The following is a 56232-nucleotide window of genomic DNA, read 5'->3' as shown; positions in this document are numbered from 1 at the left end:
TGGCTTTGGCAAAATCTATATCGATGACGACGGCCCCGGCCTTACGCCGGAGCAGTATGAAGCGTTGAATCAGGAGATGCTGGAGCCACTGCAAGATGAGGTCGGCTGCGGCCTATGGAATACGTATCAACGTATGATCCATACTTTTGGCAGTCATTCCTATCTCCTGTTCGGCCCATCTCCACTCGGCGGCTTCCGCACCGAAATTGTCTGGGAAATCCCGAGCGAAGAAGTTAGCAAGGAACGTGGGAACGACTCAGGCGGATAGATAAAGATAGATTAACCTAGCGTAAATACTTCAGGAGTGGATCAAAAAAACGCCTTCCAACCGCTCATTATGGCGATGGTAAAGGCGTTTTTGCTATCTTTTTGCTTTCGTTTTCTATCTGCGACTACTTCTAAACCTTTTTGCTCATCTATTCATCTGCTTATCCAACCAAGTCACAATATCAGCGGTGACCTCGTCCCGGTTGGTTTCGTTCAGCATCTCATGCCGCCCACCCGGATACAGCTTGTAGGTCACGTTGTCGATGCCCTGCTGTTTATAGGCGTTGTACAGTCGGAGAATGCCTTTGCCAAAGCTTCCTACCGGGTCCTTGTCTCCAGCGAAGATATGAATTGGCAGGTCTTTGCGCACCAAGTTCAGATTGTTTTTGATCCCAAGCTTCTTGAGTCCGCTGAAAAAGTCTGCGAAAAATCCTGTCGTAAACACCGTTCCGCAGAACGGATCACGTATATATTTATCCACCTCTTCCGCATCACGGCTAAGCCAGTCAAACTCGGTGCGGACGGGCTTGAACGCATCGTTGTAACTGCCGAAGGACAGCTTGTTCATCCGGTGGCTCGGTACACGTCTGCCACGGCGCCGAATCTCTTCTTTGGTTAACAGCGCAGCCGCATGAAGAATAAAGCGCACATGCAGCGTAGAACCCGACAAGATAACCCCCTCCAGCTCTTCGCCATAGAGCATTAGATAACGCTGCGTTACGAAAGAACCCATGCTATGACCCATCAGAAATAGAGGGAGTTCAGGATACTTCTTCTTAATGATGCCAGTCAGTTTATACAGATCATGCACCATCCACTCGAATCCGTCGCTGTCTGCCAAATACCCTACGTTCTCCAGAACCTCTGCCGTCTTGCCATGCCCCCGCTGGTCGTGAATGTAGACGATATATCCATTTTGGTTAAGTGCAGTTGCGAATCGCTCATACCGGGCAGCCGTCTCCGCCATCCCGTGACAGATCTGTACAACGCCTTTGACCTGAGTATCACTCGCAGGTAGCCAGTTATACACATGGATACGAGTTCCTTCGTCCGATTCAAAATTAAAATGATTTGTTGTACTCACAAAATCCCCCCGTAATGATACGTTTTCTCTTCTTTTTCTTCTTTTTCTTCTTTGTCTTCCTTCTCTTCTTCTTCATCGTCATCTTTTTCTTTATGTATTTCTGTATTTCCTCATTTGCTGCGCGGTCTCCAAATGCTCGGTGACCAGCTGTACATATTCATCCTACTTCTCTAAGGAGGAGTTTAGCAATTGCAGTTTCACCCTATATATCGGATTACTATTCTTAAATATTGATTATTCATTCCTTTTTTTCAAAGGCATATGTGCACGGAACTGTTTCCATAGAGAAGCGGATGGTGGTGTGATATACTGCTTGCAACACATGTCAGCTTAGAAGCGTGTAAACCCTCAAGCAAGGAGACAAAGCAACATGCAAATGATCATCGTAGACGACGAAGCACACTGGGTCGATAACCTGTCCATGACCAAACCCTGGCATACGCTCGGGATCGAACAGGTTCACCGGGCATACTCCGCTCGTGAAGCCCTGCAACTCATTGAAACTCACCCGATTGATATCGTGATCTCGGACATCCAGATGCCGGAAATGACAGGCATAGAGCTGATCGAACGCATCCGCATCCGGGACAAAAAAATAAAATGCATCCTCTTATCCGGTTATTCCGAATTCGATTATGCCAAGAAAGCCATCCAGTACGAAGCCGTGGACTACCTGCTCAAACCGCCAACAGATGACGAACTGATCGGCGCCGTGCAGAAAGCCATCGACCAACTAAACAATGAATGGGCGCTTGTCAGCTCCCTATCACGGACGCAGTTTACTTTGCGCGAGAATTTGCCGCATTTGCGTGGACGCCTTCTTTTGGAAGCCTTACAGGGACATCGGTTCTCCGCCAGCGAATGGGAACGTAAACTGGACAACTATGACCTGCCCTTCCACACCGGAGATGCCGCGCTGATGCTGGTACGCATGGATAATGAGTTCGGCCACTACGACAGTCATGATCAGACCCTGATCGAATATGCCATCATCAACATGGCGGAGGAGATTATGGGTGAGTTTATGCACGTGTGGGGTGTGAAGGAAGAGCACGGGTATGTCGTGTTTTTACTGCAATTGAAGGAACGAAGCGGCGATATTGGAAAAGAAACCATTCTGGAGAAGCTGTCCATTCAGCTTCAATCCAAAGTAAAACAGTTTCTGAAAGGCTCCCTCTCCATTGTCATGACCGAGTGGTTCACCTTCCCGGAACAGATCTACGATCGCTTCCGTCAGGCTTCCGCCTACTTCCGCCAGATCGTCGGGGACGAGCGTGAATTCGTCATGCGGGTGACCGATGTCGAAGCACCAGCGGCACAAGGTCCGCTGGACGTGCTGTACACACCGCCCACCTTCATTCAGCTGCTGGAAAGCGGCCAATGGGATGCCGCCGAAGACAAAATACATGCCGTCTGCGCCGAACTGGACGAGAAATGGTCGGAATCATGGGAACACTGTATGGAGGCCGGATTTCTCATCACCGCTGCTTTCACGAACCTCGCTCATCGGAACAAGCTCACCCTGGCAGGTCTCATGGGCAGTGAGATCGATCAGCTGCAAAGCGGCGAAGTCTTCTCCACCATCGGCAAACTGCGTAAATGGTCGCTCGGCGTACTCGCCAAGCTCAAGGAAGGCACATCCAACGAGGTCAAGGATACCCGGTCGGAATACGTGAAGAAGATACAGGAGTTTACGGATAAAAACCTGCATCTAGACGTGTCTTTACGTGTGCTTGCAGATCATGTGAACCTGCATCCAACGCATCTGTCCAAGATTTATAAGATCGAGACCGGCGAGGGCATCAGTGAATATATCGCCCGCCTGCGAATGGATCGGGCCTGCCACAAGCTGGTCACGACCACGAAGAAAGTATATGAGATCAGCCTGGAGATCGGCTATATGGACCCGGCGTATTTTATCAAAGTGTTCAAACGTCAATTCGGCGTGACACCGCAAGAGTACCGCGACCAGCATTAAACCAAAGTTTTCACACTTTCACTAAGAGAGTCCTATCGAAACTAACAAACTCATATAGATGCCCTCCCGCTCCTCTTGGTACAGTTACAGTGTAAAGATCATACATCGTAGGGGGATTGAACAATGATCAAATTCAAAACATGGTGGTCCTTGCTCATGGTCATCGCACTCATCACCATCACTGCATGCGGCAGTGGCGGGTCAGCCAGTGAGAAAGGCACGAATGATACACAAGAGGCTGTCGGCTCTGCTGAAGCGGAAGCGGCGTTTGCCAAAGGAAAATACGACCCGCCCATCGAATTCAGCTCCGTGCTGATGCCGAAAAAATACGCTCATGGCGATACCAAAGAGAACAACGTACATGACCGTTGGATGCTCGAAACGCTGGGCATGAAACACAAAGATACGTGGTATCCGGCCACTGACGATCAATACAGACAGAAGTTGCAACTCGCAATTGCGTCTGGCGAGAAGCTGCCTGATTTCGTAACCGTACCAACGAACGCGGTACTGACGAATCAGCTGATCGACTCCGGTCAATTCATCGCCATTGATGAGCTGTTCGAGAAGTATGCAAGCCCGATTCTGAAAGAGCACGCAGCAGCACATCCTGAGCTGTGGTATCCGTTCACGAAGGACGGCAAAAAGTACAACATGCCTATCATGGAGTACACGGATAACGACGATACCCTGCTCTGGCTCCGCGAAGACTGGATGGAGAAGCTGAACCTGGAGGCGCCGAAAACCATCGCAGACCTTGAGAACATCATGGACAAATTCAAAAACGAGAACCCGGACGGTCTGTCTCCAGACAAAGTATTCCCGCTGGCCATCTCGCTCAAAAATAACACCAACACCTGGATGGGCGGACTCGACTGGTTGTTCGGTGCATACGGCACGATTGAAGAACAATGGAACAAAGACGCAAACGGCAATCTGGAGTACGGCTCCGTGAACCCGGGTGCGAAACAAGCTCTTGCCAAGCTGGCTGAATGGATGGAAAAAGGCTATATCCACGCTGACTCCGCCCTATGGGACGAAGGTAAATCCGCTGAAAGCTGGACGGCTGGCAAAGCCGGCATTCTGCCTGGCGCAAACTGGGTACCGGACTGGCCTGCTCCAGACCTGCTGAAGAACGTACCTGGCGCGAAATACAAAGCCTACCCTGTTCCGGCTGGTCCAGAAGGCAAGATCGGTACGAAATGGCAGAACTCTGGTGTCAACGCAAGTATCATGATCAACAAAGACGCGAAGCACCCTGAAGCGATCTTCCTGTACTACAACTATCTGCTGGAAAACCTCGCGAACCCGAAAGCAGGCAGCCCGTATGAGTACGGCTTTGCGAAAGGGTACGACTGGGATGTCGTAGACGGTAAACCGACTAGTGACAAAGAGAAGATCAAAGACTTCTCCAACGAATTCCCGTTCCTGACCGGCCCGGCGCGTATTCCAGACCTGTACATGAAAACACTCGTGAAACTCGCCAACGGCGAGAAAGCTGAAACACCTTACGAGAAACAAATGGCTGAATTCCGTAAACCGGAAAACTGGTACGCGGGTAAAGTCGTGATGTCCCAGATCGACATCCGTAAACAAAACTATTTCACTGGCGCAGCCACACCAACCATGGTATCCAAGTGGAACCTGCTCCGTCAGTCTGAGCTCGAAACCTTCAACAAAATCATCTACGGCAAACTGCCAATCGATGCATTCGACCAATTCGTCACTAACTGGAAATCCAACGGCGGCGACCAGATCACCCAAGAGGTGAATGATTGGTTCAAGTCGGTAAGTGGTAAGTAAGGTATTTTGTTTTTTGGAAAAGTAAAGCATTAAACCCCGAGCCGAAGCGAGTGATTCACGCTTCGGCTCGGGGTTTTAAGTGTAGATCAGGGTCGCTCCCTTCTATAATTCAAATAGTATCCATTGTGCTACTTAAAATACTTTTCATTAACCTCGTTATACAAGGCAGAATAATGTTCATCTTTTTCAGCAATATCCAGATCACTTGTGGATTGAATACTCATGTTACTTTGACTTTCCGGGTAAACATACTTACCCTGATGGTTGCCAATGATCTCATATGAACCTGAAGGTTCCTCTGGACTTTGATATAAAAACAGGAGATAGTTTTTACCTGACGTTAAGGGTTGATACAATTCATTTGGATATTTGACATATGCACCTGCCACGTCTCTCCATTTGGCATAGTACTCAACTACGTTCAGTTCCTCCCCCTCCTTCACTGCACCTTTATATACTTTCTTCACTTTTATATTTGAAAATGTACGTGTATCCAATGGATACTTATCCTTTTGATCTAATTCAACGATTGAATTCGTCTCCTCTTCCCAGTCAGCCTCAACAATAACAGTAGCTAATGATTCGATCTCAGAAAGAGAGTAATTGTGATAATCTGCATCTGGACGCAGTTCTTGTGCATTTAAATGCTTATATCCCAAAAACATGCTAACCCCCATTACAACTATAACTCCTGCCATTACCCACTTTTTCATATCAACACCTCCAAAATTTAATTTCCATATTTCTCTTTTATATTGGACTTATCATAGGTCTGTACAACATAGTACCCGTTATCCCCTTGTTTCATGATGGCGTTAGAAGTAGTATCTGGATGTTTAAGTCCTAATGAGTGTCCCAATTCATGTAGGAATATTTTTTTCTTTAAATTAGTACTATGAAACGAATACCCTATTTTTGTATTTGAATCCGTGTTGGTATTGAATTCAATAATGGAGTCTTTCCAAGATCCATTCCAATCACATGAGTAACCCCATATAACACTATATTTATAATTGCAAGCTTCAGCCCAGTTACCTGTAGAACCAAGATTCTTTCCAATAATATTGATTCTTGCATAGTGTGGTGTTTGATCTAGACTTGATTGTTCATAAGGCTTTGCTAAGCCTACTTTGGAGGATACACCATTCCATCCGGTATACCAGCTTTGAAACGAACTTAAATGTGAGGACATACTCGACCCTACTGCTATGCCTAAACTGGTTGTGCTACTTGTATCCCATGATCCGCTATAATAATCGGAGCTTGCTGCCTTTACAGATGCTGTAATGAGGAATGCAGCCATAAAACAGGTTAACATTGCCATCCAACGTTTTTTCAAAATATTCACCTCTCCGTAAAAATTTGTTCAGCATTTGTTTGAAATACATAAAACACTACAGTTTAGTGGTGAAATGAACTGCATAATCCTCTCCTTGTAAAGAACGAGTCTCAACAGTTCTATCTTTATACAAAATAGAACTTTCGAGCTTGTAGTAAATCCACCTTCATCCTAGAAATTTAGCAAGCATATGTATTGTAAAAGAGAGCATGGAAATCTCTTATTACAATCTAAATCTGCACTGTCATTTAACGAATACAAGCATCTTTATCGAGATAACTAAATGTTGAACCCTCTAATTATATAAACGTAACATATATGGAAAAAGTTTACTTGCATATGTGTCTAATTTGTGTCAAAACTAACTCAAATTTTCTTTTTTTTATTTTATGAACTTAGGTTTAACTTCCTTTAGTTCTGGCTCACCAAACTAAAGAACGATTAAGTAAGTACTCTAGATTACAGGAACTTCAACGAAGTCCGTATCCATCACTCTTTTTCCATCTTTTTCTTCCGAACCGACCTCAATACCAATTTTTAATGACTCAGAAGGAGTCACACCCTTTTGATTCGGAATTAAATCGATTAAAATGGTTCCAGTACCTCCGCCATTTGCTGTTAAATCTCGTTCCCTTCCAATCTCAATCATGGTGCGCCATGAAGAGTTATCAGAAGAGTTCTTCCAAGTGGATACATATTCAGCGGGCTTCAGCTTCGATTGATGTTCAGGGTAACTGCTGGTGATGCTGGAGACACTCCATTGATCAGGGATATAAAATGCAACACCACCCCAGTCAGTGGGGTCAATCTCTACATGTGCTACGATTTTGATATGATTAATCTGTTCCTTCTCACCCTCAACAAATATCGTGCCTTCTGTCATTGTCTTTAAATTCGTTGATTTCGCATTCAGATCAAAATTTTTGACTTGAATGATATTACCATTAACTAGCGGTTCATTGGCTTCATTTGTGTTGATATTCAAAAGAAATAGAACAGAAACAATCGCAATAAACATAAAAAGCAAGATTAAGTACTTAGATCCATTTTTCATATATCCATACCTCACTTCTGCCTTTTTTTCTTTAAGCCTAACACATAATTAATGCTCTTCCTTCCTGTTAGTAGCTCCTCCTAAACCCTCGTCTGATTCCGTAAACCGGAAAACTGGTATGCTGGTAAAGTCGTGATGTCCCAGATCGACATCCGTAAACAAAACTATTTCACAGGCGCAGCCACACCAACCATGGTATCCAAGTGGAACCTGCTTCGTCAGTCCGAACTTGAATCCTTCAACAAAATCATCTACGGCAAACTGCCCATCGATGCATTCGATCAATTTGTAGCTAACTGGATATCCAACGGCGGCGACCAGATCACCCAAGAGGTGAATGATTGGTTCAAGTCTGTAAGTGGTAAGTAAGAAGATTTTGTTTTTTGGAAAAGTAGAGCACTAAAACCCGAGCGAAGCGTTTATTCACGCTTCGGCTCGGGTTTTTAAGTGTAGATCGGGGGCGCTCCCCTATGACATATGGGTTCGCTATACTATAGGGATTAGACTTATCGTTGATATCCATAGTCGGCCTCTTCCATTTTCCTGATATACTGTTTTAATCTTTCTTGGTGTGCTTCTAGCTCTGCTAATCTGGATGTACTCCCTTCAAGGAACCTCGACATTTTTTCAGACAACTTTATTGCGGATTCTCCCTTCCATTCTTCCAACTTTCTATATATATTTTGCATCTGCTGTTCTTGCTGAATCAAGTTCTGCTGCAACTGTTCACACTGTTGAACTGCTCTTCTCAAGTCTGACAAAGAAACAGATATTCTTCCCATATGTACACCTCCTACACGTTCGTTAAAGATACACTATGATTGATCTGCAAGAACAAAATCTTGTCTTTTCTGCTCAATATAATCTGCGATGTCTGTGATAGATTCTTGGTACCACCGATTAATTCGCTCCAACATTGCTGTAGCATCATACGCAATTGAATTAAAGGACCGACTCTCACTGGTTGATATATAAGCTTGGAACATCTGAATTGAAGAATTTGTATCACTAGCAAAATCAAGTAGGCTATTCCGCATCTGTCTGGAAGCATGTGCAAGCTCCTCAGGTGTTAGCTGTATGGTGCTCCCGTGTCGATCACCCACATAATACGCAGAGTTCTGTCTAGCCATATCTACTGAGTGGGTTCCAAGTACCGCTGTAACAAGTTTACTTAAACTTTCCCTAACAGCAGGACCATATTCCTCATAAAGTTTGTTCATTTCAGCCTTCAACTTTTCTCTTGCCTTCATCATCTCTGAATAGTTTTCCACTCTAGGCTGGCCATCCACCCGCCGACCATCTAGCGTATATAATGGATTACTAATGTTTCCATCCTCATCGAATGCAAAATGATCCATACTATGTGCTTTCTGACCAACGAGCATGGAATCCAAAAACTTGGACAGTGCACTCTGTTCTCCAGATATAGACGGAACACGAATAAATTCAGTTGACCACTTGTTACCGAACAACGCTTGTTCCCACCAAGTCTCTCGTCGCTTTGGTAAGAAAATAGGGATTGTCTCGTATCGATTAGCTTCTTCAAAGGTTGAATTAATGTAATAGGTAGAGCCAACATGCTGATCCGCATTCTTCACTCCAGATCCAACAGTATCCCCTGGATGGACATAGGCCACATTCGTTTTCAGATAATCCCCGTTTTGAACCTTCTCTTGTAAGTCATCGGGAAGTAAATGTACAATACTTGGCGGATTGTAACTTGTTGAAGATACTCCGTTACGAATAGCAACATATTCCGCCTGAGCCCCTCCCAACGAGTGCCCAGTTGTTGATATATCAGCAGTTGGGTACTCCTCCTTCACTTTCTCAAACAGGTTCATTGCCTGAACAAACTGATTATTCTGATACCTTGCTTCTTCTTGAATAAAAGGCATTCGTTGATGCAAAGGTAACGACGAAATCTCTTCCTTATGCCGCTCCATATAATTGTGAGTTTTCTCCAGATTTTTAGCACGATTCCCCACAACATCACTTAAATCGGTCTCCCAGTCTGTTAGTACGCTCCATATTGGACGATCAGGTGGTTCAGTCCCTCTGTAGCCTATAATAACTTGATTGTGCTCTTCGTTATAGAATACAGTAGCATCAAAACCAGAACCGTTTGTATCATGCAACATTGCTCCCTCAGGTTCAACTATTGTCCATCCTGGAAGATTTTCGTTTTTATATCCGTTTGAGGGTAAATCTCGTTTGTATACCTCATCAGCAATGGTCCAATACGTCTTATCATTGATATAAGTCAATGTTCTCCCACCTTGTCTAATCCAATAATATGTATTAAAGTATTTTTAGAGTTTATTTCCATAAAAGGAGATTTAACATCTATGAAAAATAATTTACTGCTGTTAACCTTCATTATTTTTTTATTTATACTAGGAGGGTGTTCAAGTATGTCTGCCTCAGATAAACAAATGATTGTAGAAAAGGCTACACCAATAAGCATTCAGTACATAAAGAAATACTACAATGCAGACTTTGTTGTAACGAGTCACGATGTGGATGACCCTTCCATCCATTCACGTTTATACCTGTACGGTCACATAACTGGACATGAGGATGAACGTATTACCGTTTCTTACAACTACGATACACAGGAGGTTCTCAGTGTAGAAGGACCGGGCTGGTTTATAGATCGTCGAAATCCGAAAAAGGATTCCTGAAAAAGGCGGACTAAAAATATGTATGCTTGACAGGCATGATCTGGAGCAAGTCTCCAGGTTCTTTTTTACGTTGTTAGACGTATATCTTTATGCCCTCTCTTGTATCCTATATTTATACATTATAAAGCAATTTACGTATTAAAGGATATATTTTCTGTAAAACTCGCGAACGGCGAGAAAGCTGAGACACCTTACGAGAAACAAATCGCCGAATTCCGTAAACCTGAAAACTGGTACGCAGGTAAAGTCGTGATGTCCCAGATCGACATCCGCAAACAAAACTATTTCACCGGCGCAGCCACACCAACCATGGTATCCAAGTGGAACCTGCTCCGTCAGTCTGAGCTCGAAACCTTCAACAAAATCATCTACGGCAAACTGCCAATCGATGCATTCGATCAATTCGTAGCTAACTGGAAATCCAGCGGCGGCGACCAGATCACCCAAGAGGTAAATGATTGGTTCAAGTCTGTGAGTGGGAAATAAGAATTTGTTTTGTGGAAAAGTAAAGCACTAAAACCCGATCCGAAGCGAGTTATTCACGCTTCGGATCGGGTTTTTAAGTGTAAAGCGGGGGCGCTTCCCCATACAATCCGGTCCGCATTAGTGGAACAAGCCCGTGCATGCTTACCAAGCTAATCTATGTAAGCATGCACGGGCTTTCACACTGCTAAGTTCGTAAATCAATTAGCTTTAGTCAGATTCATTCCCTCTCTCCACCAACATCGACTGACCTAGCAAGGATACCGTTAACTGAATACCATCTCGCAGCCCCTGCATGTATAACCGTTCATTTTCTATGCCTTTGCTAATAATGTAACGATTCTCCCATTCAGCATATTCAGGTGTCTGCTCGACATTCTTGCCAGTAAACAAAGCTTCGAACGCTTCATCCGTTTCTCCACGTACACGACTCAGTTCAGGATCATGCTCGATCTGCACAGTCACCTCATCCAGCCTTGCCCGAATCGCACGCTGCATCCACGGTGGAAAATTCACAGTTTCTCCTCCCCTACACATTATGTACTTCACTCATTGCCGTACCACTCGACTATGTTTCGCCTTCGTTTCACTAACTCGTGCCACCAGTTCATCCACCCTTCGGCTCTGTTCCTGAACCGCAGGATTGTCCCACAACGGAATCGCTTGCTTCAAGGATGCCTCTCCAAGCTGATTAAGCTTGCGCCGTTCCTCTTCCAATAAGTCAAGCAACCGGCTCATACATGCACCTCTCTGATGGGTCTAAACTGCATCATGTCTTGTTAAGACTGGATGTGAGCAGTCAATTTTAATGCGATTATTAAACTCAGTGTTGTAGAGTATAGTTTCGTCTTCAAGATTGTAAGATAAAATCTGACTGCTATAATGCGGGAATCGAATTAAAATAAAAAAACACTGAAATAAACCCTACAGTGTCAAAAAATAATATTTGTTCTTGAATTGTAAATATCAGCAAAAGTAAGGAATCAAACAAAAAGAATTTCAAGCCAGGTTACAAGCAACAATTGTATCAATTAGACTAGTCTTTCCTGTTAGGGAGATCAATACCATCTTGTTCAGGATTATGAAGTGGTGATTATTACGAAGGCTTTGAGATTTTTGTGGGATATTTGCTTGAGGAAATTAAGGATTAAGTCATTTTTTCATAACTTCTTAGATTTCTAACAAAGAAAGTAAATAAATAACACTTACCAAAAAGCCCAGAGATACTTCTTTCTAGGCTTTTGGCGGTGTTTCACAATAATTAGTCTAATAAGGTATTAGAATTCCCAGCACTAACTGTTTCTTTCTTTAAAACTTCTGTCGCCCACTTAAACCATTGAATGAGCGCAGAACCATATCTTTTTTGTGAAGATTCAATCCAACTTTTATTTAACTCAGCAGAAATGATTTTTCCTAATTCTATAGCACCTTTATCCTCATTCTTTTTAACAATATCCATAGTAGGTGTTGAAAGAACCGTCTTAGCAAGCCAATGAGTCATATTTTTTTGTTCATGAGATACTGATAAAATTCCATTCTCTATTGATAAACCTCCGATAGAATTTAATAGAGAAATGGCATTACGTAAACCAGTATTCTTTAGAGTTGATTCGCTTGTCTGTCCAATTTCTATCTTTCGAATTAATTCTAAAACTCGTTCAGGAGGAGCCTCACCTAAAAAGTTCGCATTTCGCATACGTTTTCGACTACTAAATCTAGGAAAAGTGGTCTTTGAAAACCCTCTTATACTATTATCAACATTATTAATTATTTTATTGTGTTTTATTTCAATGAATCCTACTCCAATCAACCACCCATTGATTCTATTAATGTAGAGCTTCTTTGTCTTTTCTGAATAGGATTCGTATAACTCATTAAAGTAAACCTCAAAATCCCCCAGTGTTATCTGGAAAGTGTTACCGTGTTCCTCGATAATCTTAGCGTAAGTAATATGTTTGGTGAAAAAATCTACAACTTTTTTATACGCTTCTTCCGCATTCTCATGCAAAAATTTTAGGTTATCTCCTTGCCTTGATGAATTACCGAGCATAACAAAATCCCTAACTATATTCTCTGCAGCATCTCTCCCTATACCTAATTTAGAAGCAAAGACTGGGATTGTTAATGATTTGTGATCTATTAATACTTGTAGCGCTGAACTGTACCTTCTAAATTGGGTCTGAGGTATATATGTAACAGGAATATAAGGCACTTTACCAGTAAGAATATAATCGCGGAAAATATCCCAATATAAGATTAATTTTTGCCCTTTTCTTAAAATGATGCGCTTGTTAACTAAAGATTGAATTGTTGAGTCTCCGTAAGTTTCTACCATTTGGAAAAACTCGACAGGTGAATCTTGTGCTACCTTTTTTACACAAGCAAGTTCAATACCACTTAATTCACTTGTTTCTTTTTCAAATAACTCGTTGATATTTAGACTTTTCCCCAATATTTCATCTTGATTTCCTCCCTGTACCAATGAAAAAACATGAATACACAATTTTTTCAATAACCAAGGATATCCTTGACAATGGTCTTTTAAATATCCCTTTAATATCGGGTTTAGTGGTTCTCCTATCTCTTTTGAAAATATATTGAGTGCTTTAAGTATGTCTTTGTCGACGAATGGATTTAGTAAAAATTCTCTTCTTCTATCTGCAAGTCCATGCCATAAGTGGTATGCTGGATGATCAGTTGGAACAGTACCGTCTGTTTTCCAAGCAAATCCTAATATTATATTCTCCTGAAGGGCGTCAACAGCAATACTAAGCTTTCGAATACTCTCAAATAGTGGAAATAATTCCTTCTTTGAGAATATCTCCTCAAACTGGTCAAACATTAACATAATAACTTTGTTTTCAGATTTGAGAGTCCGAACAATTTCAATAATGGATTGGTCTGATAATGGATTATTGGTATCTGATATTTTTATTGGTGTGTCAGGTTTTTTTATGAAATTATCCTTAATAGCGGAGTTGAGACATTCAATTAATGAAAACTCAGCATATCTATGGCTTGTAGCAGCACGAACATCAACAGCATAAACATAATTTTTATTTTTTTGGCGGGAGGTCTTAGATTTCTCTACTAATTTAAGCAATACAGAACTTTTCCCCCAGCCAGAGGGTGCCTTTAATGCTAAAAGTCTGGTTCTAATTGATGAATTTCGAACATTGTCAACAAACTTATAGACATCTTGAAGAAGACCATCCCTACCTACGAAATCTTGTGGACGTGACGGGCGATAGTCTGCCCATTGGTCTCCTGAGGATACAGTAATAACGCTTTCTGATTCTTTGGTAAGTTGATCATTAATTGAATGTTCGTCGATAATAGCATTAGGATAGAGCCATTCCAAATCATGAAATGAAGAGGGGATTTTAGATACTGAATCAATTATATGATGATTCGCTACTAACACTCCAGTTTTAGCATCAAATAATATAACAGCGTAGGGAATCCCTGCACTCACATGAATAAGTGGTACTGCCCAAAATCGCCCAATGTTAGTGATTAAAAGCGTTACATTGTCAGAAAATGAACCAATGGTTGGATATTCCAATGAAAGGGGATTACAAACCCTCCCTGAATTGACTATTAAATTAACCAACTTCTCTGGGGAGTATATTTGTAGTAACTTTCTTTGTTCAGAGGACTGTTTCTCCCACTCTTCAACAATCCCTTTTGCATCTTTGCCTAGAGGCCCAGTAGATAACAGCCAACCTGCGGATACTCTCTTAAGGTGAACGTTTCCTAGTAATTTTGTGATAACATCAGCTGAGATCGTGTTGGTATCTTTATATGCTTTACACTCAACATAAATCACTTCGGAAGTCATCCTATGCTTAGCTAATAGGTCTACCTCAATTCCAGTCAATCGTATTTCCTCTATAACATCATATTGCATTGTTTCAAGAACTTCTCGTCCCAAGGTTTCTAATAGCTTACCTTTTTCAGTTGTTGATACATTATCACTAACCCCAATCTCGATCATAGTCACCATGAGGGCAACACCCCTTTCTATATATTATCTCAATCATAAATACGCAGTTACATAGCCAAGAAATTCAGTAAGTCCGTTCTATTTTCTAACAAATCAAATTTAATCATATCCTCATACCTCCCCTAATAAATCATGCCTATAATTAATAAATTCCTTTCTCCTTCATTATCCTTCCAACCTCAAATAACACAGCAAATTCAACTTCATTAACCTTCTCAAGTTTTGTATTATCATCTTTTCTGTAGTAGTAAACCCCGTCAGTGTATATGACGTCATAGATAGAGGTCATGTCATAAACATAATTGGGTTTCAACGTCCCAATACCTTGAACTATACCAGAAGTAATAGAATGATTTCCGCCAATGATAAATACAACCCTTATTGGTAACCAAAGTTCCACATTATGATTCGAACGATCCATTTTCCAGTTTCCCCAATGTCTATCTTCACCTATACTCACCAGAGAGTCTATTAATCTTTCATAATTCCAAGGCCAAGGTAACACTAAATCATCTTTAAGACTTACAGAATATGCTTCATTATTAAGTTGTTTAAGATAACTAGTAATGTACATTCTATCTTCAACAGGTTTCTTAAAAAACACTTCATCAGAGGTGATATCTGGGAGTCTAACATGTGAGGGATCATATAGTTTATTAGTGAGATATTTCGCCTGAATTCGTAGCCCTATCATTTTTATTAAATCATAAATAGGATGCCTTATTGGCGATTGTTCCAACTCTTCGTTTTGAGAGATGGTATCTTTTACTGCTGCTATCATGTTTTCAAACAATTGTTTTTTATCATTGTCGCTTTGAATAATGCGCTGATTGTAAACACTTAATTTGCTTTTATTAGAGTTAACAAATAAACTTTTAACTTTTTTTAACAAAATCATTTCACACTCCACATAAAAATATTGTAAAACCTGTATTATATCTGTATAAATCATTTAGGATTAATAATAACTTTGACTGGAATTCCCTCAAATTCTCTACTCAAATCATTCTCAATACCATATGGATTTGTAATTTTATTTTCTGGATCATATACAAAACAGATCAACATCTTACAATCGGGATGACTCTGATATTTTTGAATATCCACCAGTAATTGTTCACCTACATCTCTTGCTGCCAATCCTTTTCTAGTTTTCTTGATCTCAATTATAATTTGCTCTTTTTTTAACAAGAAATCCACTCTTGAACTGCTTCCCGCATAACTTGGAGTCCACTCTTCTGGTCTCACGTCATCGAAATCCAGCAGTAATAAGGAGTGAAATAAGTCCTGAACATCATATTCATCATTGATCTCAAGAGTGGGGCGATCACTATGTCTCGATCTCAATTGCCTAGCAACCTTATGAAATCTATGACATATCTTGAGGACCGAATCAAACGAAGTTAATTTATTAATAGTTGCTGCACTTATACCAAAATCATTAATCTCTTGAGCAAATGATTGTAATATAGATGTCACTTCATCTAGCCCCTCTTGATAGAATTTATCAAAGTATGAATCTGGAGTGTTACTACTAAAGAAGTTAACATGATAACTAATTCCATCAAAATCGTTAATATGTCTTGTTTTTTCTCCGAATATCTTTGTAATTATTATCTGGGTATCTCTGTGCCACTTGCTAAATTCAGGTGATGAAGCTCCCCTAGGTACTCTTCTCAGAACCTCAATATTTGAAATTTGCTGTTCAATTCTCTTAATCGCCTCTTCTTGATTCACTATCAAAACCCCTTTTTAAGTTAATTATCCATATATGAAAGTCATTTTAACTAATCTGGTTCTCTTATAAAGCGTAAAAAAACTCTCCAGTTTGTGATATTCTAAAAGCAACTACTCTACTTCAAGCCAGCATTTTGCTCAAAACTCCAACATCTGAGTTAAGTACTCTCTGATACTAGCCATTCATTAATTGTCTGGTGAATTCCTTTTCACTCTTAAGTCTAGGGTAATAATTATAAAATGTTCATCAGTTCCACCCATATTCAATATAATCAAATTCCAAATAGAGAGTTGAAGTTATTTTTAAAATCGATCAATCGTTATAAATGCTTTTGAAACTATAGGGAATATATGGATTGTATCTTTCGTCAATTACTTCTGTCAATGTTCCCTGCTACAATAAAATGATGAAACCAATACGATCTACATAAAAGAATGATCATGTTCTAAAATGTTGACAAATCCCTGTATGAAGAAGTTATCTACTTATCCAGTACATCTTGGATATACTTAAATGCAATCTTATATAATGCAATTATGTCTTTTTGTACAAAGAGCAGAGGTGTCCCTTTTGAGAAAACCTTTCTTCCTGTTTGTAATCTTAATCCTCTCATCTTTCTTGCTTGGAGCATGTGCCTCCGAAGAGGAAAAGGCGATTGTATCCTCCGCAGAGAAGTTCGCTGCAGATTATGTTCTCGAAAAATACGGTGTAACTGTTCGTTTTACAGAGTATAAATTCTCTCCTCCCGATCTAAGCAAGTCGTTAGGTCTCCACGGCTACATTGAAGGCGATAAGAAAAAGAAGGTATTTGTTTTTGTAAACTACGATCCTTTAAGTATTAAGACACTATCGCTCCCTGAAGGTATATCCAAGAAACCAAACTTTAAATAGGTATCCCCCTTTACGGTAACAGGTTTTAATACACTGCCTACCGAGAAGGGGGACAAATTTTTGTTTTATATCTGCTCAGCTTAGAAGCTATGAGCTATTTCATGGTTAACCCAGCAATTGATCAATCGTTGGATTCTTTCTCAACATGCACATGATCACCGTTAAGGCTTCCGCCCTCGTAAGGTTGGCGTCCGGTTCAAACCGATTCGGGCTCTTGTCCTCAAGTAGTCCCGCCTTTGCAGCCGCTTCAATGATCTCCTTAGCAGGAGGTATTGAAGGTTCCGTTTTAGCCGGAGTACTATTATCGATTGAAGTGCTTGTATTGCTTGAACTGCTCGGAGAGGATCCTGACCCCGAAACTGGCGTGCCTGTTACTGTTATGTTGATATCTACTGATTGGGCTCCATAGACAGCGCTGACGACAGTACTGCACGCTGCCTTACCTGTAACCGTGCCACTGGTAACATTAGCAATTGACGGATTGCGAACAGTCCAGGTTACTTTCCCCTCTCCCAAGACAAAAGATGACCTGTCTATACGTTTCGTTAGATATTTCACTAGACTCTTAATAGGTGGCACAAGGTTTACCCCTCACCCCAACAACGCCTTCTCCACCTGATCCACAATCCCATTAATCCCCATCGGCCCATAACAGCCAATCCATGTCGCCGCATCCACCGAATGCACTCGCTGCTCCTCGCCACCACCAAGCATCTCCAAAACCCGTTGCTCTGTCGCAGATATCCCGTCCTGCATAAGCTCATTACTCAGCAAAAAGTAGTGACTCGCCTGTACAGCTGGTAATCTCTCAACCGAGATGTGATAGGCCGTGTCGGAGGTGTCTGCGACAAATAATGGAACGGGCAGACCCAGATCACGGTACAGCACAGCACCTGTGCGATGAGCGGCAGAATGCACACGAACGAGAGAGTCCAGCGGACGGATCAGGGCCACACTTTTGCCTGCCAAAACCGCAGCCAATTCCTCAGACAACAAAGCCGTGCGACGAAGATAGTCCTCAATAATTTGTTTGGCTTCTACTCGCTTGCCTGTCAGTTCACCGAACAAGCTTAGAATCGTCTGCCAGTTTTCATTACGTTTGAACATGAGCACTGGAGCAACCCCACTTAATCGTTCAAAATACTGCTCATGTACCTCGGTGCAGATAATCAGATCCGGTGCAAGTTGTTCTACCGCTGGCAGATCGGGATATTCATATGTACCTAGTAATTCGGTGTGCTTGAGTCCTGCCTGAAGGGGTTGAGGAAAAGATAACACGCTGCTTCCAAGTCCAACACTCCCTACCGGAGACAAACCCAGCGCAAGCAAATGATCTGCATATTGCACATCAAGGACAGCAATACGCTGCGGTATTTCGGTGACGGTGTATTCGCCTTGCATATGACAGATGACCGGGCCTTGGGCTGATTCATAGGATGAAGCTGTTCGGTTTTGCAGCAAAGCCTTCGCATAGTCTGCATCGGTTCTCGAAGCGGCCGCATGCCGGTAATGCAGCGGTGGGACGCCAGCATACTTTTTAAATGCTCTGCTGAAATAATACATATCCCGATAACCCAGCTTGTCGGCAATTTCACCGATCGAAGCATCCGTATGACGCAGCATGCGTGAGGCACTTTCCATACGTAGCTGGATGACGTACTCCATCGGTCCGAGGTGTTTTTCTTGTTTGAAGCGGCGCTGCAGCTGTCTTACACTACAGCCCGCGAGGGCAGCCAGCTCTTTCAGCTCCAGATTCTGACGATAGTGCGACGCAATATAGGAAGCGACCACATCGACCATGTCGGACTCCGCTCCCCCTTGACCACGTTCATACGCCATGATGAGCTCATAGATCATGCCCTGGAGCAAGGCGTTGGCATAAAATCGTTCCAGCCCTTCGCCTCGGCGCCATTTGGCTACTATTTTTTCCGCATTCTCGATCCATTCCGCATGGGATGCCGAGTTCTGCACAAATGATCTACGTAGCGGATGTTTTCGATATGAAGGCACAACAATAGAGGCTCCCTCCATGGAAGAAGCCTTGTATTGGATCACAATATAATGAATGTCCTCTGATCTGGCCGTCAGCGTGTAGGATGATCCCTTCACCGCATGACAGGCAAAAGAAGCTCCAATGTGGCAACCCTCGCCATCCATTGCAAGCTCCCCTTCCCCTCCGTATGCCAGCAGCAGCACATTAGAAGTTACATTTGTTTCGTGTAAAACGCTGCCTGTCTGCAAAGTACCGCTATATCCGTCCAGCATCTTGATCGCTGTATCACTCCAACCACTCGTCTGTTCCTGCAGCGGCATTTCTCTCATCTCCTGACAATCGCATCGGTATAATCATTGCTGTTGTCATTGTAGTTGAGATTCTTTCTCATTGTCAATTTTCGGACATTTGAGACAATATTCCCCTGACATCTGATAATAGAAACAGCAGGTGATCCGTTCGCTTTTGGCAACATGTACATTGTCCTTACAATCGGTAAAACGGGTTAACGGATTCTTCCTCTCACCAAACACTTGTCCAGACGCCACTTGCGTCAGATAAGCGAAGTCTTCTCGAATGATCTTACGTTCCTGCTCCGTCTCACCTTCATCAGGAGCGAATAGTCGCCCGATCCGTACCATGATATTCTCCCAGAGAATACTCATCGAAAGGGGTGCAATCGCAGCAAGTGTCTTTAACAACGGTGTCAGTTGAACCGCAAACATCTCCTGAACAACCTTCTCCCGCCACGCGGCTCTGTCTCCAGTCCATTCCTCAGCCCGAAGCTCGTTCACCGCTAGAAAAGGAAATCGTGTACCCTCCTCATGTTCTTCGAGCTTCGGATGATAGAGAAAGCTGTTCTCCAGCTGAAAGGTTACATGCTGATGATGAAAAGTCATCGCGGTCACCAGCGGAGTCGTCCATAGATAGCCAAGTCGCTTGGCTAACATGGAAGCGGCAACCTTCATGTCTGGTGCATCGATATAATGTTGAAACCAGCTGATATACTCTCGGCACGCCTCTTCGTCATGCAGCTCACTCAGCGCAATGCTACGGACACTATGTTGAGGCGGCTCGCCAAGCAAAATCGAATGATCCTCCACCGTCTCTTTCCATACGTCTGTCGAGAGATATCGGCTCATATTAGTTCGATCCCAGCAGGGCTTCCGATGCCTGATCTACAATCAGATTAATCGCAAGCGGTCCGTAGTATGCGATCCAAAGTGTGGAGTTTACATCATAAGTACGGTTATTTTTTACAGCATCAAGAGACTTCCATACCGGATTATTCACCATCGCCTCTGCTTCTGCGGCAAACAGTTCATCCGACAATACAAAATAACGATCTGCCCCAATCTCAGGCACTTTCTCCATAGAAATCTCTACGGAAGTATCATCCTTGATTCCTTCAACGAGTGCAGGCATTTTCAAGCCCAGATCATTATACAGAATGCCGCCTGTGCGGTGCTCGATGCCATGAACACGGATACCTTCTTTACGCGGACGAATCAATGCTACCGTCTCATCGCCCAGCTTCTCAGCCAGTTTCGCTTTCATTCCTGCCACTTTCTCTTCATAAGCTGTACGTACTTTCTCTGCTTCGTCCTGCTTGTCTGTAATCTTAGCTACTGTAGCTAACGTATCACGCCAATCTTCGTAGAAATCGAGTACCAGGGTAGGTGCGATTTTGCTTACACTCTCATACTGTTTCTCTTGGAAGTCAGTCATGATAATCAAATCTGGATCTAAGGCTACAATGGCTTCGAGGTTAGGCTCGTCCCGTGTACCGAGAACTTCAACGCCACTTGCCTGATCGCCCAAGTATTCTGGAAAATCAGTGTTACCTCCAGCGATAACACTACCTGCCGGCTTTTCGCCAACGGCTAACATCTGATCCAAAAACTTAACATCAAGAACTGCAACTTTCTTCGGTTTTTCGTTTAGCGTGATGTCCCCCTTCATACCTTTGATCGTTACTGGAAAAGCGCCATCGGTCTTCGTCTCTGTACTCGCAGGTGTATCCGAAGGCGTTGCCGCAGATTGTTTACCGCTATCTGTACCTGTTCCGGCTCCGCAAGCCGTCAGGATGAGAATCAGGGCCAACATCAAGCCCATGAGTAATCGTGATTTGTGAGCAGGATAGCCTTTGCTTCTGGCTGCTTGCCCGTTTGTTCCTTGTTTCATTTGTAAATCCCCCTTATGTATACTAGTGATAATGATTTTCATTATCGAAACATAAAGAGAGTATAAACGATCTGTGTATCGTGTTACCATGTACTTTTGCGACATTTCAGTCGGACTAATGCGACATCATGATTGATATTTTAACTATCCACTATCCGCCTTTTAATTTCTTAGCAATGTAAGCATGAAGACGGTAAATGTCTGCAAGAAGTTCTTCTTCCTCCGGCGTATTGCCATACTCCCCCAGCCAGCGAGGTGTGCGGATATGCCACTCATCTGTCAGGTATTGCTTTTCATCTTGATACTCCCGAATATGTCCCAGGAAATATTCCAGAGAGCCGAAGGATTGTTTCTGATTATCGTTGATGATGGATTGTGTGTTCTCAATGATTGTATGTAACATTTGTTGAATATGCCCTTCTGGATTCATAGTGGATCTCCTCCAAAGGAATATTTTTAAGGATTCATATCCAGATTTCGTTCAAGCATTGCTCCTATACGTTCAGCCATCACGGAAGGTGGGAGAGGCCTTTCATGTGTAAACCACCATTCCACGACCCCAATGATAGCTCCCCCCACAAACTGAACCTCCACAAGTTGATCTTTCAATAATTCGGTGTTCTTAGCACCTGGAACGCTCTCGTTCCCATTCTGTAATTCATGGATAAAAAAGTCCAGAAACTGCTTACGAAAAAAAGAACTGCCTTTACTCTCCAGCAATGCGGAGAAAAATAAAAAATGCTTCTCAAAATATTCAAACCACATGAATACCATGTTGTTATAACCCTTGTCCATCTCCGTAGATTCACAGATTTCACGCAAATTCTCAATATGCTCTGTGATGAGTTTATTCAGAAGATCGAATTTATCTGTGTAATGAAGATAGATCGTTCTGCGGCTGATATCCGCTTTGCCTGCAATGTCCTGGATCGTAATATGATCAAAATCTTTGTTCATCATCAGTTCAATAACCGCCGTTTTGATCGCTTCTTGGGATTTGCGTATCCTTCGATCCACCTTGACCACTTCACATCACCCTTTTTCTTCATGGTTAATACGTACTTTCAAATCATCTGTGCACAACTGCACGCAATCCAGCTTTTTAGCCATTGTAAGATTTTTATTTACGTATACCATTATACAAATACGATTAATAATACACTACTGTGCACTAATTCACAGTAAAAACAGTGAGAAATGGAGTTTAACCATATGAAAATTGCAGTCATTGGGGCTACCGGAGGAACGGGAAAAAAAGTGATTGAACGTGCCCTTGCATTAGGACATGAAGTTATTGCCGTTGCTCGTCGTCCCGAAGCTATTTCAGGGGCAGAAGGACTTACCGTTAGAAAAGGGGATGTGTTCGATTTACCTGTTATGATTCAGGCGATTTCCGGGGCAGAAGCTGTCATCAGTTGTATAGGCCCTCCCCTCAATGTATCATCCACCTCCGCTAAGAAAGGCTTGGGTAATCTCAGTGCCTCTTTACTTACAATTAAGGCTAATTTCTCACCAGGTACGGTCATGTCTGTGGGAATTCCAAATATTATTGCAGCCTGTCAGCATACAGGGGTTAAACGTATTGTGATGCAGAGCGGCATTAATTTGAGCGATGGGAGAGAGCTTTCTTATGTCAACCGTCTCGCCGTGCGTCTGATGCGCCGTATTTTTTGGAAGGCCATTCAGGATAAACGTATCGCGGAACAAGCGCTCATCCAAAGTGATCTCGAATGGGTCATCATGCGTGCATCCGTGCTTCAGTATGCAGAAGGGAACTTGGAATATACGGCTGGTCCACTCGCTCGCATCAATCCAGTTGCTGCACTTCCTTTTGCAGATTGTGCTGATGGGCTAGTACGTGCGGCAGTCAGCCAGCCCGATTGGACCGGGAAAATTGTGAATATAGGGAGATAAGTCGTTCGGATTGGAGGTTCGTTCAATTTCTTATATACTCTATGTAGGCCTTTGTTTAAAACCAAAGAATCGATACCCCCATAATGACGGAGACATCGATTCATATCATCTAACTATGAGGTGAATCATGAGTATGCAACTAAATAGGAAGTATATCACTATAGTGTTCACCGTTGCCATTATTGCTTTTCCTATTATCATTGGATTCTTTATGTTAAACAAGGTTGTCGATCCGGAAGAGATTATGATTACGAAAACTGAAGTTTCTCCAGAGCTTATTACGATACAAGGTGGATTTGGAGACAGTATCAGCAAATATCACGGTTATAACATCTCACATCATGATCATTCACTATTCATTCAGATCAAAGGCAGCAAATTTCCCATTAGAGGTGATAAGGACTTCAACATCTCGTTCACTAATACTTATGGAGATATTGCTGAAATCTACTTAGTAGGGCAGGACAACGCTAAAAGAAAGATTTGGCCCCAGCCCTGACTTTCATCTGAAGCCATATTCCACTCTTCCGGGTCACTCCCTATTCAATTCCAGATCCTTATCCACCATAGAATCATAGACATAACGGACTTAGGCATAACGGATGCCTGCTTTTCCGTCGCTCTGACCTCCGCATTTCCTATTACTGCACCTGCTTTTCAGCTGCGGCTTGCTTGATTCTGCGAATCTGGTTGAGATGGTTCTGCACATGAGCGACAAAACCCGGAATGATCGCGGTCAGAGATACCGTCTCGCCTTTGAAGTTAACGCCGGTTTTCTCCCATTCTTCGTCGCTCAGACGCTCCAGTAGTCCTGAATTGTATTGAACCAGACCATTAGCAATCGTAATCAGCTGAGAGATCTGTTCCTCATTTGCTTTTTGTCCAGTGATCCACGCTTCCTGATTAAAACCAGGCAGCGTCGCCGGTGATCCCGCTAATATTTCACGGATGCGGAAGGATACGACGATGCTATGATCCACCAGATGTGCCAGCACTTCGGTAACACTCCAGGAGGATGGAGAAGACTTCCACTTCAACTGTTGCTCGGTCAGTCCTGCGATCTCCTGTTCAATCTCTTCATACGCGTGTACATATGCCGAAATAATGGATTCTATATTCACTGTTGTGTTCCCCATCATGACCACTCTCCCATCGATATAAGTTCAACTACAATATTGACTTTAGCCATGGCTGTGCTTACACCAGTTCCCCCGTAAATGCTTCTTTGAGCAATTGGAATGAACGTGTCCGTTGTTCAAAATTAGGAATAATCGTTGTAAACACAAAGCTGTTCACACCATATTCCTCCGAAAGCTCCAGCAGCCGCTTCCGCACGGTTTCCTTGGTGCCGCGTGTAATGTCCGCTTCGCGCTCAACCGCCGTATACGTTTCTCCCGCTTGCCTTGCAAATTCCGCTGCCTGCTCCAACGTCTGCACATTCACGGTTTTGCCACTCGCCAGCGTTGCACGCACCGTTTTGTGCTGTCCCGCCAGCGCATTCGCCTCTTCTTCCGTATCTGCAGCAATGACCGACAAGGCCAGAATGGCTTCAGGCTCTCCGCCATGTTCAGTGTTAAACTGCGTGCGATACGTATCCAGAGCGGTGCGTGCCGTTTCGGGATCACTGTTGATAAACAGCGCAAACGCATAAGGTAGCCCCTGCTTGGCTGCCAGTTCCCCACTGGAAACACTCGTGCCCAGCATATAAATACGTGCCGGCTGTCCCGGCAACGGATGTGCTGTCAGTCCTGGCTGCGCATGGGTTTCACTTGCCGGAGCGTTCAGGAAGTTTCTCAGTTCCACCAGTTTATCATCCAGCGTTTCCGGCTCGGCAATTCCCTTTTGCAACGCCTTCGTGGAACGAGGCAAGCCGCCCGGGGCACGCCCGATCCCAAGTTCAACCCTTCCCGGAGCTAGTGTCGCGAGCACATTGAAGCTTTCAGCGACCTTATATGGGCTATAATGCTGGAGCATAACACCACCGGAGCCGATCCGAATCTTTTGAGTCTGTGCAAGCAAATACGAAACGAGCACTTCTGGCGATGATCCGGCAACACCTTCCGAGTCATGGTGCTCCGCTACCCAAAACCGGTCATATCCAAGTGATTCTCCAAGCTTCGCCAGTTCTACGGTATTTTTCAACGCCTCCGCAGCCGACTGGCCCGGAAATACAATGCTTTGATCCAAAATCCCTAATGTAAATGACATATCTCTTCCCCCTTGGATATTCCTTATCATGTTTCTGATCCCGTTTTCTTATATGGAATATGCAGTATCCGGTGTAATGCGTTTGAGAAACTGCTTCGTACGTTCTTCCTTCGGATAGCGGAACAGCTGCTTCGGCTCTCCTTCTTCCACAATGACCCCGCCATCCATAAATACAACGTGGTTCGCGACTTCCTGGGCAAAACCCATCTCGTGAGTCACGATAATCATCGTTATGCCTTCCTGTGCAATCTGGCGAATAACCGCCAACACTTCGCCTACAAGTTCCGGGTCCAGCGCCGAAGTCGGTTCGTCGAACAAAATAACCTCTGGATTCATCGCCAGTGCCCGTGCAATACCCACACGTTGTTGCTGTCCACCTGAAAGCTGGCTAGGGTATGAATCGAGCTTGTTTCCGAGACCTACCTTCTCTAGCAAAGCGATACTCCGCGTCCGCGCTTCCTCTTTAGCCACTTTACGAACAGCCACAAGCCCTTCCATCACATTTTGCAATGCTGTTTTGTGGCGGAACAGATTATATTGCTGGAAGACCATCGCTGATTTTTGGCGTAAGGCATGGATGTCCTTTTTGGCGTGCTTGCCGTAATCCAAGGTAAAATCACCGAGTGTGATATGCCCGGAATCCGGTTTTTCCAAATAGTTAATGCAGCGCAGAAGCGTTGTTTTGCCTGATCCACTGGGTCCCAGAATCGCAACGACCTCTCCGCGCGCCACGTTCAGATCAATTCCTGACAGCACCTTATTGTCTCCGAAGCTTTTGTGTATTTGCTTAAGTTCAATCATGACACGCCTCCCCGGTTGTACGATCTGAACCGCTTCTCTGCCACTGCGGTCAGTCTTTCGATCATGACGGTCAGTCCCCAGAAGATGAGAGCTGCCGCCACATATGCCTCAAAAAATTTCCAGTTGGTCGATGCTACAATTTGCGCCTTGGCGTTAATCTCCACCACCGAAACTGCAAATGCCAGGGTAGATCCATGCAACATGCCAATCAGCATGTTTGAAATGTTGGGTAGACTGGCTGCAAAAGCCTGCGGCAACACAATTCTGCGCAATGCCTTCGTCGCTGTCATGCCCAGAGAATACGCCGCTTCGATCTGACCGCGATCCACCGCGAGCAAGCCAGATCTGACAATCTCTGACGCATAGGCTCCAGCCGTAATCGAGAACGCCAGATAAGCAAAACCAATCAATGGAATGGACGACGAGTTGAACCCAAGTCCGAGTGATGAAGACAAACTGTCAATGATCATCGGTAGACCGAAATAGATCAGTAGCAGATGTGTAATCATCGGTGTACCGCGAATAAACGTAACATAGGCCGTCGCCAGCTGGCTCAGTACAGGAATCCGAAACTGGCGGAGAAGCGCAACCGCTGTACCGATGATAAAACCAAGCACCACCGAGACCACCGTGATAGCCAGTGTAGTCGGGATGACGCCGAGAAGTTGCACGAACGCAGTCCATACAAAGGAAGCATCAAAGCTCATATCGGAGCAAACCCCCTCTTCTGCACTTTCCGCTCAAGTACATGGAAGACCCTCTCCAGCACAAAACTCAAAACAAAATAAATGAGCGCCAGCGAGATATACGCTTCAATAAAATGACGAGAGATCGTTGCCAGTGTAGACGATTTGCCCGTCATCTCCATGACACCCACACTGAACGCAAGGGATGTATCCTTCAAGCTACCGATCACCATGTTGGCGAATATAGGTAACGCGGTCACATAGGCTTGCGGCAATACTATCCGGAAGAACGCTTGCGGGCCAGACATGCCCATGGCATAAGCTGCTTCTACCTGACCCTGATCCACGGAAGCAACGGAAGCGCGAATCATCTCCACCATAAACGCTCCGCTATGGAGCGAGTAAGTCATAATCACAAAATAGATGGCAGGTGCGCGGTTAGCATGAATACCGAACAAACCCAAAATTTCCGGCACACCGTAGTAGAACAAAAACAGCTGAATCAAGATCGGTGTTCCGCGAAAAAAGGATACATACAGCTTAGACAGCTGTTTCAGCACCGGAATATTGTACATCTGCGGCAGTGCCGCGATGGAACTGATGATTAGACCAAGTACCATTGCACTAGCGACGATGAGAAGCGTAGTACTGATAGTGGGTAGGAGCTTTACAAAGTAGTCCATGACATAACTGAATTCAAATGGTGCACCCATCGCTGCAACCTGCCTTTCTTCTACGTGTTATTTCGTTTCCGATTGCGTAGCGTCAAAGCCAAGCCACTGCTCACTCAGTTTCTTCAATGTGCCGTCTGCCTTGATTTCCTTCAGCGCTTCATCGATGCGATCCGCGAGCTTTTGCTCCTCAGGATCATCCTTGCGGAACATAAACAGGGTGTCCGATTCACTGAGTGGTGGACCTACCAGTTTCAGCTCGCCGTTCGGATCAATGAGTGGAAGCGTAAAGTCAGCCGCTACAAATGCTGCAACCCGTCCAGCTTTGAGCTGTGCGATGGAATCGTTAGCTACACCGCTTGAATACACAATATCAAGTGCGTTGTTATTCTGCTTGTTGTAGTTTTCCAGCAAGATAGCTTGTGCGCTGGTTGCTGTCGTCAACACTTTTTTGCCTTTCAGATCATCAATGGAATGAATGGTATTATCATCTTTGAGAACCGCGATTTTGTTCTTCCAGTGGGAATACGCTTCTTTGTTGAATAAATATTTCTGTTCGCGCTCCGGGTTTTTCTCCATCTGATGCGCGACCATGTCAATCTTGTTCGTTTCGAGGCTGAGCAACAAGTTCGTGAACTCCATCGTCTGCAGATCAAACTCGTAATCATCCAGCCGTTTATCAATTTCTCTGACGAGTTCTACATCATATCCCGTCAGTTTGTTATTTTCGTCAATAAAAGCGACATTCGGAAATTGCGTGCCTGTTCCCACAATAATCTTGGTTGGTTCGTTCGCTCCACCAGCTCCCGATGCCGTCTTCGTGTCTCCCCCGGTACTGCACCCTGTGAGCGCCAATACGATTGCAGTTGTAAGTGTTAGAACAGACCATTTTTTCATGTTTTTCTCCCCCGTTATGTGTGCGATTATTTTAAACCACTAATTCTTACATGTTAACTAGGAATTAATTGATCTAAAAATAGCATTCCAACAGGAACATCGTCAACGGGTTTACTTATAGAACAATTCTATATATAAATAAAATATTCGATGGGTACGATTACACCTCAACTTAACAGCACCTAGAATGCCCACTTTCAATAACACAGACGACTTTTACGCTAAACCTGATCGTTATCGTTATCTATCGATGATCTCGGAGAAACAAGAAAAAACCTAACGAAGAATCGTTAGGTTCAACATGTCCAACACCCTTATGAAACTATAAATAGCCGCCCCTTCTCCTTCACTTATCTTCTAGTTATCTTCGACTTAACTTCTTAAATGCCGAGTACTTCTTCTCGGACTTCATATAACCTAGTATCTTTTCCGCACATGCAACTGAACTGAGTTCTTCCGTGTTCACTTCCAGATCATACTCATCATAGGCATATATGTAATCGAACTGGGAATGGGCAAGTCCCATCTCACGATCTCCCCTGCTCTGCTCTCTTCTGGTGAGTTCTTCTTTGGAGCAGTGCACACCAACAAACAGTATCGGATAATCTGCAAGCAAATCATAAAATTCGTTAAACCACTTGTCATCGCTGATAACCGTATCCACAATCACATTCAGGCCCAACTCCGAAAATAGTTTGATCGTTGCATAGTACAATGAGCCAATCGGGCCAAAAAGGATATCTGACATCACACCCGGCTCCACTTCCCTTGTTGGCTTCATATCTGGATATGTCGTGTCAATAAAATGATCATAATTTTGAAAAAATTGATCTACAGACAGATGATGCAGCGGCATCTCTCCCTGCTTTTTCATTTCCAGCGCAATGCTTGTCTTGCCTGAACTTGACGTTCCGTTTAAAAAGATAATGAGTCCTCGTTCCATGTGTATCACCTCCACAAAATTGTACTGCCTATCTGAGCCCTTCTCCTTTTAATATATCCTTTGAAAATTGATCCACAGCGAGCCAGGTAGACACGTCTTCTTCTACATACTTCTTCCAAGCGATTACAACATGAATTTCACATATTTCATCCGATTCCATCTGTGACATGGGCACATTAATCCCTTTTCCAGAACTCAGGATGTATCCCTGTGCTTCAACATCAATACCTTTACCAAAGGATTTCGGAATCCGATCACCATGATTTCTTCTCATCATTAACAGCGTTCCGTCTTGTGTACCGATATGTAACTGATCAGTTTGATTTTTATATTCAATCGCTTCGAGTCCTTCTCCAGTATCCGATCCACAGCTTATCCAGTTATATCCCTCTTTCCACGAGGCCGTGAAGTTGCACTCATCAATCCGGTGCCCACCATTCGGTTTGATTCGGAATACAGCTCCCCAACATTCATCTACTGCCTGATCGCAAGCAAGTTCTACATCCACTCTACAAATTGCGAGTTCGCAGTCCCATGAGTCGTAGTAATACTTATACAACCATCCACCGCTGGTGAGCCCTGCATAATCTGTTGCAAGATAGGATTGGTTCGAGATCGAAAGTGAGAACTCAAGGGTGCCCAGAGGTGTACAAATAGACGGCATCGCAGGCATCGCCTGTTGAACGATGGTTTCTTTTCCATGAAAAAGCTTCATGTACTCTCTCCTTTGTATTGCTGCTTCACTGCCATTATTCATTCCAGAATTCAATTATTTTCTGGTTTACCAGATCCGCTTGCTCGTGGTTAATCGCATGACCTGCTTCTCGAATGATCTCATAATTCAACTGGTTGCGCTGTAGCTTATGTATTGCTTTTGGATAGTTAGAGAGGATGTCATGTTCGCCGATCAGAAACTTGGCCTTTCCTACCAGTGTAGCAAGTTCCACATCATCAACAAATTGAATCCGGTGTTTCATCATAGACTTGTTGTTGAAATATTTCAGCAAATAATACCAGTGTCGCATCAATTCTTCATTCTCGGCAAAGACCGCATAATTAGGGCCGCATAATTTTCGAAGCAGCTTCTCACAATTCTTTTCCGATGGGAACAACGCTTCAGGCATAAAGGCTTTCATCATTTTAGACATCACTTCAAACGTACTCGATGGAATTCTGCCTGCCAGGCACATCGCTTTTCGGATTCTCTCAGGTCTTTTTAATGTGTAAAAATAGGATAGATATGCACCATAAGACACGCCGCAAATATACGAATCGTGGAGCTGAAAGGCATCCATGATGTCATCCATCCATTTCACCTGATCAAAACGTTTGAAATATTCGGCGTTCGGCTCACTTTTCCCCGATCCTCCAATTGAATCAACAGCTATGACATAGAACTTCCTGGATAGCTCGTTCATGTTGTACACCCACATCATTGCCGCATTATCCGCAGTGCCATGGAAAAGTAACAAGGATGGATTCTGCGAATCTCCGGCAGTAATTACATGTGTCTGTCCAAAGCTCGTTTCGATATACTCCTCTTCGACATGAACATCATACGATTGCAGCAACTTGTCATACGACTGGTAGATGAGCTGTCTTCCTTGAAATGATTTATATCGCTCCATCAGGCATCATTTTCCTTCCCTTTACATGGGTGCTTCTCTTTCCTTTTTTATATATTGTTTAAAATACACCCTAAACACATCATAGATATTCTGCACTTCCATGATCTCATTCCGAAATGTTTCCCGAATCTCTTCACTTTGTTTGTGCTCAAGCTCCATATCGAACTCTTCAGCCTCATATTCATTTAACATTTTATATACATATTCGCACTCCACTTTCACTGCTTGGTAATGGTCAGCATACTGACCGGAACCCAGCAAAAAACTGGCCCAGGATATTTCTCTTCTATCATACTTCATATACAAACAAGCGATGTAATGATCGTGTAGTGAGTTAAGATAATCATCGATAAAAGGTTCGGAGTGAATATATCTGTTAACGATCTGAATAGTGTCTCCTTGATATCTCGCTGCTGCTAATTCAATGATCCAATATGGCGGCTTCTCGTATGCCAGGATAATGTAATCACAAAACAGGTGAAAGTGCTTGTACCAGATTAATTTACTCTCCAGCATAATACTCATCATACAAGCAAACTCTTTCGTTGGTTCTATTTTCATAAATATACTCCTTCTATACGCTCTAATACGATTAACGCTTGCCAATGAATAATGTTGTCTTAGTCCAATGAAGATTATACCCATAACGGTACAGCTCAAAGTATGGATAAAGACAATTTTCTGCTTCCTGCAGACCTTTATAACGAGGCCATTGTAAATAATAGGCGACCCAATAATCACAAGCGATAGAATAGTAGGCTTCACTCAGAATTTCAATCGCTTCATCGTAGTCACTGCGCGAGCGAAGGAGGTCTCCTAGTGCTTCATATACTGCATCACTATCTTCCTCATTCGTACCTTGAATAGCCCTTTGCTCTAACTTGCCTAGTTCACCCTGTGGTAACACAACGACTTCCTTCACACAAGCCAAGTCTTGTAACGCTTCCTTAGCGATCTCCGCTGCTTCATCATCTTCTGGTACGATAGAGAACAGACTTTTTAATCCTTTGATCAGATCTTCGCCCAGTCTTCGCAACATTTCCTCTGAAGCAGTCCCTTGTCCACCGTTAAAATAGCCTGGTACATATTCTCCGGTGAAATCCTCGGGATTCAGCATCTCATAGATTGGACGTATTCGGTCCAGAAAACGATCGCCACTTGGAATTGGCTCAAACACTCTTTCAACACCCGCTCCCACTGGCATAAACCATTGAAAAAAACCATAAAGATGTTCCTCGCTCACCTGTTCTTCTTCTTCCGGCTCAAACTCTTCTCCGCCCATTGCTAGTAAATAACGACCATATTCCTGCTGATCCATCCATACTCTCTCCCCTCTTTTTTAAGCAACCCTACCACTCTCTCCATTCTTCCGTAATATCTTCATCCTCCTTGATGTGCAAACCAGCCAATTTAGCCGCCTTGTCGATAAAATCAGCCAGTTCCTCACGTTCCATCGTTTCAATAAAATAATCATGCGCTTCATTCATTTCATTGAAGGTGACCACAACTTTTTCCGACATCCGTATTCTCTCTTCTGTGAAACGTTCATCTCCGTCTTCGATCATTCTATGATTCCATCGTTTCGTAGGTTTTTCTTGAAACAAGTTTTGTAGCGTCATTCGGATCATCTCCTATTCTTCCCACAGTCTAGTTACTTTCTCTAGTCTCATCCCGTCAAATTGTAATTGATAGATATCTGGTTTGCTGATCTGATTGATATAGTCCACTCCGTACGTTGGATCAAAGGCATTTATCATTAACGTCATGACATGTCCGTGTGTGCCGATCGCTACTTTTTTCCCAGAATACTCTTCTAAAATCTGTTTCAATACACTCACAGCTCTATGCTGGCACACCTTGTTAGACTCGCCTCCGGGCAATGCATATTCAGGGTCAGCAAACATTCTTTCCGTAATAGCGCTAAAATCCTCATCCGCAACAACCTCATCTGAAAAATGCCTTTCTCGCAGATCCTCCATGAGCTGCATATCTAATCCTAAAGCCGTTGCCAGCCCCTCCAAAGTTAGAACAGCCCTGGCATACGGACTTGAAATAATGGTATGTATCCCTTTTCCCTTTAATATCTCTGTTACTTTGATTGCATTCGCCTTACCGTTCAAGGTAAGTTCTCTTGTTCTTTCCGTTCCTTCATTGTACGGCGACTCGGCATGCCTAACCATATAAATGATCGTTTTCATAGGCTTCTCTCCTTCGGTTCCTACTCCTAAATCCTTTTAACTATCGCTTCTTACTCATATAGATAATTTACAAGAATTCTCATTTATGTGATAGTAGAAGTGAAGAAAAGCAATATCTAAGAGAGGATAAGCTAATGTTTTCATTCCAAAAGAGATCTGTTCTGATATTCGCTTTATGCATATTCGTCGTCACTGTATCGATCATCACATATATGAATGTTCAATCCAAACCGGAGAAAAGCGTTTATACCGTAGTCAATCTACCTGCCAACTCCATCACCTTCAGTGAAGTGGAAAAGCTGGATGCGTTTGCTGAATTAATCGTGATTGGTTATGCAACAGACGGGTTTGCGGATCGTGAGCATGTGATAACTGCATTTGATGATGGAACCATGCAATCTTTCCACACCAACGCCAACATCAAGATTACGAAAATACTAAAGAAACCTGAGGATTTCCCTTCAGATCTAACCGAATTGACAGTCATCGAACCTGTCAGCCTGGATGGGAATGTCAAGTACACGGCAAATGATTATGTAGAACTGCAGAAGAGTGAACCAAGTGTGCTTTTTTTGCTAAGAAACTCCTATGGAGATTACGGTTTGATTAATGATAACTTGGGAAAATTCAGCTTGGAAGGCGTAAGCCAATATAGCTTACCTGAATCCTCCACATCACAACAATTATCCGATTACCAGATCTTTCGGGATGCCGTTATGAAGAAATACAATCCGGACTAGGAGTCAGCCCCGACATTGGGGCTGTTTCATTAGGATTTATTTACAACTGGTTATCACGACAGATTTCACAATCGTTTATCTCGATCATACTCCGTCAATTTCTCCTCAATGAACATCCACGCGCTGTTCAGATCACGATGTAGCCAGTCAATGTCCTCGGTGGTCTGATCACTGTATACACCCAATATTAACGTTCTGATCGCTTCTTCCGAGTGGTCGCCTACAATAAGTGCTACTGGAAAAGGAATGTTACGATACTGATCCTCACCAATATAGAAAACATTTTCGAGTTGATCTCCCCATTCATAGGACAGTTCACTGAAATCAAGGATCAAACCCGCTGGTTCCCAGGCTTCCAAAACTGCTTTCCCTATTGCACACATATAGATGGCATCTGAATTCCCCCCAGAACCATAACCATATTCACCCACGAACTTTAAAATCATCGTCTTGCAATAACTTACTGCCTTGGAGTCTCCAATATGCACTTCATATTTCAAATCACTAAGCTCTTCCAGCTTCAGCTGTTTGGTTACAATATCCATGACACCCTCCTAATGCAATAATTTCACCTTTCCAGTTCATCTCTCTGATCTCTTTATCTTTCAGTAAACACCAGTCGATGATCTGTCCAATCAGCCTTGGAGCGACAATTTCATCGTTCCATATTGGTGTTAGTGCTCTTCTGTGACCAACATACTCTGCTGTCCAGCCCTCGAATTCCTTGCCGATGATGACTAACATGGGAAACTCCTTATGGCCTCTACTGCATTGTCCCACCTCATAGGTTACGATAAGCTTTTTATCCTCAGAAACGATATGTAACTTAATGATCCCTTCATCGTCCAGATCCGGCTTTACATACCAATAGAATAATCGATTAGATCGCATGATTTTGCGTTTATATTTTTGACCAACACCCATCCTTTCACCTCGCCTCAAACCTCATCTGTAGCTCCTTAACAAACACCTTGATCGGCTCATGATAATCAATTGGCTTGTAAATGCCGCGATTGTTAAATTTGTGTCGTGCATTCTCATCTCTAAAATCATTGTCATTTCCTTCAAGAGCCTTCATCACAAATATGATTTCGTTCATGCTCCCGATTACACTTCGACTGTCCGTTTTGGTAATCAAGCGGTCGTTACATTGGTCCAGATAATACTGTGCCCATTCCTGGGGAATGCCCTCAAAGGCCATATATGCTTCCAGATTCTTTTTAAAAATGGCTAACAGCTTATTCGCCTGTTTGGTTCTGCTTAGGTATAGCATTTTCAGTGTAGCTGTTCATTATTTTTTGTATGCGTCTTTTCGTGGAATCATCCATACTCTCGATTCTCCCGTTCTACGTAGTCATTGATTCTGCTATGTTAATAAGGATATCGGCAGGCATTGGCTTGCCAAATAGTTCATATTGTAGCGCCTTTCCACTACTTCCTTCTTCAATCCAAATCAAGCGGTCTGTACCATGGTTTGTAAAATAAAAGGCCTCTACACCTCGTACATGTAATGTTCTCACCTGAGCCAACTCAGATTCAGACAACCCAATTCGACTTTTGGTAGTTCCGAAAATCCGGAGTGTAAACGACTTCTCTCCTCCATAGGTGATGCTCACACCTACAAGCTTATTGTTCGGTTTCAGATCGCGGACGATCACATTCTTTCCTGTCATTTCGCTTTCTTCCGCCATCGCTTCAATCTCATCCGGTGTCAGATTATCGAATCCATAGTAGACCTGAATGGAATTGTGCTCAACCTGAGCCGGAAATCTAGGTTTCCACGAAGTTAAATTTTCTTTTAACTGCTCCAGGCCATTCTCCCATTCAACGGCTGCATAATTCGTCTGTTGCGTGAATGAATTCTCTTTGGCGTCGGCAATATATATGGCTTTCCCGTCACCAGGTCTCAGATTGCCTATGATCTGGTCCATACCATCTTCGCTATCCAACGATTCAATTTGAATTTTACCAAGAAAATCACCGTTTTGATTTTTAATATCCAACCACCATCACTCCTCAGATTCGATATGTATCAATCATTCAGGGCCAGCATCTAATCATAGTTCGTATTAAAAACATGACATTTCTTCTCTATCTTGTCAATTCAGAAAGTCCAGTTACGCTTGCGTCAATATTTTTGTAAAAGGTGAAGCATGGCGCGGCTGTGGACGGGTAAGCCGCGTAAGAGTGGGGTGCTGCTATAGTTGGATGCAGCACCTTATGGAGAAGCCCCGCGACAATGAATCGCGGGGCTCATGTTTGACATCACAGTTGTACGGCTGAGATGTCAGCCTAGAAGTGACTATTTAACAAAACGACATACATGGTTCAGTTTTTTTATTCTATTTTCATTGTTGATTAACCCTTTATCTCCTGGACCATTTGAAACGCACACTTCAAGCAGCTCAATAGATTTAATTCTATCCCCGTCTTGTCTCTGAATGTTGTATAAATGATTTGAGCTATTTGAGTTTCGTTCGTAGCTAGGTAGCTAGGTTTACTTGTTTGCTTATCACTTTTACCTCAATATCATATTCATTACTTGGTGCCCCACCAGCCAGAAGTGCAAGCGGGTCCCATTCGTTGATAATCCTTGTGAGTAGTTCTTCAGTCTTCAAGCAGACTCTGGTTCCAGTTGAAATTGCATACTCGGCGATATTTTCAAAATCTTCTGGGGAATGCACACGAAATCCCAATTTGGTCATATGATTTACCATTATGTATAACTCCTTTGTATGTAGTCTGCTATGTACGCTTTGTCTAGTACTCATCCTTTGGATTGATTCAACTTCGATTTATGTTTTGATCGCATCATTACATCTAACAGGTAACCTATGAACAACCAGATAAGTATCCCCAGAAATGTAGTTACAAATCTAAAATGGTAATTAACAATATCATCGTATCCTAATAATGCTTTTAGATAAAACTCTATATTCGTTAAGATGTTGGCTATGATTTGATTCATTCCTTCCCCTGACCCGTTATGCATACTCTTGTCTGTGACAATTTACGATTTATTGGTTCTTATATAGACGTCCAAAAGTCGTTCGTTGTTTCAGATAACTTTGTTAGCTTTCTTTGTAGACAGATACTTGGGTTTTACTATCACATAATTTCTTATTTGCCTACCATTTCTTTTAAATCTTCAATTGTATTTTCACTTGAGTATTGAGTATTATTAAGAAGAACAATTCCATCAATTTGGGCATTCTTAAACGTACAAGCATCAATACTATTATCAATAAACTCTGAATGAGATAAATTAGCTTCATCAAACATTGAAGCTTTAATGTTCGAATGAATAAACTTTGCATGTCTAAAAGATGAGCCAGTAAAGTCCAAGGACAGTATACATTCTTCAAAAATCACTTCGTCAAAATTAAAATAATGAATACCTCCATATTCTGTTACTTCGACTTTTTTAAAATGCTTTGTTCCTGCACCTACGAGATCTTTTAATGTTTCAATTGTCATTTCAGTTTCTATGATCATCCTGGATGACTCCTCTTTATTTCATTTCACTTTGGTACTTCTCCCCCAATTATCGAAGCTCATCCTTCGGTTTATAAATTTCTTTGAGAGCTTCAAAATAAATCTTTTTATCAAATCGTAATTCAGGTATGAGATCCAGCCAATTTACAGTGGTGCCTATAAGTTCATAATTAAAAGGTATGCCTAGCTCGCTCATATCCATCCCGATTTTGCTCCAAATCACTTCTTTATCATTCTTTGTAACTTCAGCCACAATTACAGTGCACATCAGATCAGTATCATCTGGGCACATCAAAATAGGCAAAATCGCATTCTCTTGTTCAGAATAATACCGAGTCAGTAATAAATCTAGTTCTTCTTTAAAACTAATCCATTCAGTCACTGTCGGTACTAAACCTAGGAAATGGTGATCAGGATAGTACTGATCGAGATAGATATCGAGTGGATTGCCATTGATAACAATTACAGGATGCTTAACATCGACATATTCACTCGTTTGCTCAATGACTTCAAGTGTATCCATTTAATTCACTCTCTCTCCCATCATAACTTTCTTTTTTGTGTTTATATTGTATTCTCCCAAATTCTCCTGTTGGAGGGATTACTTTGCTTGTAGTTCTTTCTTTCCATGCAATTCCAAAATAACATGATTAATTCCCATTTTGGCTGCTCTTCTCTCATTCCCTAGACTCACTCAGCATCTCATCGTTTTAACTTCTTCAACAATACTTTTATACTTTTCAAGATCACATTGAAATTTTAATTCATGGGATAACATTAGATTTTGGAGATTTTCTAATCTCTCGATCCATTCTCCTGAAAATTCAATTATATTACTCCATGAAAAAACAAACTCATTCGAACCTCTGATTGTTTTATCCATAAAAGGGGATTGTTCCATTCTCCACATCAGCGTATCTTGAGTATGTACAACCTCTACATGGTATCCTCCACATCCAAAGATTCTACAAGTACAAGTGAACATGGGATATCTCCCTGGATAAAGTAACGAGTTGAAGTAAACATCTTCTAAAAAGATCTCATGTTCATCCAGTTTATGACCGTCTATAAACAAAGAAATTTTGGTATCAACAACAGTAACCATTTTTCCTTTTACTTTTGTTATATTTTTATATACCTTTTTTGTCGTTGTTTCCATGTCAAAAGATAACTTGCTTAAATAATCAGTACTCGATAATGTCATGATGACCTCCTCTGCTAAAATCCCTGCATAAGTAGACTTCTTGAATCTCTTCTAACAAATACTCCTGTAAAAAGTCATGCGTTGTCCTGGGAAAATGATATGTTCTATGTTTAAGATCTCTTTCTGTATTAATGAATGTTTGATTTTTGCGATAGGTAACCATTCTAATCCGATCTGACCGATGTCGGCGATTCCCCCTCCTTCCCAATCGTATTGTTAAATCTCGATATATACCTCTTGTTTTTCCTCTTCATTATGAATCCGCCAAAATTCATACTGCTCTATTCCACCTATATTAATGCCAGAGAGAAAAGTTGGATCAAAAAACAGTACTTGTTCATTCTTCAGCTTAATCAAAATGCTATCACATATAATTTCATTTTCTTTTTCTTCCATACTAAAAATTTTAATACTCGAAACCATATTCGTCAGCGATGTAGGATTAGTGAGTACCACATCACTGATTGAAGACACCGCTGGATATAAATCTTCAACCAATTCAAAATCATGTCTGATCGAGGGCACAATCGTAATTCTTAGTCTCGAATATTGTTCTATGGAAGCAAACTCCAAGTATTCTTCTCCGAATTTGACATATACAAATGTAAGCATTGGAGTGAATTCATACATCCCATTTTCTTCTAAGTAGATAAACCCTGACACATTGATGTCCTCTATGTTTTTTTCTTTTATCATATGGATCATATTTTGGAGCAATTTCCTGCCTCCCACCTAATTTCGTTACAGTTGCATGACCTAACTTTTCTTTATACTGAGTAAGCGTCGACCTATAATATAGTTCATCATTGATCATGAAATGCTTAAATCTCATTTTCTCCTTGTCGAGAAGATTCGTAGCTTCCCTTGAATGGAAAACTATCAAATTGAAATATTCCAACAAGAAATTGAACGTCAATTGATGCAACGCTTGGATCATGACCTTCGTACAATCCGAATTGTGGGACATTAATGTGATGATCGACCACCGGCGCTTTGATTGCTGGAGACAAGTATTCCATATCTTTCAATCTAAAATCTTTTTCTTCGAGAAATGTACTTACTCGCAAAATTCCCCCTCCAAACATCCTTGGTTAAATCCCCAGAACTGAAATATATTCTTGAGTTTTCAATTGTTCTTTAATCCATGTTTCAAACTCTATAATTAATTCTCTAAGCTTCTGAACGTTATGATCAAAGTCTTGTTGAAACTCATCTTCAGAGCTGCCGAATAAGAAATATACATGTTCTTTGAGTTCATCCATTGTTACCTTCTCATCAAGTAGAATAACAAGCTCATTTAATTGTTCAAGAATTAACATCCAGGTATCTCGATGTATTTCAGTAAATGCATAATGATCATATTTAGGATATATATCATATATGGCTTTTTCTAAATAACCAAAAACTTCTTCATCCAAAAAAATAGAGTGTTCATTCCAACACGTTTCAAGATACTTTCCTGGTAAAACCTCAATATAACAAGTGCCTTCGAGTTCTTCTTTATCTCTTATGATCCTCATTCTTACTACCCTCATTCTTTCTTTTTTATCACTCTTACTATTCCATCATGGAAGATTTCAATAACCTGCCTCTCTTCTCGATAGACCCATCCTTCTTTTTCTGTCTACATCCTTCATGATGTAACCCTCACAATATTCGTGTCTAAGTCAATTCCCAAGCTTGGTCTTGATGAGTAAAATGCTTTCGAACCTTGTTTAATAATTATGTTATCGGATGGCAATGTTATCTTCCACTCTTTTCGCTGACTTCTCATTTATAATGGAATACATTTTGAGGTCTTCGAACTTCCCTTTAATGAATACATGTTTTCTAAAAACCCCTTCAAATTCCATTCCTGATTTCTCCATGACTCTTGAAGAACCCGTATTCGCTGATATACATCTAGCTTCAATTCGAACTAAGTCCATATGTTCAAAACCAAATTCGATTATTTTCTTCACACACTCCGTCATATAACCTTGTCCCCAATAATCTCTTGACAACGCGTATCCGATCTCTGCTTTATGGTGATTAATATCCCAACCTACAAAGTCGCATGTTCCGATGATCTTATCTGTCTTTTTATCTTGTATCCCCCATGGACTTATTTGGCTTTTGTTATATTTATCTATGATAAAATCAACAAAATTCTCTGTATCCTCTATTTTCATATGCGGATGCCATGTTGTATATTTGGAAACTTCCGGATCGCTACAATAAGAATAGATATCCTGTACATCATTCTTTTCAATTTTTCTAAGTATCGTTCTTGAGGTCTCAAGTACAGGTAAATCATTGTAGATATCTTCAATCTTCATTTTTAAAACCTCCAGTTTAAGTCGTTTAACTTTAATGCTAATCAACCATTTCGCGTTCAATTAATTGATATTAATCATCTAACCCTATAGAAATGACCCAGCCTTAGATCATTTTATCTTAGACTGGGTCGTGTGTGATGGGATTCTCTCCCTTTATTTGACTTTAAGAAATCCCTTCATTTTATCGCCCGATAAACGAGACCTAACACCCCGGAATCAAAGGTTTTATTTTCAATAAGTTGAAGATTGATCTTTTGGTTAAGACCTCGGAATAACGGTAACCCACTTCCGATCAGCACAGGAGACACCGTAATTTTATACTCATCTATTAAATCAAGTTGCATAAGATAATGTGCCAACCGAGGGCTACCGAGTATAACCATGTCCTGACCTGGCTGTTGTTTGAGGTTTTTGATCTCGTCCTCAATATTTTCTTTTACCAATCGGGAATTGTTCCACTCTACATCATCCAGCGTTGTCGAAAAAACGATTTTGGCTGTCTTCTCAATCCACTCGGCATGCTCCCGTTCATGCTGAGAAGCTGATGCGTCTGAACGTACAGATGGCCAGTAACCGTGCATCATCTGATAAGTCCCACGTCCCCAAATGACCGTGTCAGCAGTGCTCAGAACTTCTTTCGCGTGTTTCTCCAAATCCGCATCGTAAGAAACCCAGCCAATGTCCATTTCACCATTTGGTCCTTCTACAAAACCATCAAGCGATGCGTGCAGAAATAAAACGAGTTTTCTCATCTTCACTTCTCCTTGTTTATGAGGGATATCTCCGCAAACTCTGAACTAAATTGGGGCATGATTCATCTTGTTTTCTCATATGGTTTGCTAACCACAAATGAAATATACTACTATTCCAAAAAGATGTATATAACCTTCTTCTATTCAATCTTCATCTCTATTAATAATTTTAATTGTTGATTTCGATGCATGAGGAAACGCTTCATATAGGACTTTAATATAAGTCTTTCAGTCACCCAGCCTATAATCCCAAACGGAGCAACCATAGTAAGCCGATCTTTCATGAGTGTCTTTCCGTTATGTTCTTCAAAAATATGCTCATGGCGCAAGCTTTTAAACGCACCTTTAAGCATTTCATCTACGAAATAATAAGGGGCTTGGTATGCTGAGATTCTTGACGATAACCTTTGCCTAATCAAAAAATGTCTGGCCTCAAAAGTTACTGTATCTTCATGATTTATTTTTCCCGAAGTAATACCTGCGACAGCCTTCTCTTTCGTATGTTTCCAGACGGTTTGTGTATGAACATCGATATCTCTAGCCATATCAAAACATAACTCTATTGGAGCATCTATTAGAATCTCTGTCGTAACGATAACCATCTAAGAACAACTCCCCAAGTAAATAAGTAACTGATTTGGATTAGAGCTTATGTGCATAGGTCTTCATTTTATCCATTCGAATTTCACGCAAAAACAAAAATAATGGCAGCCCAAATGAAACACCCACGGTTAATGTTCCTATGATCGGTATCCACATATGCTTTATGCCAATTCGTTTTCCTTCATATATGATAAATCCAATCAATACAACTGCGGAGATCAGTACATCCAACCATGCAAACTCGCTAATTCGATTCTGTCTTGCTTCATTGAATAACATCGTTAGATTGAATCCGTTTTCACCAATTCACGGAATAAACGTCATGTAAGGCAATGCTACTCCCAAAATGGCTAACACCCCATAAAAATACTTCAAATCTCTCACCTCAATGATAATATGTTGATCTATTTTCTTCTTCTGGAATACATACAAACCCTCGGATTCTAGAATGCCCACCTATGATTCTCCGGCAAACACTCATCACAGAGTAGTTGATCATCGACAACTGCTCCATTGTTTAGTTCATCTATAGAATCCGGTTTTTCTCTGTCGGTTACCCACGAGTTACATTTGAAGCACCTTCCGCAGTTCATTGTTTCTGAATCCAGTATCCCATTTTAATTTTAGATGTTGCCTGACTGTCATTTCATTCTCAAGTTCTGGAATCAAATTGTCGCCAATTTCTTGGTATTCTTCATCACTTAGATCCATTAAATAAGCAACCTTAACAAGATACGTTTTCTTATTCATTTCCTTCACCCTTTGATTTGTCCTCTGCAAAAAAACTACACCTCAATGATTCCTACTGCAGTGTAGGGATAATCAATTTGTTTCTTTACTACATCTGCCTCTTCTTGGCCTGCAAACAATTCAATCAAATATAGTCCCAAATCAATCGATGTCGCTACGCCTCCGGCAGTTATCACGTTCCCATCCTTGACTATTCTCGTTTTCATTACTTCTTTGCAGTAGGGCTCAAGTAAGTCATATACATTAGGATGGGTTGTTGCTATCTTCTCCTTCAAGAAACCGGCAGCCCCTAACAAAAGTGAACCCGTACAAACCGAGATTTTGTAACTTACCGATTCGGCAGTTCGAATCCAATCCACAAATTCAATATCTTCTTTTAGTTTTCTAGTCCCCATCCCTCCTGGAACAAAAACAAGATCATATTGAGATAAATCAGGTTTTATGACATTCACCTTTACGCTCATCCCAAGTTCATCTGTCACTTCCTCGGTCAATCCACAGATGTCCCATGTTGTTCCTTTGGTTTGGTCAAATAAGTTCAATCGATAGATAACGTCATAGAAACCAACAAAATCAAGAAATGTTACTCCATTGAATAAAATGAATGCCATCCTCATAGAATCATTCCTCTCCAATATCAAGTGATTCACTTCTATGAAATATTCTTAAATACCTTATCGATCTCTTTTCGATCGTAATCAAGAATTGCCTGCAGTAGAGGATGAAGATCTCTCCCGCTCACTCCATTTAATCAATCACAGGCTCCATAAAGTTTTCATCGGGGTTTGCAACCTAAAGGTTGTCACCTATGTAATTCAAGTCTACATCCTGTTTTATCTTTAAACTTGCCGTCTTCAAAAACAAAGTCATTTACTTTTTTAAATCCGTTCTTCTCAAGGACCTTTAACGATCCTTTATTGCTCACCAAACATGCACTTCTAAGAATTTGAAGATCCAATTCATGAAACGCAAAGTCAATAGCCTTTTGAGCTGCGACTTTACCTATGCCTCGGTTCCAAAAAGGAACTGCAATCCAGTAATCCAACTCTGCGGTTTTCTCAGTTAGATCCACAGCATTTAAAGACATGACACCCGCGAATTGATCCTCAAATAAAATTGTAAATACATAAGATATTCCTTGTTCGCGCTTAGCCATCACCATCTTTGCCCATGATTCTCCTGCTCCGTCTGGATAAGGATAGGGAACGTTGCTTGTCTCTGAAATTTCAGGGTAACTAGCATATTGCTGTACAAATTCAGCATCACTAGGTAAGACAAAGCGAAGCGTGACTTTCATACGATTCATCTCCTTTTCGGGCTTTTGAATGATTCAAGGGTTGTTTCTAAATCACCAATATCCAGAAAATTATGATTATTCCTTCATCGGTCCTCCAATGTATGGAGTCTTTCCATTCCAAAAATCAATTACATGATTCCACCATCGTTTTGATTCTGGTTTTAAACATTTTTCAAATTCAATATACTCAATATTCTCATCCGGTAATTGGTTCTGAAATGTTTCAAGAATACCGACTGTAGCAAATTCTTTAACAAATGACTCTCCATTCGTATGAAGCTCTTCAATGACTTCGAATAGTGCATCGAATTCATCCGTCTTTTTACGTTGATAACACTCAATAACATGTTTGACGAAGTCACTTATATCGACATAGATCAATCTCTCTTCTCCAAGTTCATAGTTCTCTTGGATGTACCGATCGTATCTATCCTTATAGGAGGGCACGGCTATTAATAACCTCTCCATGATTTCTTCTTTTTCAATCATTGTCGTATTCACCTTCGTTTCAGGTTCGCATTTCTCTGACATAGGGTGTGACTGCAAAACAGTCTTCCAGATCGCTCTCATCTTGAGCCCAGTAATTAATAGTATGGATATGTAACTCATAGTCTTTACGTAGATTTTGTTTTATTCTATTCCATAGTTTGTGATCATCCGTTCCTTTTCCTTCGGAAAGGTAGTCATCCAATGAAGAGATCATAATGATCATCAGTGTGAATTTATCATTGTCGTTTAATGGATGCTTCTCGTAATACGTAATAAATTCATCTAATCTTGATGCATCAGCCGACGTATACTCCCAGTCCTGTGAAAATGGAGTGAGTGGCGGCAGATTCAACTTTTGTATGAGACTTTCCATGGATGCTTGTTCAACATATTTAGGAGTAGTCTCCTTCATCTGTCCCACCTCACATTCATTTTGAATTTCTGGAAGCAGCCATTGTATGCAAGGCATTCTCGAAATAACGATATACTTCCTCTGCATTTCTCAGAAATTCTTCAACAGGTACATGACGACTATCCAAGTAACAAGCATACAGATATTCAACTAAAGCGGGGTCAATCTCGCAATAGTCTAATATAGCATTTTTCATCTTAGTTATGTCGTCTTCCCATATCCCTGTATCTTCGATAATCAATGAGTATAATGCACGAAGTAATCGCTTCGAGTAACCTTTGGTATATCTAGTTTTCATCGCGTCATCACTAGCATTAGAAAGTGAACGATGTACACGATCCACTTCCTCCTTGGTATCTGTATTTAAGTCTAAGATGAATTCTGGAGAGATAATGATCGGGGGTACTTTTTCACCAATGTCCTCCCCATGTATGCAAACACAAATGATCTTAACCCAAAACCCCCAATCATTCGGTCTACTTAATACATCTTCCATCGAGCAAATGATCGTATCCATCTTCGTGACAAATGGGTATTCTTCCAAAAGCTTATCTTTAATATTTGACAATTTTTCGTAATCAATATCTTTGGGATTTGCACATACAATCGTAAAGTCTGCATCTGACTTATAAGGTTGAGCCGTTCCTTTGGGAATCGAGCCACACATATAAATGCTATGAATCTTATCTTTGAATTCCGCAAGTAAATGATCTATGTACTTATCAACCAGATCCTTATATTCGCTCTGTATGTTAATTTGATTTATAACTAACTTTTTCTAATATCATATAGACTCCTCCTCATTTAAGAACTTCTTTCGGCTATGTGTCCGGTTGAATTTCTCTTGCTGGAAATGCCTCTACTATTGTTTCTTTATGAATTGCATCATTCCTGCACCATAACTTTCATTGGGTCTCTCCATGAATCCAAATTCTGTGATATACTCCATCAGTTCCGTCATTATTTTATTGCCTAAGCCTAGCCTCTGATAGGAAGGTAACACGATAATATCTTGTATTTAAAAAGTAAAACCACCGTCGCCTACAATTCTTCCATATCCTATGACCTGCTCCTCATACCTCCCTGCAATCCTCTACTGCACTTTGAATTCTTTGGATTCACTCGATAAGCTTATTTTCTTTTGCTTGCCATCATTATTCATCATAAATTCGACATGCGTTTTAACTTTGTAATTGCCTGGCTGGTGGATAACGAATTCATAATATTCCTTACTTCGTTGATCTTGTCCATTATTTCTATATTCTTCACCAGTTCGAAGCTCAACCTGATAGCCAATAGCGTGTTCTAATAACATGGTTGCCTTTGGAAGAATTCTCTCGCCAGCTTCATTATAAATCTCATAACTGAACATACCTGATCCATGAGATATCTCCACTGTCTTATTAGATGAATTATTCAAATACCCTACGATTTGAAAAGTTTCGTTGACTTTAACATTTGTAATTTCATCTACTCCAACCTGAATGATGGAGTCAGAAGGATCTATTTCATTACTAGCCGAACAGGCAGTCAAAATTAAAAATAGGATCAAGGTCATTACTTTTATATTCAATTTTATCATTAGATAAATTCACCTCATGCAAAAATATCAGATAACGTTTGGAATTCACGAAGCTGAAAAGCTTAAAGGACCTATACTCATACCACGACATGGTTAGGTTCTCAGGGTTTTCCGCTGCAAACGACTCACCGAAATGCCTCTTGCGGATAAGGAGCCAGTAGGCACCGCTGTATGAATGTGCTGTTAGATTAAGATCAAGTAATATGTTTTCTTCGAGAATTTGCCCTGCTATAAATTAATAAGGCATTCCTCAAGTATTCGTAACGGTTTCAATGAGTCTTCATACATGTCACTAGTTATTGCAATAACCATATCCAAACTAGGGATTATACATATATATTGACCCCCAAAGCCCAATGCAAATATCATTTCTGTCCCACTTACTTCTGTATTGTTCATATTAAGGTGTCTTACCCACCAATGGTAAGCATAATGACCAATAGATTCATATGTTAAATAATAAGGTTGCGTCGATTTTTTCAACCAATCTGATGAAACAATACGAGTGTTTTTCCATTTCCCTTGTCGCAAGCAAAACGTACCAATCTTTAACATATCAACAGTGGTCATCGTCAAGCCGTCTGCACCCCGGTTAATCCCTTTATTGTCTTCGTACCAATGTACATTCGTGATGCCAAGAGGTTTAAACAGATGGAGGTGTGCAAACTCTATAGCTTTCATTCCTGTGGTCTTCTGCAAGATCGCTGTTAACACATGCGAACAACCAGAATTGTAATTCATTTTCTCTCCTCTGTTATTTTCAAGATTCCGTTCAAACACATACTTTATCATGTCTGAACTAAACAGCATTGGAGTCGAATAATTCCATTCACCGAATTCGGGCCATTCAAACCCCGCCGACATCGTAAGTAAATCCTCAATAGTGATGTCTCGTTTTCTAGGATCATCAAGGATATTCATTAATTCCGGAAAAAAACTAATAACTGGTTCTGCAACACTCTTTATGTATGCCTTATCAAGCGCAATGCCAATAAGTATAGATAAAATACTTTTAGTGCAAGAATTGATTTTTTGAGGATTGTTCTCTATTTTACGATTTTTATAGTATTCAAACACTAAACTGTCTTCCTTCATGATTAGACAGCTCTTGATCTTTGTCTTTTTTATCGCTCGTGCAAATTCATCAAGCGTCTTCGAATTCATTCTATCATCCTTATCTGTATATTATTGTATTTAACGCTCACTGTGTTCACGAAACCACGAAGGTCTAATGGGTTGTCTGCTGAAATACCTCTTCTACATACATCCAGCAGACTATAGCTTAGAAGAAAATATAGCTTAGTAGCTTATATATTGTTATAAAATAGTCGGGCCTTCTTCGAGTTTACTCGCACAAGATGCTTTATTCTCCCTCAGCCAATAAACCATAAAATCAAATAACTCTATCGAATATCTATGAGTATTCTTACAATTTGGTAATTCACTTTGTATCTTTCTTACGTTGGTCTCAATTTTATCTGACTCAATAAAACAAACTAATCCTGGACAAAAATCCTCTAGTGCTTGAAAATATCTCTTTTGGGGCTCTATAAATCCTAAATTCAGTTCAAACCCTCTTCTCAATCTAGTTTCATCACTTGCTTTTCTTTGTCTCAGATTAGTTTCATGTGTGTGTAGAATGAAATATTTGTCAGGAAACCCCAGCTTCCTTTGATTGAATAGTGGTCTATAAAAATTTTCAACAAATTCTAATGACTGCCCATCAAATAACGTAAAATTAAAAGCCCAATTGTACCAGAACGGCTGATATAAATCGATATCAATAATTACTAAACCATCTTTTTCTTTCTCGGTCGCAATCTTCCAGCGGTCTACCTGTCTCTCAAAAAACCATTCTGGATAAACTAATTCTGGCTTTTCCCACCATGCTGCAACCTCAGGAATATGAAATGATCCATTTTGATTTGCAAGCGTAGCCGATGTTGTAGTTTTCCCTGCAGCGCTTGCTCCCTCGATACTTATAATTGTCATTTGTTTAGATTCCCCTTATTTCCTTTTTTGCCCGACTTTCTTATCACGTTCGTGTATTCACGAACCCAAGAGGCTTAAGGTCACCAGACCCCTTTGAGTTTGGATTTCACAACAATAAAGTATCGATGATTTGATGAAATTTCATTCTATTCTCATCTAATTCAGATATTCCATATCCTTTCATGAACTCATCTATTTCTTCTTCCCTATCCGTATAACATGTAAGACTTTTTACAAGATAATAAATATCGTAGTATGGATCCGATATCCCAGATGCTCCTACATCAATAAATGCTGCAATCCGCCCCTTATGTATCATAACGTTTCCCGAACCATAGTCACCATGCGTAAAAACCAGTTCTTCTGTCGACACTTTATACATTTCCAAAAAATCCATCAATTGCTCAATGGTATGATTGGGAAATGAATGGTTAATAGCATCCATGACTTCATGTTTTCTCTCAATACTGTTCTTCCTTACCATATCAATAAGCTTATTCGGCAAATTATCGTTGAAATGACAATGATTAATGGGGATATTGTGTATTGTTCTTAATCCCTCTCCCAAAATATAACCTAGATTTTTTTGACCTTCTTCCAGTTTGTATTCTTCGGCGGCACAGCCCTCTATGTAGGTCATAACTAAATGTTCCTTACCGTTCTCCTTTAGATAACCAATAACTTTAGGAACTGGAACTATATCATCGAGCCATTTTAATCTTTCTGCTTCGTCCATCAAACTTCCGGAATCTTCAACATTTTTTTCTTTTAATACATACTTTACAGAATTACTAAACTCCAAAATGTACATCGATTGATAATGCCTTCCTTTTTCAATGGCTGTGGCACTAATTAATTCGGATAGATTGATTAATTTACTTGGTATTGATAATCTGTTATCCATGGTTTTGTACTCCTCATTTTTGAATCTTGCGCTGATTTCAAATAGCTTTACTTTATTCACGACCAGAAGTATGCGGGTATCTGACAAACGCCAGATCAAGGACTACTGTCTGCAACGTGAATTTTATGTTAGATGAAGGAATTAAACCAGCAAGTTATTTTTCTATTTTCTTTTTCTGAAGCAACCAATAAATCTGAGTGAATCTTCTATTTAAATAAAAGGCGATTAAAAATAAAACCATTGTAACGAAAACACTCAGAAGCAATATGAATTTCCCACCAAATAGGGCGGCTAAAGTAAGGATTGGTAAACTTAACGGAAAAGCGATTAAAAAGTAACCACCTGTACTTAAAAATGAAAACAAGGTTTTAAGAGAAATATTATTATCTATAATTTCTTGGACTTTAATAGGCACTTGTTGTTCCAATATGGTATCACAAGCAATAAACCTTCTATTTTTTGTATTCTTATTTATTTCGATCTTTATAGTTATCATATTTGAAGGCATTAAATATTCTCGTTTCATATCTTCAAAATTTAAGTAATACTCTTTTTCTTCGTTCATTTTTATGATCTCTTCTAAATCTTCATTCTCTATTATTTTTTCAAACTTTATATCCTTATTATTGATTCTTAATATACAATTCAAATTTTTTATTATAAATTCAGAAGAATCAGTATTTAAAAGACTCAAAGTAATATTTGTTATTCTGTCTGTTTCCACGAACATTTCCTTTAAGGAAAATATAATATTTTTGTCTACTCCTTCAAATACTATTTCCTTATATAAAATTTTATCAAACCATTTTTCAGTTCTTTTAGATGAAAACAAAAGGTAGAAACCTACTTGCATTAAATAGTATTTAGGGCTTGGCATATTTTTCACCTTATGATATTTTCTTTTTTTTAATATTCGAAGTAAGTCTTCTTTAGTATTTTCCTTTGATAGATATCTAGATTCAAATAATGCATAGTACATACCATCCAAAATTTGCCCACAAATCATAATTAAAGGCATACAAACAAAACGTAATAATGTATAAAAACGGTTCATAATTTGACCTCTTCATTTATTTGTAGAATTTATTCTTTCACATAACGTTCCTGTGTTCATGAACTCCGAAGGGGTTGTCTGCTGAAATGAATCTTCGTAATTCACCTCGCAGACCAAGGCTCTGAAGGAGTCGCAGCTAGACTATTATGTTATACGAAGCTTCACTACTTCTCCGAATCCGGCCACGGATCTCCTTCTCTTCTACATACCCAGTCGAAATACATCTCTGAATCAAAAGGTTCCTTTGCTATTTCAATGTCATTTTTTATCAATTTCATTCCATTAAGGTTTATTTCATCATTTAAGTAGACCAAAACGTCATGTATACCACTATCTCGTGATTGTTGAATGATTTGTGCTAGTAATTGTTTTTGTTCTTCAGACAGCGAACCAATGAATTCATTAACTTTTATGTTTTCTTCTGTCTTTGGCCACCCAGTAGTCAATACCCATCTTGATAATACTCCAGGCCGAATTTCGACTAATCCATCAATAAAATCCTTATAGTTCTGAAGACTGTTTGAATGTTTGTCTTCTTGCATATGCTCCTCCGCAACCTTTGAAATTTCGTATAACATTTTTGCATTAACGAACCCGAAAGGCTTAAGTGAAGCGAATGCGAAACGGATCGCAGACTTAGCCTTGCAGGGTTGGCACGTGAATCCACTTCTCTGCAACTTCTTATCCGTGACCGAAGAGCTTGCGATAATGCGCTAATGCTTTGTTATACGTAGGATCCTTGAGTTACTTTCAATCCCCTAGATTTTTATTAACTTAAATTAGTCTAAAAAGTAGACTAATCCCGTTGATTGCAATCAAAATATATATATAAACTTCACTTTTCTTAATGTCTGAACACTGTCTCCTTTGATTTTTCCATTAAGAAAATACAATGCTATTATTGATGCTATTAAACTTATGATGCTAAACACCGTTGACACAACACCCCACATAATAGTTTTCTCCTCATAGATAATGTAAACTTTTTATGATAATAACTTTTCGCACTATTTCTTTCTATAAACTTCGTCCTTTCATATAACGTTCTTGTATTCATGAACCACAAAGGGGTTGTCTGCTGAAATTCCTCTTCGAAATCTATCCCGCAGACCGATGCTCCAACGAAGCCGATGCTTGAATATTATGTTATATGATGGAAATTCTTCTTTGGTCTTTCTTACTATCCGCTCTTTTTCATTGCTCTTTTTATTTTGATTCATCTTTTCAGATGTGTTATCATATTCTTAAATAAAGACCAAGTGCGGCGAACACTTGGTCAGTACAATTGGCTTGGATGGTTAATCCCTTCTTAAGTCAAGTCAGGACAAAAACCCACCTTTGGCTCTCAACCTTGGGGTGGGTTTTTACTTTCTCTTGTTGTTATTAATGTGCGTTAAAAGTGCAAGAATGAATGTTCCGAATAACAGCATTAGAGTCATCGCATCTTTCACTTCCATGGTTTCACCTCCTTTCGAAGGGAAACCATACCCACCCAAGATTCAATTGTATCTATATTTTACCTGTGTTTACATCTCCGTACAAGTGTTCTTATCTACTTTTTTGTATCTTTCCTTTATTCTATTTTCAGCCCATCATTTCTATCACATAACGTTCTGATATTCGCAACGTCCTTTCCCCTTAGATAGCTCTTATCTTAGGGAAATGGATGTGTCCAGCTGAATCCGCTCCCCTGCAACTGCAATTGCCTCCCCGAATCGACTTCAACTTCTGCCGGACCGAGGGCCGAATGGCCCGAAGCTTGAATATGTTGTTATAGGATGTACCGGCCTTCCTGAGTTACTGGATACTCAATTAATCAAAAAGAAAATACATATGAATCTCTTCTATGACATCACTCTCATCAACAATAAATTCTGCGAAGAATCCAAGATCACCTTGAAAGTATTCATATATCTTTAAATTTGGTTTGTTCTCAATCGTCTTCAGGTTTTCATATTTAATATTTGAATATGCATTCTTCAATTTATCTAAATGATCCCCAACTTTTATCCCTTCAGATGTTTCATATTCATTCTTATCTAATATAATTTCTGAAAGCCATAGACTGCTTTTTTCCATTCCCAGAAACTTTAATGTTAATCCACTATAATAGAGATCCTTAGAATACATACCACTAAAGGTATCTGCTCCATCACCGAGCTGCTTAACTTGAGAAGCTTCGTCTGGCTCCCCTAATATATGCACTACAGTCTTTTCATCATCTCTCAGTTGAACAAGGGATTGTTTATATTTTATTGAATAATATTTATCTTCTTTAATATTTCCTAATTCAAGAGTTGAAACTGGCGGATCAGTTGATACAGCCTCTTCTGTAGAATCTGATTCTGAATTTGCAATTGTCGTTGGCGATTCTATCGAAGGATTTGTAGCAGTAATTGAGGAATTTTCTTCCTTGAAATCAGAACAACCAACAATGAGAAGTAAAATAACACATATAATTATTGAACTTATAATTTTCATTGAGTAACTCCTTTTTTTTGAACTTGCCAGAATTTACTATAACGCTCTGTATTCACGAGCCCGAGAACCTTAAGGTAGCTTCAGCTCCCGACAGCGATGCGGTTACGTTCGCAGTGTTGTTCGCCTGAGCCCCACTTCTCTGAAATCCCTCAGGCGAACAGAGGACCGTCAGGTCCGATGCGTGGATAGGATGTTATATGCTGTACCGACTTCTTCAATCCACATCTACATTCTCATTTTCATTGCACTCTACAAAACTGTTATTTTTCTTTATAGTCATTTGCTGCCTCTTTAATTTCTTCATTTTTAGAATTAATCCCCAATTCAATTCCCCAATCTAGCAATTTTGGAATTGCCTCTGAAAGTAGCTCTAACAATCTACGATACTCCCATTCATCGTCAAGACAAATTGCTGTTTTAGCTACATTAGGAAGATGTTCTATTAGCCAATCAGAAGGAATTGTTTTAATCTTTTTCCTCGCTATTTCAATTGGGTGGGTATTTTGTGGCTGGCATGCCCATTCAATAAGGATAGTGAGTATTTTTATTCCAAGCTCCGTAGGGATACGTTCAATATCTTCTAGTCTAGTTGATATATTGGGAGATATTTGATTAATTTCATAATCTATTTTCAGTTCTTGCCATGATGCCATACCATTATTCATCATCCTTCCCTCCTAATACATTCATCCTCAATTGGAACTTAAATCTCCGGGATTGCATATAACGTTCCTGTATTCACGAACCCTCACTGGCTTAAGGCGCGTTAGCGCTGGGTCCGACGGACTTAGCCAGTGCAGGATTGTCTGCTTGATTCTTCTTCCCCGAAAACCTTTCCGGCAGACCCAGGGGCGTAGCCGCGCATCGTGAATACGGTGTTAGGCGATTCCGATTTGAGATACCCCATACGTTCTTATATTTATTGAAATATTAATTTAGTGATGTTATTAGTAACGTCGTCTACGTCCGTAGTCGAAAGATTATTCAAAACAATAATACACACATGTTCGTCAAGATACCTGGTTATTCTGTTCTTAAATCCTACAATTCCGCCTCCGTGGTAGACACTCTTAAGAGCTTTGTTGTAAATTAGTTCGTCTTTTACAAACCAACCATACCCATAGCCAAATCCGTAATCAGTAAACAGACGCTGCATTGCTTTATTTGAAACTAATGTGTTTGAAGTTAGAGCAAGCTCCCATTTATACAAATCTTCTGTGGTCGATAAGAGGTTTCCCCCGCCTGATGCAATAGACATATCAATAAAGTCAGAATTAACAATGCCGATCTTATGATCGAACTCATACCCCGATGCTCTTTGTAAAATAATCTCCTTATACTTATCCGGTCCTGAACTATTCATAGATAAAGGGGAGAAAATATTCTCAATCAAGAATTCTTCATAGGACTGTCCTGTTATCATCTCAATCAAGTAAGCTAATAATAAATAACCGGAATTCGAATATCTAAATTGAGATCCCGGCTGAAAATCCAATGGGAGTTTCATTATTAACTCTATGCTTATATGTAGTGGAGTATATTCCTTCATTAATTTTTTAAAATCTTGAAGTTGAGTAATATTAGGGATTCCTGATGTATGAGTTAATAGATGATGGATAGTTATACTTTCGCCATAGGGACAAAGTGGAAAGAACTTGGCAAGTCTATCACCCTCGCTAAGAAACCCTTGCTCTGAAAGCATCATAATAGCCATTGAAGTAAATTGTTTAGTTATTGAACCAATACGGAATTTAGTTTCGTGTGTACATTTAATTTGATGTTCTCTATTGGCTATTCCAATACCCGCATTGAATAATATTTCGTTGTTCTTGGAAACAAGAACCGCACCACTAAACTCTTCTTTCTGGTATTTACTTTCTAAATAACTATTTATTGCGCTTAATGCATTCACCAAATCACCACTTTCGGGAATAATATTGTTTCTTAGGGTTACGACCTTCGCGGTTTCGCCTAACGTTCTTGTGTTCATGACCCGACGTATGTCGGGTGTTCGGCGAATGCCGAGCCAAGGACGAATGTCCGTAGCGTGAATATTATGTTATCGGATGTAACATTTCTTCTTGAGTTAACTGACAAACGTTTGTATGGTTTTTCCGTTTTCTATCCGCTCTTCAAATTGACCTTTCGTGCATTCATTAATCACTCTTTTCCAAAATACCTGCGCTCCTTGATTACTCTCAATTTGATGCACCTCCCACGGTCCTTTATGTCGGTTAAATATATCAGTTGCTACTGACTTTCCCATTCCTTCTCCTCTGTACTTCTTTAATATGAAAAATTCTGCAATCGAATAACGTCGAAGTCCAAGGTCTTCTATTAAACGGACTAAAACAAATCCTACATACTTCTCTTCTCGCTTAATTAAATAAGCAAAATGGTGGTTTCCTTCTTTAAAATAATCATCTAAAGGGTAAGGACTATACTTTCCATTCTCTTCTACATCAAAGTTGAGGAATTCGGAAAAATCATAAATATAAAATTGCATAAGATTATTTAATACTTCTCTAAGCTTTTGATTGACTTGAACGATAGCAAAATTCATTTCATAATCCTCCGCTTTAATTCTTACCTGCATGTTATTTCCGATAACGTTCCTGTATTCATGAACCCCGAAGGGGTTGTCTGCTGAAATGCCTCTTCGAAATCCACCTCGCAGACCGAGGCTCCAACGGAGCCGCTGCTTGAATATGA

The 56232-nt window shown here is 40.8% G+C and carries 74 protein-coding genes (1 of these 74 only partly in view); 10 read left to right on the top strand and 64 right to left on the bottom strand.

The genetic code is table 11. From position 1 onward, the window contains the following. A protein-coding gene (locus tag ABIE27_RS18480; protein ID WP_429351197.1) for a sensor histidine kinase crosses the window boundary here: on the top strand, positions 1–268 show its 3' end. Its footprint begins 1544 nt before the window's first position; 268 of the gene's 1812 nt are visible here — the last part of the coding sequence; the start codon falls outside the window, past its left edge; the stop codon is at positions 266–268. 144 nt (positions 269–412) lie between these two features. Here the strand turns inward: ABIE27_RS18480 and ABIE27_RS18475 are convergent, their stop codons facing one another. Continuing rightward, positions 413–1351 carry a lysophospholipase gene (locus ABIE27_RS18475; RefSeq protein ID WP_429351196.1) on the bottom strand — a complete coding sequence of 313 codons (939 nt, stop codon included), beginning with the start codon at positions 1349–1351 and terminating at the stop codon, positions 413–415. A 370-nt stretch (positions 1352–1721) separates the two neighbouring features. Here ABIE27_RS18475 and ABIE27_RS18470 point away from each other — a divergent pair, with 370 nt between their 5' ends. Both ABIE27_RS18470 and ABIE27_RS18465 read left to right on the top strand, forming a co-directional pair. Then, positions 1722–3329 carry a response regulator transcription factor gene (locus ABIE27_RS18470; RefSeq protein WP_123065213.1) on the top strand — a complete coding sequence of 536 codons (1608 nt, stop codon included), beginning with the start codon at positions 1722–1724 and terminating at the stop codon, positions 3327–3329. A gap of 123 nt (positions 3330–3452) precedes the next feature. Beyond that, entirely contained in the window at positions 3453–5132 is a 1680-nt protein-coding gene (locus ABIE27_RS18465; protein ID WP_429351195.1) for an ABC transporter substrate-binding protein, read from the top strand. Positions 5133–5260: 128 nt separating this feature from the next. Here ABIE27_RS18465 and ABIE27_RS18460 read toward each other — a convergent pair whose 3' ends face one another. The 3 genes from ABIE27_RS18460 to ABIE27_RS18450 all read right to left on the bottom strand — a co-directional run bounded on the left by ABIE27_RS18460 (position 5261) and on the right by ABIE27_RS18450 (position 7525). After that, positions 5261–5845: a hypothetical protein gene (locus tag ABIE27_RS18460; RefSeq protein WP_429351194.1), complete on the bottom strand. Its 585-nt coding sequence runs from the start codon at positions 5843–5845 to the stop codon at positions 5261–5263. Between the two features lie 17 nt (positions 5846–5862). Next, positions 5863–6471, bottom strand: a complete 609-nt coding sequence (locus ABIE27_RS18455; protein ID WP_429351193.1) for a hypothetical protein — start codon at positions 6469–6471, stop codon at positions 5863–5865. Between the two features lie 454 nt (positions 6472–6925). Then, positions 6926–7525 (bottom strand): hypothetical protein, encoded by a 600-nt coding sequence (locus ABIE27_RS18450; RefSeq protein WP_429351192.1) that lies wholly within the window; start codon positions 7523–7525, stop codon positions 6926–6928. A gap of 135 nt (positions 7526–7660) precedes the next feature. Here ABIE27_RS18450 and ABIE27_RS18445 point away from each other — a divergent pair, with 135 nt between their 5' ends. Beyond that, the gene (locus tag ABIE27_RS18445; protein ID WP_429351191.1) at positions 7661–7894 is read left to right on the top strand and encodes a hypothetical protein; all 234 of its coding nucleotides are present in this window, start codon (positions 7661–7663) and stop codon (positions 7892–7894) included. 137 nt (positions 7895–8031) lie between these two features. Here ABIE27_RS18445 and ABIE27_RS18440 read toward each other — a convergent pair whose 3' ends face one another. Together ABIE27_RS18440 and ABIE27_RS18435 are read right to left on the bottom strand one after the other, a co-directional pair. Then, positions 8032–8307, bottom strand: a complete 276-nt coding sequence (locus tag ABIE27_RS18440) for a hypothetical protein (RefSeq protein ID WP_111272569.1) — start codon at positions 8305–8307, stop codon at positions 8032–8034. 33 nt (positions 8308–8340) lie between these two features. Further along, entirely contained in the window at positions 8341–9789 is a 1449-nt protein-coding gene (locus tag ABIE27_RS18435; RefSeq protein ID WP_429351190.1) for a lipase family protein, read from the bottom strand. Between the two features lie 147 nt (positions 9790–9936). Between ABIE27_RS18435 and ABIE27_RS18430 the strand changes: the two genes are divergently transcribed. Both ABIE27_RS18430 and ABIE27_RS18425 read left to right on the top strand, forming a co-directional pair. Further along, entirely contained in the window at positions 9937–10206 is a 270-nt protein-coding gene (locus tag ABIE27_RS18430) for a hypothetical protein (RefSeq protein ID WP_426334332.1), read from the top strand. A gap of 99 nt (positions 10207–10305) precedes the next feature. Continuing rightward, on the top strand, positions 10306–10692 hold the full coding sequence (locus ABIE27_RS18425) for a hypothetical protein (RefSeq protein ID WP_429351189.1): 387 nt from the start codon (positions 10306–10308) through the stop codon (positions 10690–10692). A 207-nt stretch (positions 10693–10899) separates the two neighbouring features. Here ABIE27_RS18425 and ABIE27_RS18420 read toward each other — a convergent pair whose 3' ends face one another. The 5 genes from ABIE27_RS18420 to ABIE27_RS18400 form a co-directional block, all read right to left on the bottom strand. After that, positions 10900–11205 (bottom strand): hypothetical protein, encoded by a 306-nt coding sequence (locus tag ABIE27_RS18420; protein WP_429351188.1) that lies wholly within the window; start codon positions 11203–11205, stop codon positions 10900–10902. 33 nt (positions 11206–11238) lie between these two features. Beyond that, on the bottom strand, positions 11239–11427 hold the full coding sequence (locus tag ABIE27_RS18415) for an aspartyl-phosphate phosphatase Spo0E family protein (protein ID WP_154887164.1): 189 nt from the start codon (positions 11425–11427) through the stop codon (positions 11239–11241). 523 nt (positions 11428–11950) lie between these two features. Continuing rightward, on the bottom strand, positions 11951–14695 hold the full coding sequence (locus ABIE27_RS18410) for a restriction endonuclease (RefSeq protein ID WP_429351187.1): 2745 nt from the start codon (positions 14693–14695) through the stop codon (positions 11951–11953). A 142-nt stretch (positions 14696–14837) separates the two neighbouring features. Continuing rightward, a complete protein-coding gene (locus tag ABIE27_RS18405) occupies positions 14838–15647 on the bottom strand; it encodes a DUF6710 family protein (RefSeq protein WP_429351186.1) in 810 nt (269 codons plus the stop codon). Continuing rightward, positions 15644–16432, bottom strand: a complete 789-nt coding sequence (locus tag ABIE27_RS18400) for a hypothetical protein (protein ID WP_429351185.1) — start codon at positions 16430–16432, stop codon at positions 15644–15646. Before ABIE27_RS18400 ends, ABIE27_RS18405 begins: the two co-directional genes overlap by 4 nt. A gap of 571 nt (positions 16433–17003) precedes the next feature. On the opposite strand from ABIE27_RS18400, the gene ABIE27_RS18395 reads away from it, so the two are divergent. Beyond that, complete coding sequence (locus ABIE27_RS18395) at positions 17004–17324, top strand: hypothetical protein (protein ID WP_429351184.1); 321 nt, start codon at positions 17004–17006, stop codon at positions 17322–17324. Between the two features lie 105 nt (positions 17325–17429). Here the strand turns inward: ABIE27_RS18395 and ABIE27_RS18390 are convergent, their stop codons facing one another. The 6 genes from ABIE27_RS18390 to ABIE27_RS18365 all read right to left on the bottom strand — a co-directional run bounded on the left by ABIE27_RS18390 (position 17430) and on the right by ABIE27_RS18365 (position 22518). Next, entirely contained in the window at positions 17430–17903 is a 474-nt protein-coding gene (locus ABIE27_RS18390) for an S-layer homology domain-containing protein (RefSeq protein WP_429351183.1), read from the bottom strand. 12 nt (positions 17904–17915) lie between these two features. Then, positions 17916–19637 (bottom strand): helix-turn-helix domain-containing protein, encoded by a 1722-nt coding sequence (locus ABIE27_RS18385; protein WP_429351182.1) that lies wholly within the window; start codon positions 19635–19637, stop codon positions 17916–17918. A gap of 45 nt (positions 19638–19682) precedes the next feature. Next, positions 19683–20459, bottom strand: coding sequence for an IucA/IucC family C-terminal-domain containing protein (locus tag ABIE27_RS18380; RefSeq protein WP_429351181.1), 777 nt, complete (start codon positions 20457–20459; stop codon positions 19683–19685). Between the two features lies 1 nt (position 20460). Continuing rightward, positions 20461–21501: an ABC transporter substrate-binding protein gene (locus tag ABIE27_RS18375; RefSeq protein WP_123067228.1), complete on the bottom strand. Its 1041-nt coding sequence runs from the start codon at positions 21499–21501 to the stop codon at positions 20461–20463. 151 nt (positions 21502–21652) lie between these two features. Beyond that, a complete protein-coding gene (locus ABIE27_RS18370) occupies positions 21653–21931 on the bottom strand; it encodes a hypothetical protein (RefSeq protein WP_123067227.1) in 279 nt (92 codons plus the stop codon). Positions 21932–21957: 26 nt separating this feature from the next. Then, positions 21958–22518 carry a TetR/AcrR family transcriptional regulator gene (locus ABIE27_RS18365; protein WP_345789287.1) on the bottom strand — a complete coding sequence of 187 codons (561 nt, stop codon included), beginning with the start codon at positions 22516–22518 and terminating at the stop codon, positions 21958–21960. A gap of 195 nt (positions 22519–22713) precedes the next feature. On the opposite strand from ABIE27_RS18365, the gene ABIE27_RS18360 reads away from it, so the two are divergent. Together ABIE27_RS18360 and ABIE27_RS18355 are read left to right on the top strand one after the other, a co-directional pair. After that, complete coding sequence (locus ABIE27_RS18360) at positions 22714–23415, top strand: NAD(P)-dependent oxidoreductase (protein ID WP_429351180.1); 702 nt, start codon at positions 22714–22716, stop codon at positions 23413–23415. 127 nt (positions 23416–23542) lie between these two features. Further along, complete coding sequence (locus ABIE27_RS18355; protein WP_123067224.1) at positions 23543–23914, top strand: hypothetical protein; 372 nt, start codon at positions 23543–23545, stop codon at positions 23912–23914. Positions 23915–24056: 142 nt separating this feature from the next. On the opposite strand, the gene ABIE27_RS18350 is transcribed toward ABIE27_RS18355, so the two are convergent. The 13 genes from ABIE27_RS18350 to ABIE27_RS18290 all read right to left on the bottom strand — a co-directional run bounded on the left by ABIE27_RS18350 (position 24057) and on the right by ABIE27_RS18290 (position 33447). Beyond that, positions 24057–24551 carry a DinB family protein gene (locus tag ABIE27_RS18350; RefSeq protein WP_345789286.1) on the bottom strand — a complete coding sequence of 165 codons (495 nt, stop codon included), beginning with the start codon at positions 24549–24551 and terminating at the stop codon, positions 24057–24059. A gap of 61 nt (positions 24552–24612) precedes the next feature. Beyond that, positions 24613–25623 carry an LLM class flavin-dependent oxidoreductase gene (locus tag ABIE27_RS18345; protein ID WP_429351179.1) on the bottom strand — a complete coding sequence of 337 codons (1011 nt, stop codon included), beginning with the start codon at positions 25621–25623 and terminating at the stop codon, positions 24613–24615. A 48-nt stretch (positions 25624–25671) separates the two neighbouring features. Next, positions 25672–26424, bottom strand: a complete 753-nt coding sequence (locus ABIE27_RS18340) for an amino acid ABC transporter ATP-binding protein (RefSeq protein WP_123067221.1) — start codon at positions 26422–26424, stop codon at positions 25672–25674. After that, on the bottom strand, positions 26421–27131 hold the full coding sequence (locus ABIE27_RS18335) for an amino acid ABC transporter permease (RefSeq protein WP_123067220.1): 711 nt from the start codon (positions 27129–27131) through the stop codon (positions 26421–26423). Before ABIE27_RS18335 ends, ABIE27_RS18340 begins: the two co-directional genes overlap by 4 nt. After that, positions 27128–27823, bottom strand: coding sequence for an amino acid ABC transporter permease (locus ABIE27_RS18330; RefSeq protein WP_429351178.1), 696 nt, complete (start codon positions 27821–27823; stop codon positions 27128–27130). The genes ABIE27_RS18335 and ABIE27_RS18330 overlap by 4 nt, the downstream gene beginning before the upstream one ends. A gap of 27 nt (positions 27824–27850) precedes the next feature. Then, positions 27851–28678: a transporter substrate-binding domain-containing protein gene (locus ABIE27_RS18325; protein ID WP_429351177.1), complete on the bottom strand. Its 828-nt coding sequence runs from the start codon at positions 28676–28678 to the stop codon at positions 27851–27853. A gap of 361 nt (positions 28679–29039) precedes the next feature. Next, positions 29040–29621, bottom strand: coding sequence for a chloramphenicol phosphotransferase CPT family protein (locus ABIE27_RS18320; RefSeq protein ID WP_123067217.1), 582 nt, complete (start codon positions 29619–29621; stop codon positions 29040–29042). A 28-nt stretch (positions 29622–29649) separates the two neighbouring features. Then, complete coding sequence (locus ABIE27_RS18315; protein ID WP_429351176.1) at positions 29650–30336, bottom strand: hypothetical protein; 687 nt, start codon at positions 30334–30336, stop codon at positions 29650–29652. Positions 30337–30370: 34 nt separating this feature from the next. Further along, on the bottom strand, positions 30371–31249 hold the full coding sequence (locus tag ABIE27_RS18310) for an alpha/beta fold hydrolase (protein ID WP_429351175.1): 879 nt from the start codon (positions 31247–31249) through the stop codon (positions 30371–30373). Between the two features lie 21 nt (positions 31250–31270). Beyond that, positions 31271–31810, bottom strand: coding sequence for a hypothetical protein (locus ABIE27_RS18305; protein WP_429351174.1), 540 nt, complete (start codon positions 31808–31810; stop codon positions 31271–31273). Between the two features lie 31 nt (positions 31811–31841). After that, on the bottom strand, positions 31842–32567 hold the full coding sequence (locus tag ABIE27_RS18300) for a hypothetical protein (protein WP_123067213.1): 726 nt from the start codon (positions 32565–32567) through the stop codon (positions 31842–31844). Positions 32568–32598: 31 nt separating this feature from the next. Then, positions 32599–32868 (bottom strand): hypothetical protein, encoded by a 270-nt coding sequence (locus ABIE27_RS18295; protein WP_429351173.1) that lies wholly within the window; start codon positions 32866–32868, stop codon positions 32599–32601. Between the two features lie 12 nt (positions 32869–32880). After that, positions 32881–33447 (bottom strand): histidine phosphatase family protein, encoded by a 567-nt coding sequence (locus tag ABIE27_RS18290; protein WP_429351172.1) that lies wholly within the window; start codon positions 33445–33447, stop codon positions 32881–32883. 212 nt (positions 33448–33659) lie between these two features. Here ABIE27_RS18290 and ABIE27_RS18285 point away from each other — a divergent pair, with 212 nt between their 5' ends. Further along, entirely contained in the window at positions 33660–34187 is a 528-nt protein-coding gene (locus ABIE27_RS18285) for a hypothetical protein (protein ID WP_151458131.1), read from the top strand. A gap of 65 nt (positions 34188–34252) precedes the next feature. Here ABIE27_RS18285 and ABIE27_RS18280 read toward each other — a convergent pair whose 3' ends face one another. The 34 genes from ABIE27_RS18280 to ABIE27_RS18115 all read right to left on the bottom strand — a co-directional run. Then, positions 34253–34732 carry a hypothetical protein gene (locus tag ABIE27_RS18280; protein WP_123067209.1) on the bottom strand — a complete coding sequence of 160 codons (480 nt, stop codon included), beginning with the start codon at positions 34730–34732 and terminating at the stop codon, positions 34253–34255. Next, positions 34692–35078 (bottom strand): hypothetical protein, encoded by a 387-nt coding sequence (locus ABIE27_RS18275; RefSeq protein WP_429351171.1) that lies wholly within the window; start codon positions 35076–35078, stop codon positions 34692–34694. Before ABIE27_RS18275 ends, ABIE27_RS18280 begins: the two co-directional genes overlap by 41 nt. Positions 35079–35115: 37 nt before the next feature. After that, positions 35116–35460, bottom strand: coding sequence for a DUF6933 domain-containing protein (locus ABIE27_RS18270; RefSeq protein WP_151458130.1), 345 nt, complete (start codon positions 35458–35460; stop codon positions 35116–35118). A 73-nt stretch (positions 35461–35533) separates the two neighbouring features. After that, positions 35534–36190 carry a DUF4367 domain-containing protein gene (locus tag ABIE27_RS18265; RefSeq protein ID WP_429351170.1) on the bottom strand — a complete coding sequence of 219 codons (657 nt, stop codon included), beginning with the start codon at positions 36188–36190 and terminating at the stop codon, positions 35534–35536. A 480-nt stretch (positions 36191–36670) separates the two neighbouring features. Further along, positions 36671–36892, bottom strand: a complete 222-nt coding sequence (locus ABIE27_RS18260; RefSeq protein WP_429351169.1) for a hypothetical protein — start codon at positions 36890–36892, stop codon at positions 36671–36673. 415 nt (positions 36893–37307) lie between these two features. Then, positions 37308–37682 carry a pentapeptide repeat-containing protein gene (locus ABIE27_RS18255; RefSeq protein ID WP_123067204.1) on the bottom strand — a complete coding sequence of 125 codons (375 nt, stop codon included), beginning with the start codon at positions 37680–37682 and terminating at the stop codon, positions 37308–37310. Positions 37683–37731: 49 nt separating this feature from the next. Beyond that, the gene (locus ABIE27_RS18250; protein ID WP_429351168.1) at positions 37732–38205 is read right to left on the bottom strand and encodes a hypothetical protein; all 474 of its coding nucleotides are present in this window, start codon (positions 38203–38205) and stop codon (positions 37732–37734) included. A 171-nt stretch (positions 38206–38376) separates the two neighbouring features. Continuing rightward, a complete protein-coding gene (locus tag ABIE27_RS18245; RefSeq protein WP_429351167.1) occupies positions 38377–38886 on the bottom strand; it encodes a hypothetical protein in 510 nt (169 codons plus the stop codon). A 216-nt stretch (positions 38887–39102) separates the two neighbouring features. Next, positions 39103–39582, bottom strand: a complete 480-nt coding sequence (locus ABIE27_RS18240) for a hypothetical protein (RefSeq protein WP_151458129.1) — start codon at positions 39580–39582, stop codon at positions 39103–39105. 125 nt (positions 39583–39707) lie between these two features. Continuing rightward, positions 39708–39953: a hypothetical protein gene (locus ABIE27_RS18235; protein WP_123067199.1), complete on the bottom strand. Its 246-nt coding sequence runs from the start codon at positions 39951–39953 to the stop codon at positions 39708–39710. A 24-nt stretch (positions 39954–39977) separates the two neighbouring features. Continuing rightward, positions 39978–40406: a hypothetical protein gene (locus tag ABIE27_RS18230; protein WP_123067198.1), complete on the bottom strand. Its 429-nt coding sequence runs from the start codon at positions 40404–40406 to the stop codon at positions 39978–39980. Positions 40407–40613: 207 nt separating this feature from the next. Then, entirely contained in the window at positions 40614–41204 is a 591-nt protein-coding gene (locus ABIE27_RS18225) for a GNAT family N-acetyltransferase (RefSeq protein ID WP_123067197.1), read from the bottom strand. Positions 41205–41380: 176 nt separating this feature from the next. Continuing rightward, a complete protein-coding gene (locus ABIE27_RS18220; protein ID WP_429351166.1) occupies positions 41381–41956 on the bottom strand; it encodes a dihydrofolate reductase family protein in 576 nt (191 codons plus the stop codon). Between the two features lie 140 nt (positions 41957–42096). After that, on the bottom strand, positions 42097–42558 hold the full coding sequence (locus tag ABIE27_RS18215) for an SRPBCC family protein (protein ID WP_123067195.1): 462 nt from the start codon (positions 42556–42558) through the stop codon (positions 42097–42099). Between the two features lie 40 nt (positions 42559–42598). Continuing rightward, positions 42599–42865 (bottom strand): DUF2834 domain-containing protein, encoded by a 267-nt coding sequence (locus ABIE27_RS18210; protein WP_429351328.1) that lies wholly within the window; start codon positions 42863–42865, stop codon positions 42599–42601. Beyond that, positions 42866–43015: a hypothetical protein gene (locus ABIE27_RS18205; RefSeq protein WP_429351165.1), complete on the bottom strand. Its 150-nt coding sequence runs from the start codon at positions 43013–43015 to the stop codon at positions 42866–42868. 108 nt (positions 43016–43123) lie between these two features. Continuing rightward, positions 43124–43309, bottom strand: coding sequence for a hypothetical protein (locus ABIE27_RS18200; protein ID WP_429351164.1), 186 nt, complete (start codon positions 43307–43309; stop codon positions 43124–43126). A 35-nt stretch (positions 43310–43344) separates the two neighbouring features. Then, positions 43345–43926 (bottom strand): DJ-1/PfpI family protein, encoded by a 582-nt coding sequence (locus ABIE27_RS18195; RefSeq protein ID WP_429351163.1) that lies wholly within the window; start codon positions 43924–43926, stop codon positions 43345–43347. 185 nt (positions 43927–44111) lie between these two features. Then, complete coding sequence (locus tag ABIE27_RS18190) at positions 44112–44606, bottom strand: GNAT family N-acetyltransferase (RefSeq protein WP_429351162.1); 495 nt, start codon at positions 44604–44606, stop codon at positions 44112–44114. Positions 44607–44681: 75 nt separating this feature from the next. Next, a complete protein-coding gene (locus ABIE27_RS18185) occupies positions 44682–45095 on the bottom strand; it encodes a DUF7674 family protein (protein ID WP_429351161.1) in 414 nt (137 codons plus the stop codon). A gap of 19 nt (positions 45096–45114) precedes the next feature. After that, positions 45115–45507, bottom strand: a complete 393-nt coding sequence (locus tag ABIE27_RS18180) for a hypothetical protein (RefSeq protein ID WP_429351160.1) — start codon at positions 45505–45507, stop codon at positions 45115–45117. Positions 45508–45523: 16 nt separating this feature from the next. Then, on the bottom strand, positions 45524–46273 hold the full coding sequence (locus ABIE27_RS18175; protein WP_429351327.1) for a nucleotidyltransferase domain-containing protein: 750 nt from the start codon (positions 46271–46273) through the stop codon (positions 45524–45526). Between the two features lie 96 nt (positions 46274–46369). Further along, positions 46370–46513, bottom strand: a complete 144-nt coding sequence (locus tag ABIE27_RS18170; RefSeq protein ID WP_429351326.1) for a hypothetical protein — start codon at positions 46511–46513, stop codon at positions 46370–46372. 87 nt (positions 46514–46600) lie between these two features. Then, entirely contained in the window at positions 46601–47089 is a 489-nt protein-coding gene (locus tag ABIE27_RS18165; protein WP_429351159.1) for a hypothetical protein, read from the bottom strand. Between the two features lie 228 nt (positions 47090–47317). Then, the gene (locus ABIE27_RS18160) at positions 47318–48184 is read right to left on the bottom strand and encodes a serine hydrolase domain-containing protein (protein WP_429351158.1); all 867 of its coding nucleotides are present in this window, start codon (positions 48182–48184) and stop codon (positions 47318–47320) included. 222 nt (positions 48185–48406) lie between these two features. Beyond that, positions 48407–49081, bottom strand: coding sequence for a hypothetical protein (locus ABIE27_RS18155; protein WP_123067187.1), 675 nt, complete (start codon positions 49079–49081; stop codon positions 48407–48409). A 106-nt stretch (positions 49082–49187) separates the two neighbouring features. Next, complete coding sequence (locus tag ABIE27_RS18150) at positions 49188–49985, bottom strand: phosphotransferase (RefSeq protein WP_123067186.1); 798 nt, start codon at positions 49983–49985, stop codon at positions 49188–49190. A 154-nt stretch (positions 49986–50139) separates the two neighbouring features. Then, on the bottom strand, positions 50140–51039 hold the full coding sequence (locus ABIE27_RS18145) for a hypothetical protein (RefSeq protein WP_429351157.1): 900 nt from the start codon (positions 51037–51039) through the stop codon (positions 50140–50142). 164 nt (positions 51040–51203) lie between these two features. Continuing rightward, the gene (locus tag ABIE27_RS18140) at positions 51204–51581 is read right to left on the bottom strand and encodes a DUF6547 family protein (RefSeq protein WP_123067183.1); all 378 of its coding nucleotides are present in this window, start codon (positions 51579–51581) and stop codon (positions 51204–51206) included. Between the two features lie 822 nt (positions 51582–52403). Then, positions 52404–52469 carry a putative holin-like toxin gene (locus tag ABIE27_RS18135; RefSeq protein ID WP_429351325.1) on the bottom strand — a complete coding sequence of 22 codons (66 nt, stop codon included), beginning with the start codon at positions 52467–52469 and terminating at the stop codon, positions 52404–52406. Positions 52470–52851: 382 nt separating this feature from the next. Continuing rightward, the gene (locus tag ABIE27_RS18130) at positions 52852–53520 is read right to left on the bottom strand and encodes a hypothetical protein (RefSeq protein WP_123067182.1); all 669 of its coding nucleotides are present in this window, start codon (positions 53518–53520) and stop codon (positions 52852–52854) included. Positions 53521–53780: 260 nt separating this feature from the next. Continuing rightward, a complete protein-coding gene (locus ABIE27_RS18125) occupies positions 53781–54185 on the bottom strand; it encodes a hypothetical protein (RefSeq protein WP_123067181.1) in 405 nt (134 codons plus the stop codon). A 254-nt stretch (positions 54186–54439) separates the two neighbouring features. Next, on the bottom strand, positions 54440–55510 hold the full coding sequence (locus ABIE27_RS18120; protein ID WP_429351156.1) for a serine hydrolase domain-containing protein: 1071 nt from the start codon (positions 55508–55510) through the stop codon (positions 54440–54442). Positions 55511–55606: 96 nt separating this feature from the next. Beyond that, a partial coding sequence (locus ABIE27_RS18115) for a GNAT family N-acetyltransferase (RefSeq protein WP_429351155.1) occupies positions 55607–56232 on the bottom strand: 626 nt, incomplete at its 5' end.

Origin of the sequence: Paenibacillus sp. 4624 (genome assembly GCF_050435065.1) — a bacterium.
In the GTDB taxonomy this organism is placed as follows: domain Bacteria; phylum Bacillota; class Bacilli; order Paenibacillales; family Paenibacillaceae; genus Paenibacillus; species Paenibacillus amylolyticus_D.
Note: the sequence above shows the minus strand (reverse complement) of the source record. Positions and strands in the feature narration are given on the sequence as shown.

Excerpts from the sequence above, each read along its gene's own strand:
- ABIE27_RS18340 (WP_123067221.1), bottom strand. The coding sequence starts at position 26,424 with ATGATTGAACTTAAGCAAATACACAAAAGCTTCGGAGACAATAAGGTG.
- ABIE27_RS18445 (WP_429351191.1), top strand. The coding sequence starts at position 7,661 with ATGTCCCAGATCGACATCCGTAAACAAAACTATTTCACAGGCGCAGCC.
- ABIE27_RS18430 (WP_426334332.1), top strand. The coding sequence starts at position 9,937 with ATGTCTGCCTCAGATAAACAAATGATTGTAGAAAAGGCTACACCAATA.
- ABIE27_RS18215 (WP_123067195.1), bottom strand. The coding sequence starts at position 42,558 with ATGGTTATCGTTACGACAGAGATTCTAATAGATGCTCCAATAGAGTTA.
- ABIE27_RS18275 (WP_429351171.1), bottom strand. The coding sequence starts at position 35,078 with ATGCGATCTAATCGATTATTCTATTGGTATGTAAAGCCGGATCTGGAC.
- ABIE27_RS18185 (WP_429351161.1), bottom strand. The coding sequence starts at position 45,095 with ATGATTGAAAAAGAAGAAATCATGGAGAGGTTATTAATAGCCGTGCCC.
- ABIE27_RS18360 (WP_429351180.1), top strand. The coding sequence starts at position 22,714 with ATGAAAATTGCAGTCATTGGGGCTACCGGAGGAACGGGAAAAAAAGTG.
- ABIE27_RS18240 (WP_151458129.1), bottom strand. The coding sequence starts at position 39,582 with ATGATAAAAGAAAAAAACATAGAGGACATCAATGTGTCAGGGTTTATC.
- ABIE27_RS18345 (WP_429351179.1), bottom strand. The coding sequence starts at position 25,623 with ATGTCATTTACATTAGGGATTTTGGATCAAAGCATTGTATTTCCGGGC.
- ABIE27_RS18460 (WP_429351194.1), bottom strand. The coding sequence starts at position 5,845 with ATGAAAAAGTGGGTAATGGCAGGAGTTATAGTTGTAATGGGGGTTAGC.
- ABIE27_RS18195 (WP_429351163.1), bottom strand. The coding sequence starts at position 43,926 with ATGAGGATGGCATTCATTTTATTCAATGGAGTAACATTTCTTGATTTT.
- ABIE27_RS18285 (WP_151458131.1), top strand. The coding sequence starts at position 33,660 with ATGAATGTTCAATCCAAACCGGAGAAAAGCGTTTATACCGTAGTCAAT.
- ABIE27_RS18380 (WP_429351181.1), bottom strand. The coding sequence starts at position 20,459 with ATGAGCCGATATCTCTCGACAGACGTATGGAAAGAGACGGTGGAGGAT.
- ABIE27_RS18270 (WP_151458130.1), bottom strand. The coding sequence starts at position 35,460 with ATGCTATACCTAAGCAGAACCAAACAGGCGAATAAGCTGTTAGCCATT.
- ABIE27_RS18315 (WP_429351176.1), bottom strand. The coding sequence starts at position 30,336 with ATGAAGCTTTTTCATGGAAAAGAAACCATCGTTCAACAGGCGATGCCT.
- ABIE27_RS18385 (WP_429351182.1), bottom strand. The coding sequence starts at position 19,637 with ATGCCGCTGCAGGAACAGACGAGTGGTTGGAGTGATACAGCGATCAAG.
- ABIE27_RS18165 (WP_429351159.1), bottom strand. The coding sequence starts at position 47,089 with ATGATAAAATTGAATATAAAAGTAATGACCTTGATCCTATTTTTAATT.
- ABIE27_RS18200 (WP_429351164.1), bottom strand. The coding sequence starts at position 43,309 with ATGAATAAGAAAACGTATCTTGTTAAGGTTGCTTATTTAATGGATCTA.
- ABIE27_RS18375 (WP_123067228.1), bottom strand. The coding sequence starts at position 21,501 with ATGAAACAAGGAACAAACGGGCAAGCAGCCAGAAGCAAAGGCTATCCT.
- ABIE27_RS18190 (WP_429351162.1), bottom strand. The coding sequence starts at position 44,606 with ATGAAAGTCACGCTTCGCTTTGTCTTACCTAGTGATGCTGAATTTGTA.
- ABIE27_RS18250 (WP_429351168.1), bottom strand. The coding sequence starts at position 38,205 with ATGGATACACTTGAAGTCATTGAGCAAACGAGTGAATATGTCGATGTT.
- ABIE27_RS18255 (WP_123067204.1), bottom strand. The coding sequence starts at position 37,682 with ATGATCATAGAAACTGAAATGACAATTGAAACATTAAAAGATCTCGTA.
- ABIE27_RS18260 (WP_429351169.1), bottom strand. The coding sequence starts at position 36,892 with ATGACCAAATTGGGATTTCGTGTGCATTCCCCAGAAGATTTTGAAAAT.
- ABIE27_RS18305 (WP_429351174.1), bottom strand. The coding sequence starts at position 31,810 with ATGAAAATAGAACCAACGAAAGAGTTTGCTTGTATGATGAGTATTATG.
- ABIE27_RS18330 (WP_429351178.1), bottom strand. The coding sequence starts at position 27,823 with ATGGGTGCACCATTTGAATTCAGTTATGTCATGGACTACTTTGTAAAG.
- ABIE27_RS18325 (WP_429351177.1), bottom strand. The coding sequence starts at position 28,678 with ATGAAAAAATGGTCTGTTCTAACACTTACAACTGCAATCGTATTGGCG.
- ABIE27_RS18355 (WP_123067224.1), top strand. The coding sequence starts at position 23,543 with ATGAGTATGCAACTAAATAGGAAGTATATCACTATAGTGTTCACCGTT.
- ABIE27_RS18130 (WP_123067182.1), bottom strand. The coding sequence starts at position 53,520 with ATGAAAATTATAAGTTCAATAATTATATGTGTTATTTTACTTCTCATT.
- ABIE27_RS18450 (WP_429351192.1), bottom strand. The coding sequence starts at position 7,525 with ATGAAAAATGGATCTAAGTACTTAATCTTGCTTTTTATGTTTATTGCG.
- ABIE27_RS18470 (WP_123065213.1), top strand. The coding sequence starts at position 1,722 with ATGCAAATGATCATCGTAGACGACGAAGCACACTGGGTCGATAACCTG.
- ABIE27_RS18150 (WP_123067186.1), bottom strand. The coding sequence starts at position 49,985 with ATGGATAACAGATTATCAATACCAAGTAAATTAATCAATCTATCCGAA.
- ABIE27_RS18440 (WP_111272569.1), bottom strand. The coding sequence starts at position 8,307 with ATGGGAAGAATATCTGTTTCTTTGTCAGACTTGAGAAGAGCAGTTCAA.
- ABIE27_RS18140 (WP_123067183.1), bottom strand. The coding sequence starts at position 51,581 with ATGCAAGAAGACAAACATTCAAACAGTCTTCAGAACTATAAGGATTTT.
- ABIE27_RS18120 (WP_429351156.1), bottom strand. The coding sequence starts at position 55,510 with ATGAACACAAGAACGTTAGGCGAAACCGCGAAGGTCGTAACCCTAAGA.
- ABIE27_RS18320 (WP_123067217.1), bottom strand. The coding sequence starts at position 29,621 with ATGGAACGAGGACTCATTATCTTTTTAAACGGAACGTCAAGTTCAGGC.
- ABIE27_RS18280 (WP_123067209.1), bottom strand. The coding sequence starts at position 34,732 with ATGGATATTGTAACCAAACAGCTGAAGCTGGAAGAGCTTAGTGATTTG.
- ABIE27_RS18405 (WP_429351186.1), bottom strand. The coding sequence starts at position 15,647 with ATGATTTATACAGATATAATACAGGTTTTACAATATTTTTATGTGGAG.
- ABIE27_RS18125 (WP_123067181.1), bottom strand. The coding sequence starts at position 54,185 with ATGAATAATGGTATGGCATCATGGCAAGAACTGAAAATAGATTATGAA.
- ABIE27_RS18290 (WP_429351172.1), bottom strand. The coding sequence starts at position 33,447 with ATGAAAACGATCATTTATATGGTTAGGCATGCCGAGTCGCCGTACAAT.
- ABIE27_RS18160 (WP_429351158.1), bottom strand. The coding sequence starts at position 48,184 with ATGAAGGAAGACAGTTTAGTGTTTGAATACTATAAAAATCGTAAAATA.
- ABIE27_RS18465 (WP_429351195.1), top strand. The coding sequence starts at position 3,453 with ATGATCAAATTCAAAACATGGTGGTCCTTGCTCATGGTCATCGCACTC.
- ABIE27_RS18295 (WP_429351173.1), bottom strand. The coding sequence starts at position 32,868 with ATGACGCTACAAAACTTGTTTCAAGAAAAACCTACGAAACGATGGAAT.
- ABIE27_RS18415 (WP_154887164.1), bottom strand. The coding sequence starts at position 11,427 with ATGAGCCGGTTGCTTGACTTATTGGAAGAGGAACGGCGCAAGCTTAAT.
- ABIE27_RS18145 (WP_429351157.1), bottom strand. The coding sequence starts at position 51,039 with ATGAACCGTTTTTATACATTATTACGTTTTGTTTGTATGCCTTTAATT.
- ABIE27_RS18370 (WP_123067227.1), bottom strand. The coding sequence starts at position 21,931 with ATGAATCCAGAAGGGCATATTCAACAAATGTTACATACAATCATTGAG.
- ABIE27_RS18300 (WP_123067213.1), bottom strand. The coding sequence starts at position 32,567 with ATGGATCAGCAGGAATATGGTCGTTATTTACTAGCAATGGGCGGAGAA.
- ABIE27_RS18220 (WP_429351166.1), bottom strand. The coding sequence starts at position 41,956 with ATGAGAAAACTCGTTTTATTTCTGCACGCATCGCTTGATGGTTTTGTA.
- ABIE27_RS18350 (WP_345789286.1), bottom strand. The coding sequence starts at position 24,551 with ATGGGGAACACAACAGTGAATATAGAATCCATTATTTCGGCATATGTA.
- ABIE27_RS18335 (WP_123067220.1), bottom strand. The coding sequence starts at position 27,131 with ATGAGCTTTGATGCTTCCTTTGTATGGACTGCGTTCGTGCAACTTCTC.
- ABIE27_RS18225 (WP_123067197.1), bottom strand. The coding sequence starts at position 41,204 with ATGAAGATTGAAGATATCTACAATGATTTACCTGTACTTGAGACCTCA.
- ABIE27_RS18245 (WP_429351167.1), bottom strand. The coding sequence starts at position 38,886 with ATGACATTATCGAGTACTGATTATTTAAGCAAGTTATCTTTTGACATG.
- ABIE27_RS18180 (WP_429351160.1), bottom strand. The coding sequence starts at position 45,507 with ATGAAGGAGACTACTCCTAAATATGTTGAACAAGCATCCATGGAAAGT.
- ABIE27_RS18155 (WP_123067187.1), bottom strand. The coding sequence starts at position 49,081 with ATGACAATTATAAGTATCGAGGGAGCAAGCGCTGCAGGGAAAACTACA.
- ABIE27_RS18410 (WP_429351187.1), bottom strand. The coding sequence starts at position 14,695 with ATGGTGACTATGATCGAGATTGGGGTTAGTGATAATGTATCAACAACT.
- ABIE27_RS18310 (WP_429351175.1), bottom strand. The coding sequence starts at position 31,249 with ATGGAGCGATATAAATCATTTCAAGGAAGACAGCTCATCTACCAGTCG.
- ABIE27_RS18230 (WP_123067198.1), bottom strand. The coding sequence starts at position 40,406 with ATGAGGATCATAAGAGATAAAGAAGAACTCGAAGGCACTTGTTATATT.